Origin of the sequence: Paenibacillus sp. 32352 (assembly GCF_002042965.1) — a bacterium.
GTDB classification, from domain to species: domain Bacteria; phylum Bacillota; class Bacilli; order Paenibacillales; family NBRC-103111; genus Paenibacillus_S; species Paenibacillus_S vulneris.
In genome coordinates, this window is record NZ_MZNT01000003.1 from 1 (window position 1) to 57,671 (window position 57,671).

The following is a 57,671-nucleotide window of genomic DNA, read 5'->3' on the forward strand; positions in this document are numbered from 1 at the left end:
ACAGCGGCTGGAGGGGCATACCCCACCGTAGTATATTAGCAATAGTTCAAGCCTTATAGGTTTCTCGACAATCTGAGAGTGCTTGCTAAGCACTCTTTTTTTGCATAGGATTAACGTGGAGTTGGCGCGAACGGATACGTATATTGAAGCTCCTCGTCAAAGGTGACGTAGTCCAGATTGACCATCAGCAGCAAAAAGCGCATTCCTGTCTTCGGATCGCTGATAATAATATGGTCGCGTCCAGCCGCTTCAATGCGCCCCCTGAAAATCTTGGCATTCCACTCGGAATTATTCTCATACGTCATGTAAAAGGTTCCTGTCTTGCCCAAGTTGAGACGCAAAATGTTCTCGATATAGGACTGCTCAATCGGAAGTATTCCCTGCGGAGCGCCTGGTTGAGGAGCACCGCCTCCAGGGGGTTGGCCTATGTATGCGCCGCTTGGGCCTGGAGGGGGCATCGTCTGTGAGCCTTGTTGTCCCTGACCGTACCCCTGAAAGCCTTGCGGAAACCCTTGATATCCACCGTAGCTGCGGAAAGGCTGGGGTCCCCCATTGTTGAAAGGGTTGTTTATCATCTTCACAAATTCCTCCTTAGACAAGATTAATTTGCTCCTACATTAATACCTATTATGATGGCTTGGACAATTAGACTAGTTTTGATGAAAAAACAAAACAGCCGCCGTAGGAACATACGACAGCTGTTTCGTGCTTGAATATCCGTTTTAAAAGTTGATGTGATCCGGATGCGGACCGAAGCGGTGCTCTTTGTTTAATGCGTCAATACTTGCCATCTCGTCTTGAGTAAGCTGGAAATCGAACACATTTCCGTTTTCTTGAATGCGGTGAGCGCTGATCGATTTTGGAATCGTCACGACACCATGCTGCAAATCCCAGCGAAGCACAATTTGTGCGGGAGATTTGCCGTATTTGGCTCCAAGCTCAGCGAGTAAAGGAATATCGAGATTCCCTTGCATGAGCGGGCTCCAGGCTTCCAGCTGAATCTGATGCTGCGGGCAGAAGCTGCGCAGCTCCGGCTGGGTCAGCAGCGGATGGAACTCCACCTGGTCTACCATCGGTTTTATTTCGCAATCAGCCAACAGATCCTCCAGATGGTGAACGAGGAAGTTGCTTACGCCGATAGCTCGCACCGCGCCGTCCTTATACAGCTTCTCCAGGGCGCGCCAGGTATCTTTATATTTGCCTTTCACCGGCCAATGAATGAGATACAGGTCGATAACGTCCAGCCCGAGCTTACGGCGGCTTTCATCGAATGCTTTCAAAGTAGAGTCATAGCCTTGGTCGGCATTCCATACTTTGGTGGTGATAAACAGTTCATCGCGGGAGATACCGCAATCCTTGATGGCTGTGCCGACGCCTTCTTCATTACCATATACGGCGGCTGTATCAATGCTCCGGTAGCCTGCCTGAATCGCGGCCTTAACAGCTTGAATGACCTCTTCTCCATTTTGGGTTTTCCATACGCCTAGCCCAAGCCAAGGCATTTTGACGCCGTTGCTAAGAACGGTGCTGTCGGAAATATGCTGAGTCATGCAGGTGCCTCCTCATTATTATGTTTTTTCTATAACTGCGCAAAACCGGCCTCAATTTGTGAGGGAGTCGGCAGACATGTTTATTTTACCATACTTTGTTACCAGGTAAAAAATCACGGGGATGGCGGCACCGCATGAAAACACAATGACAGCCTTGTACCTCCGGCTGGGGGTCAAGGCTGTCATTAGCGTTGGCGAGTGATCTCCATCGAAATCCTGATAAAGCTGCAGCAGGGAAGTTGAGGGGGATGGAACCGGGGTACAGGGCCGCGTGCGGTTGATTTTATACGGCCAGATGCTTCTTCACCTGATCTTCGCTTAAATCCGCTGAACCGCCCTCGGCTACAATAGTGCCTTTATCCAGCACATAATAGTAATCCGCAATGCTCGTAGCAAAGGTCAAGCTTTGCTCAACCAGCAAAACCGACATTTCCCTGCGGGCTTTGATCGATTCGATAACCTGTTCAATCTCCATCACGATAGACGGCTGAATACCTTCCATCGGTTCATCAAGAAGCAGCAATTCGGGCTCTCCGACAAGGGCGCGGGCGATAGACAGCTGCTGCTGTTGACCGCCGCTTAAGTCTCCGCCTTTGCGTCGTCTCATTTCCCATAAGACAGGAAACATTTCATAGACCGATTCGGGGATGGTATGCTTTCGAGTCACGGCGGCCTCCAGGCCGAGCAGCAGGTTTTCCTCTACGGTCAGCTGAGGGAAAATGTCCCGTCCTTGGGGCACGTAGCCGATTCCTGCCTTGGCGCGGCGGTCCGGGGTATAATCGGTTATCGTTTTCCCGTTGTACGAGAGGCTGCCGCCTTTGGCCTTGATAAGCCCCATCACCGTCTTCATCAGCGTCGTCTTGCCTACGCCGTTACGTCCCATCAGACAGACCACCTGGCCTGGCTCAACCTTCATGCTGACGCCGCGTAAAATCATACTTTCGCCGTAGGCGGCTTCCACTGCATTAAGCATCAGCATTGCGTTCACCCCGTCTTCCCAAGTAGACCTCGGCTACCTTGGCGTCATTTTGAATTTCTTCCATTGTGCCTTCCCGGAGCACCGTGCCTTCATGCATAACGGTAACGGTTTTGGCGTAGTTCCGAACGAATTCCATATCATGCTCGACGACAATCACCGTTTGCCGGCTGCTGATTCTGTGGAGCAGCTCGCCGGTTTTCTCCGTTTCGCTGTCCGTCATTCCGGCGGCAGGCTCATCAAGCAGCAGCAGCTCCGGCTCCTGGATCAGGAGCATCCCGATTTCAAGCCATTGCTTTTCGCCATGGGAAAGGGAGCCGGCGACTTGCTTCGCTTTTTCGGCAAGGCCGATCATTTGCATGTAATATTTGATGCGGTCACGCTGCTCCGGAGTCGTTTTCGTAATCAGCGAGCTCAACAGACCGCGTTTTTGGCGCATGGAAAGCAGCAAATTTTCCAGAACCGTCAAGGTGACAAAGATGGATGGAGCCTGAAATTTTCTTCCGATCCCGAGCTGTGCTATCTGATGCTCCTGGTACTTGGCCAGATCCATATGCTTGAAGGCTACTTTTCCTCTGGAGGGCTTTACTTTGCCGCACAGCACATCCAGCAGGGTCGTTTTACCGGCACCGTTCGGACCGATGAGGAATCGCAGTTCTCCAGGCTGCAGGGAGAAATCAAGACCACGGATCGCCTTGAAGCCATCGAAGTCTACCTCTAGCTGTTCGACACGGACCAGATCGGCTGCCGTTTCTTTTCTTGCTGAAGATTGTATCATGGTTTTAAGACCTCCTTAGATTTTCCGAAGTCGAAGGCTTACGGCTATCGTTTTCCAAAAGAACACATGCCTCAGCGCACAACAAGTTCATAGTATGCGGTGCAGCGTACTGTGCAACCGGCTTGAGTCCCGCTGCAGGTTCGGTTTATTTTTGGAGCGGGTTCGCTTCGGGCTCCAAGCCTGAATATACCAGCGGCGTCGAAGCAGGGGAGGCGGAATCGGATTTCGCCTGAAACCATCCTCTCTTGGCAGCAAACTGTTTGCAGGTACCGACGATGCCTTGGGGGAGAAACAGCACGACGACAATAAACATGGCTCCCATAATAATGGGCCACCATTCGGGATAAGCTTCGCTGAAGGTGGTTTTGGCCGTGTTGGTAATGACAGCCCCAAGAATAGCCCCGAAGATGGAAGCCCGCCCGCCGATGGCGACCCACAGCACCATCTCGATGGAAGGAACGATGCCCATCTGCGCAGGAGAAATAATGCCCTCCTGAAGCACGAACAGCACGCCGGCCAAGCCCGCAAGCCCTGCAGAGAAGCAGTAAATGAACACCTTGTACGTAACCGGATTATATCCGATAAAACGAACACGGTTTTCCGCATCCCGAATGGCTACGAGAATTTTGCCGAGCCGGGTCCCTGCCAGCCAGAGGCATAAGAGAAGAGTGCCTATGACTACGGCGACGGTAACGTAATACAAAGCAAGCTTAGTGGAATGCTCTGCTACGGATAAACCGAGAAACGTATTGAAATTGGTCAATCCGTTAGTCCCGCCGGTATATCCTTGCTGGCCTACGAAAAGGGTAACGGTAATGATAACAAGGGCCTGCGACAAGATCGAGAAGAAGGTGCCCTTAATTCGGTTGCGAAAGGTCAAATAGCCCAGGATGAAAGCGACGGCCATCGGGACGAGCAAAGCGAGAAGAAAGGCGCCTGCCGCTGAATGAAACGGTGCCCAGAACCAGGGGAGCTTGTCGATACCGCTCCACGACATGAAGTCGGGAAGCCCTCCTTCTGAAGCGACGAGCTTCAGATGCATAGCCATGCAGTAGGCACCGAGCCCGAAGTACACACCGTGGCCCAGACTCAATATGCCGGTATAGCCCCAGATCAGGTCCAGCCCCATAGCCAGGATGGCGTAGGCTAGAAATTTGCCCAGCAGCGACAAGCGGAATTCGGATAAAAACATGGGCGCTGCCATCATCAGAATTAACAGGATGACAGTGATTCCGATTTTCATTTTTGTGTTGGTAATGGTCATGGTATCAACTCCTAAAAGTTTTGCGTAAGCAAAACTTACTTCGTAAGCACTCGCTGAGTTTCCGTAAGGAAACTTACTTCGTAAAGCTCCTCAATCCAAAGCGCGGGACTTGATGGTGACCAGCCCCGAAGGCTTCCACTGCAGGAAGGCGATGATGAGGGTGAAGACGATGACCTTCCCGATAGTTGCGCTTGTGGTGTACTCGAATGCGGTGTTTAGCACCCCGATCCCGAGCGCTCCGGCGACCGTACCGATGATTTTCCCGATTCCTCCGAGAACGACGACCATAAAAGCATCCACGATGTAGTAGGTGCCAATGGTAGGTCCTATCGGCCCCACGAGCGTTAACGCACACCCGGCGATCCCTGCCATCCCAGAGCCGAACGCGAAGGCTTGAGCATCGACGCGCCGGGTCGAGATGCCAAGGCATGAGGCCATGCTGCGGTTTTGCATGACGGCTTGCATATTGCGCCCGCCACGGGTGTGGTATTGGTAGAAATAGATAATGGCGATACATACAATAACAAGGCCGATAATAAAGAGCCTCTTGTAGGGGAGCATCAGATCCGGGGTGAGGGCCAAGCCTCCTTCCAGCCATTCCGGCGCTTTGACGGCCACATTGGGGGCTCCGAAAATTTGCCGGGCTATCTGCTGCAGAACCAGGCTGACACCCCAGGTCGCCAACAAACTATCAAGAGGTCTGCCGTACAGGTAACGGATCAAGACAGCCTCCAGCAGCCAGCCGATTCCGAATGCGACCGCGAACGCCACGCCGAGCGACAAGACAAAGTACCATCCGAACGCCGAAGCAGGCAAAAACTTTTGAAACAGCTGCTGTATTGTGTAAGCCATATAAGCGCCGATCATGATGAACTCTCCGTGTGCCATATTAATGACGTTCATTAATCCGAACGTAATTGCCAGACCGAGAGCGATCAGTAACAAAATGGAGCTTAACGAAACGCCGTTAAATAATTGCAATAGCAGTAAGCTCATTGGTCTCATCCTCCGTCATAAAACGGGGGACCGCCCGCTGGAAAGGGGGCAGCCCCGTTTTCAAATTCCAAGTTCGATTCATTCCCCGACAAAGTCTGCGACTATTTCTTGGTTACCTCTGCTCCCCAAGGGTAGGTTTTTAAGAATGGATCGGGCTTCACCGGCTGGCCGGAATTCCATACTTCCTTGATCATGCCGTCCGCCTGAATTTGGCCAATGCGCACAGTTTTGTACACGTGCTGGTTGTCTCCGTCAATTTTGACTTTGCCGCCCGGCGCGCTGAACTCAATGCCTTTGGCAGCTTCCTTGACTTTATCCACGTCTACGCTGCCGGCTTTCTTCACGGCTTCAGCCCACAGATAGACTCCGAAATAGCCTGCCTCGATCGGATCATCCGTCACACGGTCTTTGCCGTATTTCGCTTTATAGGCTTCGACGAATTTTTTGTTCTCCGGCGTGTCCGTCGTTTGGTAGTAGTTCCATGCCGTGTAGTGACCCTCCAGAACAGATGCGCCGATACCGCGAATTTCTTCCTCCGCAACACTCACGGACAAGGTAGTCAAATCCTTGGAAGAAATTCCCGCATCCTTCAGCTGTTTGAAGAAGGCTACGTTGCTGTCCCCGTTCAATGTATTAAATACGACATCCGGCTTCTCTTTCTTGATTTTACTGATGATCGTGTTGTAATCCGTATGTCCGAGCGGTGTATATTCTTCTGCGATCAGAGTGCCGCCTTCGGCCTTCAACTGTTCTTTGATGATTTTATTGGCTGTTCTCGGGAAGACGTAGTCGGAACCGAGCAGGAAGAACTTTTTGCCTTTATTTTGCAGCAGCCAGGTTACAGCAGGAACGATTTGCTGGTTCGTCGTTGCCCCGGTATAGAAGATATTGGGGGAGGCCTCCAGCCCTTCATATTGCACCGGATAGAAGAAGAGCCCTTTATTTTGCTCTACGACAGGAAGCACAGCCTTGCGGCTAGCCGAGGTCCAACCGCCGAAGATGACGGCCGCTTTGTCCTTCTGCAGCAATTTCTTCGTTTTCTCTGCAAAGGTAGGCCAATCCGACGCCCCGTCCTCGATAATCGGCTTGAGCTGCTTACCCAGGACGCCGCCTGCCTTATTAATTTCCTCGATGGCCATCAGCTCCGCGTCTTTTACGGAAACCTCACTGATGGACATGGTGCCGGTAAGGGAATGAAGAATACCGACCGGAATGGTATCATCCTTTCCTGCATCCGAGCTGGCGGTTGCTGGGGTTGAGGACGGGGAGGCGGCCGGCTTGGTTTCGGTAGCGCATCCGGCCAGCAATGCCGAAATTGACATACAGACTGCCATAAGTACGGGAATTCCTTTTCTCTTTAATTTCATGACGATCCACTCCTTTTCAATTTTCATACCTGGTCGAAAGCCTGCCTCTAATGATTCAGTATGGTTTTCTGGATTGGGCTGGCCCATCGGGTGATTCATGATTCCAATGGCTATGTTTTGTATGTGGAAACATTTCTCACATGACATATCATAGTTCGCATGTAACTTAAATGTCAATATACTTCACACAAAATATTTTATAATGCCTTATGTTCGTGTTTTAGTACTAAATAACAGTGAGAATATGTTGGTTATGAGTTAGTTATATGTGGATAATCGTAAAATGTGAACTGAGTTTTGTTATAAAAACTAACATTTTAGTTTACAGGATACGAAAATGCGAATATAATAAAGGCAAAGATTCCCGAATATTCGTGTTTTTATGTTATGTAATATGACACAAGATCTTGGGGAGGAGTACTACCTATGCATTTAACAGAAAGAGAAAAAGAAAAATTGCTTATTACCGTAGCGGCTGACTTGGCCCGGAGGAGATTGCAGCGGGGTGTGAAGCTGAATTATCCGGAAAGCATCGCATTGATCACTTCGGAGATTATGGAAGGGGCCCGTGATGGGATGACCGTGGCTCAATTGATGCAGTATGGTACGACCCTGCTGTCCGCTGAGCAAGTTATGGAAGGTGTGCCGGAAATGATTCACGAGGTACAGGTCGAAGCGACCTTTCCCGATGGTACGAAGCTGGTGACCGTACATCACCCAATAGGGTATAAGCGGAAGGAGGCGGGAGAATGATTCCTGGCGAGTATCGTGTCCGTTCAGGGGACATGGAGCTGAATAAAGGAAAGAAAGCCGTGCGGCTTATCGTCACCAATCTGGGTGACAGACCTATTCAGGTCGGCTCTCATTATCATTTCTTCGAAGTGAATCGGGGTCTTTCCTTTGATAGGGAGAAGGCGTTCGGCATGAGGCTTGATATTCCGGCCGGTACGGCTGTAAGGTTCGAGCCCGGGGAGGAGAAGCCGGTCCAGCTTGTGGAATTGGGGGGTGACAGGCTTTCATTCGGGCTGAACGGGTTATCTCAGGGCAAGGCTGTGAACGGTTTGATGCCTGAAGAGGTCGGTCGGAGGCTGGATGCATGGAAGGAGGGTACGCAACCGCATGGTGCTAATGAATCGTAGCGCTTACGCTCAAATGTTCGGTCCTACTGTCGGAGATTCCATAAGGTTGGCCGATACGGAGCTGTGGGCTCAAATCGAGAAGGATTATACCGTATATGGAGATGAATGCAAATTCGGCGGCGGTAAGGTGATTCGCGATGGTATGGGACAATCGAGCCGGCATACCCGGGACGAAGGCGTCCTCGATACGCTGATAACCAATGCCGTTATCATCGATCACTGGGGGATCGTAAAAGCCGATATCGGGATTAAAGACGGGATCATTACAGCTATCGGCAAGGCGGGAAATCCCGATGTCATGGACGGCGTTTATCCCGGCATGATCGTCGGAGCCGGGACGGAAGTGATAGCGGGGGAAGGGAAGATCGTAACGGCCGGCGGTATTGATACTCATATTCATTATATTTGTCCCCAGCAGATCGAAACGGCCCTGGCCTCCGGTGTGACCACCATGATAGGAGGGGGTACCGGACCTGCGGCGGGAACGAGCGCCACGACATGTACTCCGGGCAAGTGGCATATGTATCGGATGCTGGAGGCGGCTGAAGCGTTTCCGATGAACCTCGGCTTCACCGGTAAAGGAAATGCAGCCTTTACTGAACCGCTGGTTGAACAGGTAGAGGCGGGAGCCATCGGGTTAAAGCTGCACGAAGACTGGGGAACCACGCCGGCGGCTATCGACGCTTGCCTTCGGGTTGCGGACCGCTTTGACGTTCAGGTAGCCATTCATACCGATACCTTGAATGAATCCGGTTTTGTGGAAGATACGCTGGCAGCCATAGGCGGCCGTACCATTCATACGTACCACACGGAAGGTGCCGGCGGGGGCCATGCCCCGGATATCATCAAGGCAGCGGCGGAGTCCAATGTGCTGCCGTCCTCCACGAATCCGACCCGGCCGTATACGATTAATACGGTAGAGGAGCACCTGGATATGCTGATGGTGTGCCATCATCTGGACAGCCGAATTCCGGAGGATGTCGCCTTCGCAGACTCCAGGATCCGGCCGGAGACGATAGCCGCGGAAGACATTCTTCACGATATGGGCGTGTTCAGCATGCTGAGCTCGGACTCCCAGGCCATGGGCCGGGTAGGGGAGGTCATTCTCCGTACGTGGCAGACGGCGGATAAGATGAAGAAGCAGCGCGGGCATTTGCCGTCGCCGGATGAACTTCAGGCAGCGAATGCCGATGACGGCGAAGCGGGTGAGCAGGATAATTTCCGCATTAAACGCTATATTGCCAAATATACCATCAATCCGGCCATCACCCATGGGGTAGCGCATCTTGTAGGATCCGTCGAGCCTGGGAAGCTCGCCGATCTGGTCGTCTGGAGCCCCATGTTCTTCGGGGTTAAGCCCGAGCTGGTGCTCAAAGGGGGGATGATCGCTTATGCCCAAATGGGAGATCCCAATGCATCCATTCCGACTCCCCAGCCGGTATTCGGCAGGCCCATGTTCGGTTCCTACGGCAAAGCACTGAAGCATTGCATCACCTTCGTTTCCCAGGCTGCTTTTGATCAGGGAGTACACAACGAGCTAGGGCTGCAAAAGCGGGTCGAGCCGGTGAAAAACTGCCGTTCCGTTACCAAGAAGGATATGATTCATAACGGCGAAACCCCTGGAATAGAGGTGAATCCTGAAACCTATGAAGTCAAGGTGGACGGCAAGGTCATCACATGCGAGCCGGCGGATGTGCTTCCGATGGCCCAAAGGTACTTTTTATTTTAAATAATGAAGTAACTAGGATTCGGGAGGAGGAACCACGAATGGAGACGGACTCTTCTACGCCATCATGGCTCTCTTATGTGCAGCTTCTTGATTCTGCGCTCCCAATCGGCGGCTTCTCGCACTCGTTTGGATTAGAAACTTTGGTGCAGCTGGGTATGGTTCAACGGCCGGAGCAGCTTCGCGAATATATTGAAACGATGCTGAAGCATAGCTGGGCTCCTGTAGATGCTCTTGCGGTCAAAGCGGTTTATCAGTATGCGCCTGAGGAGGCTTGGCCGTCGCTTTGGAAGGTCGACCGAATGCAGCATGTTCAGCGTATCGCGATTGAAACGAGGGAAGGCGTGCTCAAAATGGGGCGCCGTTTGAGTCAGCTGGCTCAAGCCGTTCATCCTGAGCTGCCCTGGGAACCGCTGCAGGAAGCGATTCGAGCCAAGCATTGCTTTGGTACGCATCCGCTGATTCACGGATGGGTCACTTATCATTTGAAGGTACCGCTCGATATGGCGGCGGAAGGGTATTTGTATACATGTGCAATGACTTCTATTAACAGCGGGCTGAGATTGATGTCCATTGGCCAAACCGAGGGCCAGCGCCTGCTTGGGCAGCTGCTTCCTGTGATCTCGCGTTCTTGGCGGGAAGTCAGCCATTTGGATGTGCTCGATGACGGTTATTCCAATACCCCGTCAGCCGATATTGCCATGATGCGCCACGAATCTCTCTATTCACGATTGTTTATGTCATAGCCGTTAGCTCTCAATAAAACAGGTTCAACATTTAAAAGGAGGAATTGTCTATGTGTCAAGGAGGAACGCATCATCATCATCACCAATGGGAAACACCGCAACGTGACCGTCAGGAGCGCCCGATGCGAATCGGTATCGGAGGGCCTGTTGGTTCGGGCAAAACGGCTCTGGTAGAGCGATTGGCCCGCAAGCTGAACGACAGATACAGCATAGCCGTCATTACTAACGATATTTATACCAAGGAAGATGCCAATATCCTGATTCGGTCGGAGGCTTTGCCTGCGGAACGGATTATAGGGGTGGAAACCGGAGGATGCCCGCATACCGCGATACGCGAGGATGCATCGATGAATTTCGAAGCGATTGAGGAGCTGGAAGCCCGCTTCTCCCATCTGGACATCATTTTCATTGAAAGCGGCGGGGATAATCTGGCCGCAGCCTTCAGTCCGGAGCTGGTGGATCGCTTCATCTATATTATCGATGTGGCGCAGGGAGAGAAGATCCCCCGCAAAGGGGGGCCCGGCATCATCCGTTCCGACATGCTCGTCATTAACAAGATCGACTTGGCTCCTTATGTCGGAGCGAGCTTGGCTGTAATGGAAGAGGATACGCTTAGAATGCGCGGCGAACGGCCGTTTGTATTCTCCAATTTGTTCGGCGGGCAAGGTCTGGACGAGATCGTGCAATGGATTGAGAAGGAATATCGTCATGCCTAGAGTAACTGGCCGTGTGTCTGCATCCTTCACCGATGTGAATGGTGTCACGCGGCTCGGAGACCGGTATCATTCATATCCGCTGAAGATCGCAAAGGCCTTTCCGTTTGACGAAGGACAGCTCGGGGTTTACCTCATGGACGCGTCGCCGGGCATTATGTCCGGTGATGCTTACGAGCTGGATTGGCGCTTTGGCCAGAACACCAAAGTATATGTAACGAACCAATCCTATACCAAGGTACATCCCAGGTTTCGAGATGCGGAGGGTCAGGGTTTGCACGAGCCGAGCCGGCAAACCCAGAAGCTTCATCTGATGGAGGGCAGCTATGTCGAGTATATGCCGGAGCCGCTGATGCTGTATAAAGACGCTTGCTTTAACAGCTTGACCGAGGTTCGGATGGAAAAGTCCTCGACGCTGATTGCCTCCGAGATGGTTTGCCCCGGCCGGACACACCGGGGAGAGCTGTTCGAATATGAACAGTATAAGAACGAATTCCACGTATATTACGACGATGAATGGATTTTTTGCGGAAGGCAGAGAATACAACCGAGCGTACAGTCATTGAAGGGCATCGGCAGCTGGGGGAATTACACGCATTACGGAACCCTGTATGTGTTCAGCGAGGAGGCGGATGCCTCTTTCGCGGAGGCTCTGCTGGAATATTTGGACCAAATAACCGGATTAGCTGCGCCCGCGCCTCGTATGTCTTCTTTATTTTACGGGGTAAGCCGTTCCTGCCGGTTGGGCGTTCTGGTCTCCGTGCTGGGGTTTAAAGGATATGAGGTTCAGGAATTTCTGGAAAAGGCCTGGAGGTTTTCACGAAGTCGTATATTTTCAGCCGAGCCTTTAGTTATACGCAAATAATAGTAGGAAATACTAAGAACAATAGGTAGAAATATCGACAATCTGGAGTCACGAATGTGACTCTTTTTGACATTCAGGGCTTCCTGCTAAGCATCTGAATCCGCTTCGAAGCCTGGGAGAAGCTTTTTGGAGGCTTACATCGCCCGGATAAAGGCTGCTTTTTCAACGGCGGATGATTTCCTGCACAGGAATTAATAAGGAGCTTAAAGTTTATATATCGACAATATTTTGAACTCGGGGTCTGCTTTGTTGTCAAACCGGTCCCGTGTTGATATTATTAAATAGACAAATCGGAGGACATTGGGTTCCTCCTTCATCTTTGTTTGAACATATAAGTTTTCTTCCGGGAAAACTTTAAGGGGGTAATAAATGTGGAAGAGCAATTAAGGCTAGACCTTCCTGCGGAGGGTATAGCAGCTGCGTCGGAAACAAAACTGGAAACCACTCAACATGATCCCGTTACTTGGAGAGATTTCGTTCAGCTAGCCAAACCGGGAATTATTTTTTCTAATTCCATTACGGCATTCGGCGGGTTCTGGGTTGCATCCGGATGGAATGTCAATTGGCTGCAATTGTTGTATACCATGATCGGAACCGCTTTGGTTATGGCTTCCGGTTGTGTGCTTAATAACTACTTGGACCGTGACATGGATGTTAAAATGGCTCGTACGCAGAAGCGTGCCCTTGCAACCGGCAAGTTATCTCCTCAAGTGGTATTGGCTTACGGCATTATCTTGGGAGTTATCGGCCTGGCAGGATTATTCTTTCTCGTTAATCCAATGTCTGCACTGCTCGGCATGATCGGATTGTTCGTCTACGTATGGATTTACACCGCATGGTTCAAGCGCACCTCGGTCTGGAGCACCTTTGTCGGCAGCTTTTCCGGTGCAATGCCTCCGGTCATCGGCTACTGTGCCGTTCATCCGACCCTTGATGCCGGGGCGTTGATCTTGTTCGGTATTTTGTTCTTGTGGCAGCCGCCGCACTTCTGGGCACTCGGTATTCGTCGTATGGAGGAGTACCGTGCAGCGGGATTTCCGCTTCTGCCGGTTGTTAGAGGGACTTATGTGACCAAAATCAGTATGATGCGCTATATCGTGCTGCTGGTTCCGGTATCTCTGCTGCTTTACGTTTACGGCTACGTCAATGTGTTCTTTTTCATCGCAGCAGCGGTTATGGGCTTGTATTGGGCATTCCTCTCCATGAAGGGATTTAAAGCGGAGGATGAAGTGCTATGGGCGAAAAAAACGTTCATTTACTCCATCAATTATTTGACGCTGATGTTCATTATCATGGTCATTACAACAGTGAAGCAAGGATAATGTACCACCGGGAGTTTAGGTGATAGGCAAGTACTAATCCCATGGCAGCATGGGATATTTTTTTTGAGAAAAGAGGGAGTCCGAAGGTGAACGCCAAAGCCCAAAGCAATGCATTCAAAATTATCGTCATGGTTATACTTCTCGCCATGATCGGAACGTTCAGCTATATGCTGTTAAAAGGAAAGGAAGAAAAAATGGGCGTCATCAAAAAAGCGCCTGATTTCAAGCTCGAAAACATCGACGGCAAACAGGTCGGATTGACGGATCTGGAAGGCAAGTCGAAGCTTGTTTATTTCTTCTTCTCTACCTGCCCGGACGTGTGTCCTCCTACTACGTACTCGCTGTCCAAGGTACAAGATGAGCTCATCAAGAAAGGCGTCTTTGGGGATAAAACCGCCATCGTATCCATCTCATTCGATCCGACAAAGGACACGATCGCTCAGCTGAAGGAATTTTCGGGACGGTATCATGCCGATCCGAAGGGCTGGTATTTCCTGCGCGGAGATGAAGCGGCCACGATGGATCTGGCTAACAAGTTCGGCGTGATGGTTGTGAAGGATCAGCAGGGCAATTTTACTCATAATAATGTCATTCTTCTCGTAGACAAAAAAGGGGATCTGAGAACGTATTACAACGGCAACGACGCAGATCTTAATATCGACCGAATTGTTCAGGATATGATCACATTAAGCAAAGAGTAGAACGGCAGCAGGGAGTCAAGCATGACATACTTTACACATATCTTAATGAACAACGTAATCCCGCTATCGGTTATGATCGCATTGGGAGCTATTTTATACCGGGCGTTCAAGCTGGACATCAAGACATTATCCAAGCTTAATTTTTATTTATTTTCTCCAGCACTTGTCTTTAAAATGCTATACGAATCGACGCTGACGTTTGGGCTTCTGGTCCAAACGCTTGCTTTTTTCGCTTTGTTTTTCATTGCCATGTTCATTCTGGTTGAAATCGTTATCCGTATGAGGGGCTATCAGGGCGGGATGGTACCGGCAATGCGTAACAGCGTTATTTTTTATAACAGCGCCAATTATGCTATTCCGCTTAATCAGCTGGTCTTTGTCGGAGATGCGTTCACGCTCTCGATCCAAATCATCATTATGATGATGCAAAATTTGCTGCCGAATACCTATGGTATCTATAGCGTTAATGCTCATAAAAAGGATACGAGACAGACGCTGAAGACCATCTTTTCTCTGCCGGTCATTTATATGATACCGATCGCCTTCATCATGCGCTGGCTTCATATTCCTGTGCCGGAACCGGTTTATGCGCCGATCAATTATGTGTCCAACGCCTTCATAGCAACAGCACTGATAACTCTTGGCGTTCAATTGGGCAGCATGAAATGGAAGCTCAAGCTGTCCGATGTGATGCTGTCGAACGTGCTCCGGCTCTTGGTTGGGCCTGCGGTCGGCTTTGCCATCGTCCGCTTGATGGGCATCCATGGGATTATGGCACAGGCATTGGTTCTATCCTGCTCTGTACCGACTTCCTTAAGCAGCGTGCTGATTGCCGTAGAGTATGATAATGAACCGGAATTTTCCTCTCAAGTCGTATTTTCTTCTACTATCTTTAGTATCTTCACAGTGACTATGGTCATTTATCTAATGAAGTTCATTGCATAGGGATCTGGTTATATAATAAATGCGTTTTATAAAGATGTCGGGTAATTCAGAGCCGGGTCATGGGGCGGGTATATAATGTACTCCTCCAAACCGGCTTTTTCTAATTGCTGGATTAAATATTCATCCGGTGTGCCTTCCACTCCGGCATAGCCCCGTCTGGTATAAATTTGTTCCGCGTCGGGGAACGTATCTCTTAGAATCGCACGGATTTTTTTGCCTGAGGAATCATTGTCCGTGAACAGATAGACCTCGCTAGTACCGACCTTTTTCTTTAAATCCTCCAGACGATCGGTATTTAAGGAGCCGAAGGTGCACAGAATCGTCACTTCCTCCAATAAGAGCCGCCGCAGTCTGCTCTTGTCGTTTTTGCCTTCTACAATGATCGCTATACTCATCGCCATCCTCCTGCTCTCCGAAATCGGCTTCTTCTGTAGTATATCCAGTTTTGTCACTGGTTCCAAGCGGGGCTTCATATAATTTCCCAGGAAATGTCGAAATTTGCGTTTTCAGATCATGAAGGGTCGAGGCTTCGGCAAGGGCTTGTGCCGGAGAAGGATTGACGAGAGAAGAGTTAACACTTATAATGTAATTAGCAACTATAAAATAGTAAGTTTATTACTTGATATGTTGTGGTTAGTCTGAATAGGAGGGGTTATTAATGAAGCTGACGATTTATCCACCGGCTAAGCAGGCAAAGGGAGCGTTTGACGGAGGGAAGATTACGGAGCTGAAGCCTATCGGGTTTCCGGGGGAAGGCTCGGCTGTAAAGCGAATCGGTCCGTTATTTTACTGGGCATGGGCGCATGCGCCGGAAGAAGGGTATATCCCGATGCACCCCCATCAGGCTTTTGAAATCATTACGTACATGGTTCATGGCCATGCTGAACATTCCGATTCATTAGGTACACTGAGCCGAGTGGCTGCCGGAGGTGCGCAAGTCATGCAGACAGGGTCGGGGGTTTCCCATAGCGAACGGTTTATCGGTCCTGATTCGGAAGGGTTTCAGATCTGGTTCGAGCCATATATAAAGGAAGCTTTGCTGCGTACGCCGACTTATCATCAATATGATCACGAGCATTTCCCGGCTGCCGTATCGGATGGGGTAACCGTCAAAACGGTGATAGGTGAGGGGGCTCCTGTTCAGCTGGTTGCCGATGCGCGTATGTGGGACGTAGAGCTTGCCACGGGTAAAGCCTACTCTCATACTCTCTCTGCAGGACGCACGCTGGCAGCGCTGGCGGTTCGCGGCGATGGGGAGTGGACCGGGGCAGGGGAACCGGCGGCATTTCACCATAGAGACTTTTCGGTGCTGGAAGCCGATTCCGGACATGCGTCCGAGGTTACGGTGAAGACAGAAGCAGGATTGCGTCTGCTGTTGATTGAAGTACCCGGCAATGTGGATTACCCGTTGTACCAAAAGAGATGAGCAGATGTATCCGAATGTAAACATTCCTCAGCGGAAATAAAAGGACGGCCTGACATTGTGTCAGGCCGTCTTATTTCATAGAGAAGAAATGGAGAGTGGAGAAAACTGGTGCCTAGTTAATGAAATTCGCTTTCGTCAGCAAGCGTTTCAGCATTGCAGCAGATTGTGCGCGAGTAGCTTGTTTCGTAGGAGCAATAGTCGTATCGGTCATGCCGTCTACGATGCCCGCCTCGATAGCTTCGGCCATTTCCTGCTGAGCCCAAACGATTTGGTTCGAGTCGCTGAATTTAGCGAGCAGCTGTGCTTGACGATCCGAGGATACGTCCGGTTTAGCGCCTGCATAAGCTAGTGCGCGTACTACCATAGCAGCCAGCTCTTCGCGGTTGATAGGCTGGTTCGGTCTGAAGGTGTTGTCTTCGTAGCCATCAATGATTTTAGCATTAACAGCTGTTGCAACGACACTGGAGAACCAGTCTGTGGAAGCTACGTCCTTGAAGGAGCTTGCTCCTTTGTTTTGGTCAAGACCCAATGCGCGAACGACCAATGCTGCGAATTCTGCGCGGGTGATGCTGCGTTCAGGCTCGAAAGTCGTGTCAGTCACACCGTCAATGACGAGTTTGTTAGCAAGTAAATCGATGTAGGATTGTGCCCAATGGCCTTTACTGTCTGCAAAGCTTTTATTCATTTCAATAACGGTATAAATGCTGTTGCTGTTGCGTTTGATTGTAGCTACGTTGTTGTCTTCCGAAGAAGAGAACAAAGCAGGCACGAAGCTGAGCTTTTTGCTGGTTGGATCGAATACAACGGCAGTTGCTTTGGAAGAATCAACTGCTTTTGCAAGTGGAATCGTACGGCTGATGTAGTTGCTGCCCAGGTCGATAGCTTGGACTTTGTCATCTTGGCCGACGGCTTCCAGAGTAAAGTCGACGGAATCGCTTGCTACAGTAGCGCCTAATGCAGCTGCAGCCGCTTTAATGTCGCTTACGTTCGTGTCGCTTGCCGCTTTGATTCCCACTTTGATGAACATGTCGTCCGTCGTAATGGAAAGCTTGCTTGCAAGGTCACTCAAATTCAGTACATAAATAGGAAGCGTATAAGTTCCTTTGCTGCCGGTGATTTTCAGCGCTTTATTCTTGTCGCCTACAAAATCAACCAGAGCTTTGGCTGGAATGAGGGCAATGTCGCCGCTCAATACCAATTCAACAACGTCGTTGTTAGTCAGCGCGGTTTTCAACGTATTAGCGTCGATAGATCCATCGGAAGGAACGCTGATGCTCGGTCCGGATGGAATATATCCGCCGCCACCACCGCCGCCGTGGCTACCACTGCCGCTTCCGCTGCTGCCGGTCGTGTTATAAACCGTATGATAGACGGAATCCGTTACTTTTTCCAGCAGGTTCAAATATTGATAATAAGGAACATTGGACAAAGAGAAATTGTAAGTGTACACACCCTCATATACGCTATATGTAGCGGATTTGGCAGTACCTACATTGTTTCCGTTCGGGTCATACAGGTACACCTGCGCATTCACGCTGTATACATCGGAATAGACCGAACCGGAAACGGTGCCGTTGCGGTAAGTCACGTCTTTAAAACCGGTTGCCGCAAAAGCTAGAACGGGCAGTAATGCCGAGATGAGCATCATCAATACGGTTACTTGCGCCGTCTTTTTAAAGACAGCTGGCTTCATGAATGGTTCACTCCTATCTTTACCTGAAAAATGGTTTGAATGGCCGGTAGGCTCCTGCATCGAATACTTTCACCTCCTCCTTGCGAATTCTCAATTACAAACGTTCGAAAGCATTTCTTCTTTTGGGGTGGTCCCCATGTGGAAATTTAATCCATGTGGAATATTCCCTCCCCTTAAGCTGAAACACATGCTCGATCCTAACCTTGCTTTACCCCGCTTTAATGACAATGAAACAAAAAAGAAAAAACCGTCCTTATCGGACGGTTGGTATGCCATGTTACTTAAAATTAATAAAAGCAGCCTCTCAGAACGATGACCAAAAGAATGAAAAGGACCAGGATTACAGCTGTGGAAGTCCAGATGCCTCCTACTTCACCGACTCCTCCCATTGAATTCACCCCCTCAATCTGAAAAGTACTCTCCTGACATGATTTATAGTATGTAGGAGAGGGGGGAAGGTCTGTGCGTTGACCCATTTACGGCAAATTATGTGGGTGCGTATTAGGCGGTAAATGTAGTGGAGAGATGATTATCAGGCTTCGACAGGTTTGAACGTCTTGAGGGGGAGCAGACAGAGAGCGAGCATCAGGCAGAGGAACGCCATAAAGAACGGGGAAGTATGGCTTCTCCAATGTCCAGCAACAATGGGTCCTATAAAAGCTCCGATAGAATAGGAAATCGATAAAAATGAAAAAATGCGGCCGTACCGCTTGGCGCTTGAAAGAGCAGCCAGCAAGGAAGCGATGGATGGATATATGACTCCTTTGGCCATGCCGATCATGAATAAGGAGACATGAAGGGGAATCGGCCAATTCACGGACATGCCGAAAAAGATAAAGGCCAATGCAAGGCTCCCCATGCTGGTTCGCAGAAAAGGCGAGATCCGGTTAATAAACAGCATGCTGAGCGTTACCAGCGCTCCAAGGCTGACTAGAGAAAACAAAATTCCCGAAGTCAGAATCGATTGGCTCGCTTCCTTCATAAGCGGAAGCTCGAAAAATAAAATCCCCTGCGAACAGGAGAGTGCGAGAGGAATGCCAAAAAACAGCCAAGGGACCCCTTGCCTCCCGTTGTCCTGAATGGATGGGTCTGCGTTCTCCGTTGAGGCCGGCAGAGCTTCGTGTCCATGTATGGATGCGGCCAGGGAAGTTTCCCGATAGGCCGGTTCTTTAACGCCGAATATCGCCAATACCCCGGTAATAATAAGAAGCCACCCGAGAAGGTTGAACGATTGGACAAAGCCCAGCTTGGCTACCAGATAAGCGCCTGCAGCCGGACTCAGCACGGAGGCCATCGTATGAACGAAGCCGTTGCCTGCCATCAGCTTGCTCTGCTGCACCTTATCCTTGGCGATTTTGGCGAGCATAGATAGGCAAGCAGGCGACAGGAAGGCCAGTACGAAGCCGCTGACCGATCGGATGTAGAGCAGCTGCCACGGATCGGTAACACGGGATTGAACTAATAGCAGGATACCTGCTACAATCAGGCTAAACACAATAAACCGTTTGCTGCCATACTTATCGACACCGTAGCCTGCCAGCAGGTTTCCGGGAAGATGAGTAATGGAATACACACCTAATATAAGTCCAATGAAGGATGGGACGGCACCGAGAGAAATAGCGAACGGCGACAAGATGGGGTATTGTGCATGGAGATCGAAAAAGGCGACAAACATAAACAAATACAGCCATATTGCGGTTTTCAACATCTTCACCTCGTATCTCATGTTTGTGAATCGGTTCAACGGAATGCCTTATCATTACTTGTACGTGACGAGCCCTAGGGTTAGTACCATTATTTTGCAACCCTTTGCGCCGGCGTACGTACAATTCATCGATACGCGTGTTTCGTGATCAAGAAAGGCGGCTTACAGTGGATCCGGTTATTCTTATGTTGCTAGCACTTATCGTCCTCATCGCTTTATTGCGATTGCGATCCACCTACCGCAAGGCAAGACGGGCGGACAAGTCGGAGCATATCCAACAAAGGCTTGCGGAGCTAAGGCGCCGTAGAGAAGAAGACAATCAGTAAGGGCAATCAGGGGAACAAAAAAAGGTTACGCTTAGAGGAGAGATGGAAGTTGGATTTTTTAATGTCGTTTTTGCAGGATCGTTGGTTTATTATTGTCGGCGCGATCATCGTTTTGTTTTTGGTTATTAAAATTGTAAAAACCGTCGTGAAATGGATTATCGTACTGGCTGTACTTGCGGGGCTGTTCTACTACGGAGCAGATTATAAGGATCAATTGATGGAGATGGGAACCGCAGTGACGGCGGAGGCGAAGAATCAAGCCTTGAAGGCGATTTCCGGGGAAATGAAGGACGCACAGTACAAGCAGAACCCGGACGGTACCTTTACCGTAACGACAAAAAGCTTGAAGCTCGAAGGCAATCCGGAATCCAATGAGGTTAAGGTTACCTTCATGAATCAGACCTTCACCATGAAAATGGATGATGTCATTAACGCGCTTATCGAACAAGCCAAGAAAAATACGAAGATTTAACCCTGCAGCTTGCAGCGGAATACAAGTGAGGTGAGAATGTGACGGATTGGATCGGCGTTATCGGATCGACCAACTGGATAACCCTGCTATTAGCGGCCACGTTATTAGTTTCCGTTATCCAAGGGATGTTTCGCGGAGCCTCCTCCTCTGCACGCCATTTGATGCTGATGGTAGCTGAGGCCGTCGCCGTCGTTGTTAGTGTGCTTCTTGCCTGGCGGATAGCTTCCTGGCTGTCGCCGAAGGTGCAGGCATGGCTAATCTCGCTTCAGTTGGTCATTCCTGCAACGGATATAGGCTTCTTCCAGCAGCTGTATTATACATTTATGACAAGTGTGAGGGATTTTACGCTGCTGCGTTACGGCGTACTGTTCGTCCTTGGGTATATGCTGCTGAAGCAGCTGCTGTATCGGATCATCGATCCCGTCATGGACGGCTGGGTCGCCGAAACATTAAGACATGATGCGCGTCGCCGCGGCGGGGGGCCTACCTTGATCAGCAGCATTCTTGGCGGGGTTATCGGCTGTGTGACCGGGCTTGGCCGCTCGCTGCTCATTATAGCCGTGCTGTTCATCGCTGCCACATTATTTCCACAGACACCGGCGGCCAACTACATCCAGGCTTCGGACTTATATCAAAAAGGTGCCAACGAGATCATTCGTCCGGTAACCGGGGATTTTCTCGCAAGCCGGCTGCCTGTGTTTACCAGAGCGGTCGAACAGGAATTCGATAATATCCTGCAGCGCAAGTATGAGGTGCTGGATGCCAAAATTCCTAATAATATCGCTGAGGCTGCCAAAGAGATTACAGCCAAAGCCGGGACGGACGAGGAGAAGGCTCGTCTGCTGTACCGCTATGTAGGGACGCGGATTCAGTATGATTGGGATAAAGTCAACCTGTATGAGCAGCAGAGGATTTGGAAGGAGCAAACCCCGGAAGAAACCTTTGCGACGAAGAAAGGCGTATGTATCGATTTTTCCCGCTTGTATGCGGTAATGGCCCGTTCCGCCGGTCTTGATGTGAAGGTAGTGACGGGGCTTGGCTATGACGGGCGCGGCGGATATGGTCCTCATGCCTGGAATGAAGTCTATTTGTCGGAGAGCAACAAATGGGTGCCGCTGGACTCGACCTGGGTCGCCAGCGGAGGCAATTGGTTTAACCCGCCGAATTTTAATGAAACGCACATTCGTGAAGCTTAGCTTAAGAAGGCCGGACCTCTCCGATGCGTATGGGAGAGCGCCGGCTTTTTCTCTTTCGGGCAAAGTATGATAAACTAGAGAGGATTCGCATTTTTGGCGGAATATTGTCGAAAATAAGCGTTTTTATGGATGTTCTTGGGAGAAATACGGCAAAGGAGTACATTCGGATGTTACCAAAACCAATAGAAGCGTATAAAGCCGTCTTTTTTGACGTGGGGGATACGCTGATGACGATACCGGCTTCAAGAATAATTATGCAGCAATTTCTGGCAAGCCGTTCCCTTCATCGGGGGGAGGAGCAGGTGGGGGATCTGTTCACCGAAGCGTTCCGGCTGTTTTACTACGGGAAGCAGCTGGATCCTTTTGAAGCATGCACGCCGGAATCGGACCGGGCTTTCTGGATGAAGATCTATCACTACATATTGGAAAAGCTCGGCGTTCATGAGGAAGATTGGACTGAGGACCAGATTCACGAATGCTGCCACGGACTTTATGATTTATTCACAGGACCGGAGCCATACCAATTGTTCGAGGATGTTCAGGAAAGCATTGCTGCGCTGAAGAAGCGGGGATTTCAACTGGGCATTATTTCCAACTTCGCTGCAACGCTGCCCGGTATTCTAGAGCATAAAGGCATTTTGCATCATTTTGACCCTGTTATTGTGTCCACATTGGTCGGCTTGGAGAAGCCGGACCCGGCCATATTCCACCTGGCACTGGAGCGTTCCGGCTTATCGGCGGCCGATGTGCTCTATGTAGGGGATCATGATTTGAACGATATTTGGGCGCCGAATCAGGCGGGTATCGATGCTGTCAAAATCAAACGTTACGATTATCACTCGGGCATTGGCATTCATTCATTACGTGAGCTGCTCGGGTAATAGTAAAGGAGCTGTCACATCATGAGAAAGTCCATGTCGACGGATGATCCGCAAAAGCATGAAACGAACAAGCGGCGTCATTTTACCGTTCGGATTAATTTATTGTTCTTCTGTACGTTCTTTTTATTTTCCGTCCTTATTGTCAGACTCGCTATTCTTCAATTCGTAGAGGGCAAGCAGCTGAAGGCTGCAGAGGCCCAGACGACCAAGCGGGATACGCCGATCGCCCCGATACGCGGCAACATCTTCGATAGCAACGGGAATCCTCTGGCTTACACCAGCTCCACGCAGTCGCTCTATTTTCGGATGGAATCCGACCAGAAGAAGGATGAGGTTATTGCCTTGGCCAAAAGGCTGGAGGAATTGTTCAAGCAGTTCGGCGATCCTGCCAAGGCTCCTTTGACGGCGGCGGATATTATTAAAGCGATGGACGTCGGGTATGATCTGGACAAAAATTCCACCACAGCCCCAAGCTACTCCTTCGTTCCGCGGCGGATTAAATCGGGCTTGACGGACAAGGAGATCGCTTTTTTGCTGGAGCATCGGGACGAGCTGAAATGGCTCGAGGTTATGGAGGAAAGTGTCCGGAACTATGATCCTTCGCAAATCGCGGTTCAGCTTGTCGGGTACATGAGGCCGTTTTCTCAGGCAAGAGAGCCTAAGAACGGACTTGATTTCTATAAAAATAAAAACAATACCGAGGGATACCTGGATACAGAGGATGTCGGGTATGACGGTATCGAGCTGATGTATCAGGAGGAATTGCGCGGGAAGAACGGGATGAAAACCTATCCTGTCAACGCGTCCCAAAAAATCATCGGAAAGGTCTCTATTGAACCGCCTAAGAAAGGCAACAATCTGATCTTGACGATTAATAAAGATATTCAGCAGGTTGCCCAAAAGGCGATTATGGACCAATTGGCTTATGCGAAGTCCGCTACAGCCCGCGCCTCGCATTACGGCTATGCGCCTAATGCCAGGGCCGGCTATGCCGTCGCTATGGAAGTCGACACAGGGCGGGTCGTGACTATGGCCAGCATGCCGGATTATTATCCCGGCGTATGGAGCGGAGGGCTGTCCTCGGAGGAATACCGCCGCATCCAGCCTTTTATTAACAACGGCACCATAACGACCGCTTATCCGGATTATCCGGAAAACGAATTGAAAAATCACCCGACCTCCATCGTTTATGTCGGTTCCATCATTAAGCCGCTGTCCGTGCTGATAGGGTTAAACGAAGGATTGTTTGGAGTGAACACGACCTATAACGATACAGGGGAGTTCACCTACGGTAAAGATAACAACGCCAAGCTGACCAACTCGGACCGTGCGGCTTACGGACCGATTAATGCAGCGGACGCCATCTGGCATTCGTCGAATACGTTCATGTCGGCAATGATCGGTAATCCGCTGTACATGCGCAGCGGCCAAAAGGCCGTCGACATTTGGGAGTCCTACTTGAACAAGTTCGGACTCGGCGTCCTGACGGGCAGCGGATTGCCGCGAGAATCGGCGGGGATCAGCGAATTCAAGACGAATACGAAGGAGACGCTGCAATCCCGGATGGTCTACGCATCCTGGGGCCAGAACGAGAAATACACGACGCTCCAGATGGCGCAGTACGCAGCAACGCTCGCCAACCGCGGCAAAAAAATGAAGCCGCTCCTGGTCGACAAAATCGAAACCTACGACTTCCAGCCGGTTAAGGAAATGAAGCCGGAGGTGCTGGAGGAAACGACGTTCCCTAATGCATACTGGGATTCGATTACCAGGGGGATGCTTAAGGTTAATGTGCAGGGCTTCGAGGGTTTCCCTTATTCGGTAGCCCGCAAAACGGGTACGTCCACCCAATCGGTCGGCGGCAAAATGATCGATAATGCGGTCTTTATAGCCTACGCGCCTGCCGAAAAGCCGAAGCTTGCCGTAGCGGTCGTCGTACCGGAGGGCGGCTTCGGGGCGTGGAACGCGGCTCCGATTGCGCGCAAAATTTTCGATGCTTACGATCAAGCTTACGGTCTGGACGGTGTGCCTAAAGGCAAGCAATCGGAAACTCCCAAGCCGTAAGCTCTCATCTAAAAAAGTGTTAGAAGTCGCATACAACCAAGGGGTAGCGTAGTAATCTGTAAAGAACAGATCATTACTATCCTTGGAGGTGCGAAGAACCATGAACATGCACGACAAGCCGGAGGCTGCGTCGGTAACCGCTCATCCTAACGGGCTTTATGAGCTGGTGGACCGTTTGAAGCTGGAGCATGCCGAGTTAATGCAGGTGCTGCTGAAAATGAAAGAGCAGTCGATCCAAGCCGAGCAGGAAGCCGACAAGGGCAAGGCAAGGGGAACGCTGGTGCATTTGAGGCTGTGGGCGATGGCTTTTCAGGAGGAGCTGGACCGCCATTCCAAATGGGAGGAAGAGGTGCTCTACCCATTCTTGAATGTCTATTTCCATAAGCAGAACAAGCCGACGATCGTACCTTCCTTATGGATGTTGGAGAAAGACCATGAGCAGGCGATGGATCATTTGAGCTCGTTCTTCAGAGCCGTTCACGCGCTCAAGCCGGATTCGGACGCGATGCAGATCAAACGCGCCGGAGCTTATTTGACCCAGGCTTGTCGTATCCTTATCGATCATCTGGAGAAGGAAGAGGAGTTTGTTTTTCCTTTGACGGAGCGGGTACTCACCGATATCGATTATTTGTTTTCATAAGCCCCATAAAGTGGGGGCTTGGGAGCTGAATCAGACATTTTGCGGGTAAACCCAAAATGTATTCACTCTATATTATTAAAAAAAGGGGGGCGCTTTTTAGCGCCCCCGGGTTGTTTAGAAACCTGTTTTGCGAGAACTATGCTATATGGAGGTGGGGTATGCCTCGGAGGAGTTTACGTCCGCCTTTGAAACCCGTGAAAATACCGCTAAACATGATCACCTTTCACGGTTTCAACAGCGGCTGGAGGGGCATATCCCACTGGAGTAGATTGTCATAGTTTAATTTCTACGGGTTTCTAAACAGACAAGGGGGCGCTAGCAGCGCCCCCTTTTTCACTCGCTTCAAAATGCCCAATTCCCCTTACGGAACACAGGCTCCTCCTTGCCGTCTGCCGTGACACCGAAAATATCCATCTCACCGGAGCCGATCATGAAATCGACATGGGCCATGCTCGTGTTGAGTCCCCGTTCCTTCAACTGCTCTTGGGACAGGCCTTTGCCGCCTTCGAGACAAAACGCGTAGGCGCTGCCGATGGCCAGGTGATTCGAAGCATTTTCATCAAACAGCGTGTTGTAATACAAAATGTTCGATTGCGAGATCGGGGATTGATGAGGGACAAGCGCAACCTCGCCCAAATAATGCGAGCCCTCGTCCATCTCGATCAGCCCTTTCAGTGTGTCGAGGCCTTGCTCCGCCGTTGCGTCGACGATGCGGCCATTCTCGAAAGTAAGGGTGAAGCCGTCGATGATATTGCCTCCGTAGCTAAGCGGCTTGGTGCTGGACACCTTGCCGTTTACTCCCGTGGCAAGCGGGGCAGTAAATACTTCCTCGGTAGGCAGGTTGGCGACGAAGGCATTCCCTTGCTCGTTAATGCTGTCTGCCGCTACCCAGATGTGGCCTTCCGGCAGCTCGATCGTCAGGTCTGTGCCCGGCGCCACGTAGTGCAGCTTTTTATATTTTTTCGCATTCAGGTAGTCGGATTTTTCGTTCAAGGTACGAATGTGGGTTTCCCATGCGGCTACAGGATCAGCCTGATCGACGCGAACGGTTTTGAAAATAGCCTCCCACAGCTTGCCGAGCTGCTCGTCCTCCGGCACGTTCGGGAACACTTTGGCCGCCCAAGCCTTGGACGGAGCCGCAACGACGCACCAGCTGAATTTATCCGACTGCATGTATTGGCGGTATTTGGCCATGGCCTTACCGTACGTCTTCTGATGATTGACAATCCGTTCCTGAGGCACGCCCTTCAGCAGATCGGGATCGGATGAAACCACGCTGATGACCGCGAAGCCTTTCTCCGCAAGCTCCAGCATTTCCCCCGCATACCATTTGGGCTCCTCGAGGAAAGAAGCGTCCGGAGCCAAATCATACCGAAGACGGGCGACCGTATCGTCGGACCAGTTCACTTTGACCTGATAAGCGCCGGCTTCATAAGCCTTCTTGACAAGCAGGCGAACCAGCTCCGCCGCGTCGATAGCCGCGTTAATGGCCAAGATTTGCCCTTTTTGAATGTTGACGCCAATGTTTACAATGATGTCGGCATATTGATTCAACTGCTGTTCGAAATTTGCCATCAGAGGCCTCCTGTTAAAAAATGTTTTCTTTTATCTTATCAAAAATAATGCTAGAACTCCAAGCTCCATGATAAAGACAGGGTTAACAAAAAAGAAGGAAATTATTGCAAGAAAAATGTTGCACTGCGGAAACAATATTGTATATAATAAATTAAAGTTGCATTAAGGAAACAAAAATAACAAAAGGAAACATTTGAGGCTTGGGCAAAAAAAGTGGCTTTAAACAAACATGCAGGGGAGTTGGGAAATGTGAGAACCAGAAGCATCGTGTCGTCATGGAAAAGATTTATTATGACTATCATGTTTTTATCCTTAGCCGGCGTACTAGCGGCATGCGGCGCTCAGGGGAAAGGGCAGAGCAAGAATGAGACGGAAGGCAAGCTCCGAATTACGACAACGATTGGTATGATTTCCGATGTGGTGAGACAGGTCGGAGGAGAGCGTGTGGAAGTGACGGGCTTGATGAAATCCGGTGTGGATCCGCATCTTTACAAGGCGTCCCAAGGCGATGTGAAGAAGCTGGAGCAGGCGCAGATGATTTTCTATAACGGGCTGCATCTTGAAGGGAAAATGGTGGACATTTTCGAGAAAATGGCGAAGGATAAGCCGACAGTCGCCGTATCCAGGAATATTCCCGAAGCGCAGCTGAGAGGATGGGAAGGGGGCGAGGCCTCCCATGACCCGCATATATGGTTCAATGTCAGGCACTGGATCTCAGCTGCGGAAGTGATCCGGGATGAACTGAGCAAATTCGATTCCGCCCATGCGGAGGCCTACAAAAGCAATGCAGACGCATATATCAAGCAGCTGAAGGAGCTGGATGAGTACGCAATGACGCAGATCGGTTCCATTCCCGAGGACCAGAGAGTGCTCATTACGGCTCATGATGCTTTCGGTTATTTCGGGGATGCCTATCACATCAAGGTGATGGGACTGCAGGGGATCAGCACGGCGTCCGAATACGGCTCGAAGGATGTAAGCGATCTTCGTGAATTTCTGGTCAGCCGCAAGATTAAAGCGGTATTCGTGGAATCGAGCGTACCGAAGAAGTCGATCGAGGCCGTCATTGAAGGTGCCAAGAAGCAGGGACATGAGGTAACAATCGGGGGGGAATTGTTCTCCGATGCGATGGGAGAAGACGGGACGCCGGAAGGAACCTACATCGGGATGGTCCGCCACAATGTCGACACGATAGTGAAGGCGTTGAAATAACGAATGAGGACGGATAGGAGTGATGAGCAAATGAAGCATACCGAAACTCCATTGAACATTGAACAGTTGACCGTTGCCTACCAGAAAAAGCCGGTGCTCCGCGAGATTTCCTTCTCTATACCGGAAGGTAAATTGATCGGAATTGTAGGACCGAACGGAGCGGGCAAATCCACGCTCATTAAAGCGGCGCTAGGCTTAATTCCGAAGGTTACCGGAGAGGTGACCATCTACGGGAAACGATATACGGAGCAGCGCAAGCTGGTGGGCTATGTGCCGCAGCGGGAATCGGTTGATTGGGATTTTCCGACAAGCGCTTTGGACGTGGTGATGATGGGACGCTACGGGCATTTGGGATGGTTCCGGCGGCCGGGCGCCAAAGAACGGCAAATTGCGATGGAATGCCTGGAGAAGGTAGGCATGGCCGATTTTGCGGGCAGGCAGATCAGCCAGCTGTCCGGCGGCCAGCAGCAGCGCATATTCCTGGCCCGGGCGCTCGCGCAGGATGCACGGCTGTATTTCATGGATGAGCCGTTCGTCGGTGTCGACGCAGCTACGGAGAAGGCTATCATCACCCTGCTGAACGAGCTCAAAAAGCAAGGGAAAACCGTGCTGGTCGTGCACCATGACCTTGCAACCGTGAAGGAATATTTTGATTGGGTCATGCTGCTTAATGTAAAGCTGATGGGCATCGGGCCGACCAAGGATATTTTTACCAAAGGGAATTTGCAGGAAACCTACGGCGGCCGGTTGGCGCTGCTAGAACGGGACGACGAGTCGTTTATCGTCCGTGCGAGGTGAGAAGAAATGGGCAGAAACTGGCTGGAGCTTTTATCCGATCCGAATACGCAGTGGATTTTGCTCGGAAGCATCCTGCTCGGCTTGAGCAGCGGGGTATTGGGCAGCTTCGCTTACCTGCGGAAGCAGAGTCTGATGGGGGATGCGCTGGCCCATGCGGCGCTGCCGGGTGTGTGCATTGCCTTCATGCTGACCGGCTCCAAATCGATCGTATTTTTCCTCATTGGGGCTGCAGTTTCCGGCTTGATCGCCACCTTTGGCGTCGGCTTCGTCACAAGAAATTCCCGTATCAAGCAGGACTCGGCACTGGGGATCGTTTTGTCGGTGTTCTTCGGGCTCGGTATTGTCCTGTTAACGCAAATCCAGCACGGCGGCAGCGGCAATCAGAGCGGACTGGATAAGTTTTTGTTCGGTCAGGCGGCTTCCATGATACACAAGGATGTCGTTATTATGACGGCAGTTGCGGGAGTGCTGGTGGCGGTGTGCGCCTTGCTCTTCAAAGAGTTCAAGCTGCTCAGCTTCGATGCCGGGTTTGCCAAAGGGTTAGGCTATCCCGTCGCTTTTCTGGAGCAATTCATGATGTTTCTGATCGTTGTGGCGGTGGTTGTCGGCATCCAGTCCGTCGGTGTCGTGCTGATGTCGGCACTGCTGATCACGCCGGCGGTAACGGCACGGTATTGGACCGAGCGGCTTGGGGTGATGGTCGTGCTCTCCGGCTTCTTCGGGGCCGTCAGCGGGTTTGCCGGCACGCTCATCAGCTCGACGGCCAACAATATGCCGACAGGGCCTCTCAGCGTTCTGGCGGCCACTGCCCTTTTCGTTGTATCGGTATTAATAGCGCCGAAACGGGGGGTGCTTTCCAAGGTGCTCCAGCGGCTTTCAGTCCGAAGAGCGGTCTTGGAGGAGAAGGCCGTGGCTTCCGGAGGATTAGATAGGGCAGCGTTCGAGGCGGGAAAGGAGGGCAGAGGGGCATGAACGATTTTTGGATTATCGTTACAGCGGCTCTTGTGGCCTGCTCCTGCAGCTTATTGGGCTGCTTTCTGGTGCTAAGACGAATGGCGATGGTTGGCGATGCGATAAGTCATTCCGTACTGCCGGGTATCGTGATCGCATTTTTGATCAGCGGCTCACGCGATTCGTTATTCATGATGCTCGGCGCGTCCGTACTGGGGCTGATCACCGTGTTTCTCATTCAATTGTTTCAGCAGGGCGGGGTCCAGTCGGATGCGTCGATAGGCGTTGTATTCACAGCCCTGTTCTCGATTGGGGTTGTGCTGGTAAGCCTGTATACACGCCAGGTGGACCTGGATTTGGACTGCGTGCTGTACGGTGAAATCATTCGCGTTCCCTGGGATACGTTAACGGTTGCCGGTGTGGATATCGGACCGAAGGCCGTATGGGTGCTAAGTCTGGTGCTGCTGCTGAGCGGCGCTGTAATCGGGCTGTTGTATAAGCAATTTAAGCTATGCTCGTTCGATCCGGCGATGGCAGCGGCGGTAGGCATCCCGGTTGCGCTGTTCCATTATTTGCTAATGGGCCTTGTTTCGGTAACGACGGTCGCATCGTTTGAGAGTGTCGGAGCCATTCTGGTCGTCGGGATGCTCGTAGTTCCGGCGGCGACTGCTTACCTCCTGACCGAACGGCTCGGTGTCATGATCGTCTACAGCATGCTGGCAGGCATTATTAGCGCCGTTGCGGGCTATTATGTCTCCATGCTGCTGGATGCTTCCATCGCCGGCTGCATGATTACCGTAGCAGGAGCCATGTTCGTGCTGGCCCTGCTGTTCTCTCCGTCTCACGGAGTCGTATGGCGCAAGCTGAAGCAGCGGCGGAATAGGCTCGAGACCGCCGCGTGATCCCATAGTGCATTACCGGCAGCTTCATCCTGGTTTGCTTCCGATATACATTGCGCACAGCTTACGAACGTGTGCAAGGGTGCTAATGCGTCTTTTATTATCAGCAAATATTATCAGCAAATATTATCAGCAAATATTATCAGCAAAAAGCCTTCCGGTCGGAGGGCTTTTTATTTACTCCATTCGGCCGATTCTTTTGTCCAATATCAAAAAAAAGACGGATTTTTGGTTCCATTTCCTGAACTCGCTGCGAATATGGTATACTAGACTATCGAATTATTTCGAACCGTTACTGTACGGACGTTTGAGGAGGAAGCAATACGATGTGCGGGATTACCGGAGCTATGTATTTTGATGATAGAGAGCCGTCTCAGGCTATGCTGAAAGCGATGACCGACGTGATCATCCATCGCGGACCGAATGATGTCGGCTTCTGGAGCGAGAACCGGATTGGGTTAGGCTTTAGAAGGCTGTCCATCATAGACATCCGCGAAGGCCATCAACCGATGGCCAACGAAGACGACACGGTATGGATCGTGTTCAACGGAGAGATTTACAACTACAAATATTTACGGCACACCTTGCAGGAAAGAGGCCATCAGTTCAAGACCCATTCGGATACTGAGGTCATCGTACATATGTATGAAGAGTACGGAGAGGACTGCGTCAAGCAGCTGCGGGGGATGTTCGGCTTCGTAATCTGGGATCGCCGCAAAAAGCTGTTGTTCGGGGCGCGCGATCAATTCGGCATTAAGCCTTTTTATTATTACAAGGATCGCAAGCGGTTTTTGTTCGGATCGGAAATCAAGAGTCTGCTGGCGGCTGACGGGATGGATCGCACGATTCATACGGAGAGCCTGCTGAACTATTTGACATTCCAATACGTGCCTGAGCCGGATACGATGTTCAGAGGAATTCATAAGCTTCCTCCGGGTCATTCCGTCACCGTGAGCTACGATGGGGATATGAAAATCCAGCGTTACTGGGATCCGATGTTCGAGCCTGTGGAACGCCCGTTTGAGGAGTACGTGGAGCAGATCCGCGAAGGGCTGAAGGATTCGGTCATCCATCATATGCAGAGCGACGTGGAGCGCGGGTGCTTCTTGTCCAGCGGTATCGATTCCACGGCAATTGCTACCCATATGCGCAACATTGAACCGATCCGCACGTTCTCCGTAGGCTTTGAAGGGCCTAACAACGAGACCGAGATTGCCCGCCAAACGGCATCAGCGCTCGATACGGAGCATTATGCCAAAATCATTACGCAAAAAGATTTCTTCGATACGCTGCCCAAGGCCGTATGGCATCAGGACGAGCCGGTAGCCGACCCGTCGGCCATTGCGCTCTACCATGTGGCCCAGCTTGCCCGTGAGCACGTAACGGTCGTACTGTCGGGTGAAGGAGCCGACGAGCTGTTCGGCGGCTATCGCATTTACCGGGAGCCGCAGGCGCTGCAGCCTGTCGAACGCCTGCCGCATGCTTTGAAGCGGATGCTGCATGCTTTGGCACGGCTTCTGCCTAACGGAACGTACGGCAAAAACTATATTTTACGCGGAACGACACCTTTGGAGGAGCGGTTTATCGGTAACGCCAAAATTTTCACGGAAGAGATGAAGGCGGAAGTCGTCAGAATCGACCGTGAGATGCTGGGCAGCTATACGAACCCGCTGCAAATCGCGAAGAAATTTTATGATAAGACCCGCCATCTGGATCCGGTTACGCGGATGCAGTACATCGACATGAATCTGTGGCTGCCGGGAGATATTCTGATGAAGGCGGATAAAATGACGATGGCTTATTCCCTGGAGCTGCGCGTACCGTTTCTGGACGTTGAGCTGTACGAGGTGGCGCGCAAAATTCCGGCCCGTTACCGCATCGCTGAAGGAACAACGAAATATATATTCCGTAAGGCTATGGAAGGGATTATTCCAGACTTTATCCTGAACCGTCCGAAGCTCGGCTTCCCGGTTCCGCTCCGTGATTGGGTGAAGGGCAATCAGGGCAAAGTGATGATGGAACAGATCGCAGCGAGCGGCATCGAGGATTACATCAACATGGATACCGTTCGTCAGATGCTCGTCAAGCATCAGAACGGCCAGGGAGACTATGCCCGCCGTCTATGGACCATCTATATGTTTGCCTTGTGGCATGTCACTTACATGGAAGAACTGCCTAGACCAACGCTTGCGGAAGCACTATAGAGAGGAGCAGCTTCATGAGTAATTACAAGCTGATTGCTTTGGATATGGACGGAACGTTCCTGATGGAGGATAAGACGGTGTCCGCCGAGAACCGAAAGGCCGTCAAAGCTGCATCCGAAGCCGGGGTTACGGTCATGTTCGCTACTGGCCGCGGAATTCCTAACGTACTTCCATACGTGGAGGATTTGAAGCTGCAGTCCCCAATCGTTGCCGTCAACGGCAGCGAGGTATGGTCTGCCCCCGGCGAGCTGCACAGCCGTACCATGTTCAACCCCGAGCTTATCATCCAAATGCGCGATATTGCCCTGAAATACGATACGTGGTACTGGGCTTATTCCGTTAACGGCCTGTTTAACAAAGATCGCTGGACTGAGAAGGTGTGGGATGAGCAGTGGCTCAAATTCGGGTATTATTATGAGGATGAGCCTGTCTTGAACGCAATACGCGAGAAGATGATCGAGTGGGGAGAGATGGAGGTTACGAACTCCCACCCTTGCAACATCGAACTGAATCCTAAAGGAATCAGCAAGGCAAGCGGCCTGAGACAGGTATGCGGGATGCTCGGCATCGAAATGTCCCAGGTGATTGCGATGGGTGACAGCCTGAACGACATCTCCATGATTCGTGAAGCCGGTCTTGGAGTAGCCATGGGCAACGCCCAGGATGCAGTGAAGAGCGAAGCCGACGTCGTAACCGTATCGAATGAGGAGCACGGCGTAGCACGGATTATAGAACAATATATTTTATCCTGACCTTGAACTAAGGGGGATATCGAGAGGTGTCGGCCATGGTTATAGCAGCCTGGATTATCGTCATTGCGTTGTTTGCCGTCGGGATGGCCGGTGCCGTTTATCCGGTGCTCCCGGGGGCACTGGCGATTTATGCGGCATTTTTCATCTACGGATGGATGGTGGACTTCGGTCCGTTTGGTTTTTGGTTCTGGCTTATCCAGACTACGATTGTCATCGTGCTGATGGTGGCCGATTATTTGGTCAGCGCGCTGGGGGTCAAGAAGTTCGGCGGCACGAGAGCGTCTGTTATCGGCAGTACGGTCGGGCTGCTGCTCGGCCCTTTTGTCATTCCGGTAGCTGGCCTGATTATCGGTCCTTTCCTGGGTGCATTTATCGGGGAGATGATTGTAGGGACCGAATGGAAGCAAGCAATCAGGGCAAGTATCGGAGCTTTGGTCGGCTTCTTCTCCGGCCTGGTCGTCAAAGTAATCCTGCAGCTGATAATGATCATCGTGTTCATCATTTGGGTTTTGAATTATTAGCAATCAGTTTTTTTGGGAAGAGGGAAGGTTTTGGCAAAGGATTCGCTAGTTAAAGGTACGTTGATATTGACATTAGCGGCGCTGGTCGCCCGCGCCTTGGGCGTGGTGCAGAGGATTCCGCTGATTTTACTGCTGGGCGATATCGGGATGGCGGCTTACGGAATCGCTTTTAACCTGTACTCGATGCTTCTTGTAGTCGCGACGGCCGGGATTCCTAGCGCGCTTAGCAAAATGATCTCGGAGCGTACGGCGCTAGGACTGCATGCGGAAGCAAACCGTGTATACCGTGCCGCATTGTGGTTTGCAGCGGCTGCAGGCGTCATTATGACCTTATTCCTGTATATTATTGCGCCTTATTATGCTGAAAGCATTATTAACCCGCAGGCGCTGCTCCCTATTCAGGCCCTGGCTCCTGCACTGCTCTTGTTTCCGCTGATAGCGATTATGAGAGGTTATTTTCAAGGCCGCAGGATGATGATGCCTAACGGGCTCTCGCAAATTATCGAGCAGATATTCCGCGTCGTCACCTCGGTCGTGCTGGCTTATATTTTGCTTGGTCATAGCGTGGAGTGGGCTGTGGCCGGAGCTTCGTTCGGCGGAGTGATCGGCAGCGTCGCGGCAGCGGCTGTCATGGTCTACTACGCCCTGCGCCTCCGCCGAAGCGATGCCGCTGAGCGGGTGGCTGCGACGGCGGCTGCGGATCAAACCAAGGAAGGCGTTACGCGCAGCACGCTTTCCTTCAAGACGATTTACAGCCAAATGTTCAAGCTTTCGATTCCTATCGTTATCTTTTCGATGACGGTGACACTCATTTACACGATCGATTCCTCGATAGTGACTCTCCTGCTCAAAGACCAGGTGGGAGAGGAGAGCGCGCGGGAAGTTCTCGGGATTCTGGTCGGCAGGGCGCAGTCATTGGCCGGTATTCCGATCATCCTGGCCGTTGCCCTCAGTCAATCGGTCGTACCTATCATTTCGTCGGCTTATTCGCAAAAGGATATGAACCAGGTATCCGATCAGACAGGGAAAGTGCTGCAGCTGTCCATCTTGAGCGGTCTTCCTATGGTGCTTGTCATCTGCTTGGCGGCGGCACCGATTAATGCCTTTATTTTCGGCATTCCGAAGGACTCCGCAATCGTTGAAACCTATGCGGCTCCTATCATCATTGTGCTGACCGTCAGCGCCATTTTCCAGATCGTGATGCAAACCTCCGGTGCCGTGCTCATGGGCATGGGCAAGATGCGCGCGCTGATGCTGCACGTGGTTGCGGGCATCGCGGTGAAGCTGATTGCTAGCTTCGTTCTGGCGCCGTCCCTGGGCATCTACGGTATCATAGCCGCGACCTGTCTATGCTTTGTCATCATGACATGGCTCAACTTGCGTGTTCTTCGTAAGGAAGTGAACTTCCGGGTGCTGGGAGCCAAGCGCTGGGCCGGATTGAGCGTGACGACGGCTGTCATGGTCGTAGTCGGAATCGGTCTGGATTGGCTGACGCAGAGCTATGTAGTTCCATTCGGAAATCCGCGGTGGAACGCCTGTATTCAAACCATCATTATTTGCGCCATAGTAGGGGGAGCTTATCCTCTATTGCTATTTGCGACCCGAACCGTCGGCTTGTCGGATCTGCAGCATATGCCGCGGCCGCTTCAGAAGCTGGTCGGGCGTGTTGCTCCCGGACTTCTTCAAAAGGCCAAGCAGCATGGATAATTGAATCTTAGAGGATTGCACGCTAGCAGCGTGCCCGTCTTGAATTACATCATAAGAATAACCGCCGGGACAAGCTGAGAAGACTGGGTACCGGCGGTTTTTTTTGCCGTCTGGGGGCTCCCGGCAAGGTACCTGAATCAGCTTCAAAGCTTAAGCCCCGCTGTGCGGTGTTATGTTGGATGCAATGTCCTTGAAGGCTTATAATGCCTTTCCAGAGGTTCTCGGCTATGCTTTGAAATATGCTATACTGATTAGAATGGCAATCATTCGCATCTTTTTTAAGGGGTTAGTTGTATGCTGAAGAACAGAAAATGGAACATCAGTTCTAAAATCGCCTTAGGCTATGTTTTAATTTTTTTGTGTATGGCCGCTTCGATTTTTTTCCTCATAAACCGGATTGATGATTTGCAAAAAGAAATTCATTTTATAGCCGACCATGATATTGAAGTCCATAATCTGGCGAATCAAATCGAGAAAAATGTACTGGATATGGAAACCGGGCAAAGGGGATACGTCATTACGGGGGACAGCAGCTACCTGGAGCCATACAACGATGGCAAAAGGAATTGGCAGCAGGGCTACAGCCAGCTGTACGAACGGATCTCGGACAACCCGGCGCAGCAAAAAAATCTGGAAGCCATCAAGAGCAACATTGAAGCATGGATGGCAGCCTCCGGTGACAGGCTGATTCCGCTGCGCAAGGATAACAATATGGAGGAGATCCTCCGGTATTACAGGGACGATAAAGGCAAGAGATATATGGACCAGATGCGCTCTCAATGGGAGCATTTCCGCAGTGTGGAGAAGCAGCTGACGGATGAGCGTGTCGCCGACCTGGAGTCCAAAAACCGGGAGCTGCAATACGAATTGTATATTCTGATGGCGCTGGCACTCCTTCTCTCGATTATTGGAACGTGGATGATTTCCCGCTCTGTCGTCCGAACGATTCGGCAGGTGGTTACAGCCATCAGGCAAATTGCTTCCTCGGATAAAAATTTGGGCGATCGGATCGAAGTCCGGACAAGAGATGAAATCCGCGAGCTTGCGGAAGCGACCAACTTGCTGCTCGATAACGTTCAGAAGCAGGACTGGCTGAAATCAAGCATTGCCGAAATCGCGGAAATGAGCCAGGGCATTAATCACATCGAGGAGCTGGCACGATCGTTTATGACCAAGCTGGCAGTCGTTACGAACGCTTCGCACGGGTCATTTTATATTCGCAGAGGGCAGGACGGACAGCAGCAGTTCGTTCGGATGGCTTCCTACGCGGGGGGCGGCTCATCGGCAGGAAAGTCTGTCATCCCGATGGGTGAAGGACTTGTGGGACAGGCAGCGGTCGAGAACCGGATTTTGCTGCTGCAGGATATTCCGGAATCCTATATTCAGATTACGTCCGGACTTGGCGGTGCCGCTCCGAGAAGCTTGCTGGTTACGCCGGTAGCTTATGAAGGCCGGGTTGAGGCCGTATTTGAGCTGGCCTCCTTCGAGCCGTTCAGCGAGCTTCATCTGGAGCTGCTGGAGCAGGTGCGCGCCTCCTTCGGAACGGTGGTCAACAGCGTGCTGGGGCGGATGGAAATTGCCCGCTTATTACGTGAATCCCAGGCGTTTGCAGAGGAGCTGCAGACGCAGTCCGAGGAGCTGCAAGCTCAATCGGAGGAGCTGCTGAGTCAGCAGGAGGAGATGAAGGCTTCCAACGAATCATTGAAGCGATCCGAAGAACGTCTGCAGCGGCAGCAGGATGAGCTGGAGAAGGTCAATGCGGAATTGTCCAAACGCACCTCCCAGCTGGAGGCGCAGGTCCGTTTCTCTGAAGAGGTCAATATGGAGATCGAACGGCAGAAGGAAGCCTTGCAGAAGCGGACGGAGGAATTGACGACGATGTCCAAATACAAGTCCGAATTTTTGGCCAACATGTCGCACGAGCTGCGAACTCCGCTGAACAGCATGCTGATTCTGTCCCAGTTCCTTGCGGAAAACAAGGAAGGGAATTTAAGCGACAAGCAGGTGGAATTTGCGCATACGATTCATGCATCCGGAAGCGACCTGCTGCGCTTGATTGATGAAATTCTCGACTTGTCCAAGGTAGAAGCCGGGAAGCTCGAGCTGAATGTCGACCTGACGGTAGTCGAAGATATAGCGGGCATGCTTCACCGTAATTTTCAGCCTCTTGCCATGAAGAAGGGACTGCGATTCCGGGTCGAGACAGATCCGCAGGTTCCGCCTTACTTCTATACGGACAGTCACCGGCTCATGCAGATTTTGAAAAACTTCTTGTCGAACGCCTTCAAGTTTACACCGCAGGGCGAGGTTTCCCTTCGCATTTACCCGACGGAATTTGCCTTCACCGAGGCTCCGGGAATTGTCGGCCAGAAGGCCGTTGCATTCGCGGTTACCGACAGCGGGATAGGGATTCCTAAGGACAAGCAGGAGCTGATCTTCGAAGCGTTTCAACAGGTAGACGGGACGACAAGCCGTAAATTCGGCGGGACCGGACTCGGTCTTACCATCAGCCGTGAGCTCGCGCAGCTGCTCGGCGGAGATATCCGCGTCGAAAGCGAAAGCGGGCAGGGCAGCACGTTTACGCTCTACATTCCGGCGAAGATGGAGCTGGATGGCGCGCCATCCTTGAATGAATCGATGAGGGAAGCTGCAGCTGCGGTGGAAACAGCGGCTTCAGAGCCGGCTAGACCTGCGGTTCCCCATATTAGCGATATCGTCATCCCTCAAGTGGCATTGTCGGATCCGGGGCTTCTCCTGCCGGGTGAGGTAGAGGATGACAGGGAGGCCATCGAGACTGGCGATAAGGTCATGCTGATCATCGAGGATGATGTTCCGTTCGCCAAATGTATCCTGGATATGGCCCGATTCCGCGGCTTTAAGGGCTTGGTCGCAACACAGGGCGACAAAGGCTTGGCGCTGGCCAACAAATATAAGCCGTATATGATTATGCTCGATATTCATCTGCCGGTCATGGACGGCTGGACCGTTCTGGACCTCCTTAAGCAAAATCCGGAAACCCGCCATATTCCGGTTCATGTGCTGTCCGTAGTGGACGAGCCGCAGCAAAGCCTGGTATCCGGGGCGATGGCCTATATGAAAAAGCCGGTCAGCAAGGACATGCTGGAGCAGGCCTTCAACCATATGGAAGAGCAATTGAACCGGGTTCCGAAGCGCTTGCTTATCGTTGAGGACAACGTGCCGCTTCGCGACGGCCTGGTCGAGCTGATTGCCCATGACGATGTAGCCATTACGGCGGTAGGCTATGGGGAAGAGGCGCTGCGTGAGCTTCATGCCGGGCATTTTGACTGCATGGTGCTCGATCTGGAGCTGGCCGACATGTCCGGCTTCGAGCTGCTGGACCGGATTCGCCATATAGACCGGCTGCGCACGCTGCCGATTATTATTTTTACCGGCAAAGATTTGGACATGAAGCAGGAGAGGGAGCTGCGCAAATATGCGGAGAGCATTATTGTCAAAAATGTAAAGTCGCAGGAGCGGCTCTATGCGGAAACGGCGCTATACCTGCACAGGGTGGAATCCCAGCTTCCAGAGGAACGAAGAAAGCTTCTGCATAAGCTCAACAATGCGGAGGATGTGTTCGCCGGCAAGCATATTATGCTGGTGGAGGACGATATTCGCAACGTATTCGCGCTCAGCAATGTCTTGGAGGAGCACAAGCTTAAGATAACCTATGCCGAGAACGGGCGGGAAGCGCTGAATCTGCTGGAGCAAAACCCGGACATCGATCTGGTGCTGATGGACATCATGATGCCGGAGATGGACGGCTACGAAGCCATGAAGCGTATCCGCAGCAATCCGAGGCACGAGCAGCTGCCGGTCATCGCCCTCACGGCGAAGGCCATGAAGGAGGACAGGCAAAAATGCATAGAAGCCGGAGCTTCCGATTATATCAGCAAGCCTATTAATACAGACAAGCTGCTTTCGATGCTGAAGGTGTGGTTATATAAGTAAGGAGGGGTGAAGACGTTGTCGGATTACAAGGGCCATCTCCCGTCGTCGGAGGAGCCAGTGGATGATGAGAGGCAGAGGATCGAGATCGAGCTGCTGCTTGAGGGCATATACCGCCTGTACGGCAATGATTTTCGGGATTATGCCTATGATTCCATTTGCCGGCGCATTACTCATTTCGTGAAGCAGCAAGGGCTGCCTTCGATTACGGCCCTATTGGAGCGGGTGCTGCACGATCCGAATATGATCGAGCCTTTGCTGCGCAGCTTGACGATCAATGTGACCGAAATGTTTCGAACGCCCTCCTTGTTTCTTTATTTTCGCAATAAAGTCGTGCCTTTTCTCCATACGTATCCCTCTATTCGGATATGGCATGCCGGCTGCTCGACCGGAGAAGAAGTGCTGTCCATGGCCATCCTGCTGCGGGAGGAAGGACTGTACGAGAAGGCCCGCCTCTATGCGACCGATATCGATCAGGAAGCGCTGGAGCAGGCGCAGTCCGGCAAGGTGCTGCTCAGCAGCATGCAGCAGTACACGCACAATTATATCGCCTCTGGCGGCAAAGGCTCGTTCTCGGATTATTATACGGTCGATGCTCAAGATAAGGTGACGTTTAACAGCTCTCTCTTAAAGCACGTCCTGTTCGCCAAGCATAATCTCGTGACCGATCAATCCTTTAACGAGTTTCACGTGATTTTTTGCCGGAATGTGATGATCTATTTCAACCGGAACCTGCAGAAGCGGGTACACCGTCTATTCTACGAAAGTCTGTCCCGGTTCGGCATGCTAGTTCTTGGAGAACGCGAGACGATCAGGTTCAGCGGCTTTGAAGCCTGTTATGATACCGTAAGCTCCGAGGAAAAAGTTTATCAAAAGATCAAATAAAATTGCAGAAGCCTCCTTTTCTTCAAGCCTTCAAGCTGGGCGAAGCACGGGAGGTTTTTTGGTGCTTTCAGGAGCCTTTGTTTAGCCGGGTTTCCGGCGGGTTAATGAGTGATAGAACCCAGATAACGGATGGAGGCGATCCAGATGCTGTTAGAGTGCTTATACCATGCGGCCCAAAGCAACTGGGCTTATGCGTACGATAACGAAACGCTTCATCTTCGACTTAGAACGAAGCGGGATGATGTGGAAGAAGTGGTGGCGGAAACAGGAGATAAATATGATTGGGAACGTACCTATGCCGAGTATTCGCTCGTCAAAATGGCAGCGGACGGGATGTTCGATTATTGGGAGGTCTCCGTGGTGCCGCCCTACCGGCGGGTGAGCTACTGCTTTCGGCTGAGAGCGGGCTCCGAAACCGTATGGATGACGGAAAACGGCATTCAGCATGATAGGCCGGCGCCTACCGGCGATTATTATGACTTTCCATATATCCATCCGATTGATACGAATTCGGTCCCGGAATGGGCCAAATCGGCTGTGTTTTATCAAATCTTTCCCGACCGGTTTGCGAACGGGGATCCTTCCAATGATCCTGAGGGAGTCTCTCCATGGGGGGAGCAGCCGACCGGCGACAATCGGTTCGGTGGCGATCTGCAGGGGATTATGGACAAGCTGGATTACCTGACCGATCTCGGCATCAATGCGATCTATCTCACTCCAGTCTTTGAAGCGCCGTCGAACCATAAGTACGATACGACCAATTATAAAAAGGTCGACCCGTCGTTCGGCAGCAATGAGCTCCTCCGCAAGCTGGTGGACGCATGTCACGCCAGGGATATTCGAATCATTCTGGACGCCGTGTTCAATCATTGCGGCGAGCAATTCCCTCCATTTCAAGACGTATTGAAGCATGGAGAGCAGTCGGAGTATGCCGATTGGTTCCACGTCAACAGCTTTCCCATTGAATGTAAGGATGGTATACCGTCCTACGATACATTCGGATTTTTCGGCAGCATGCCCAAGCTGAATACAGCCAATCCGAAGGTGAAGCATTATTTGCTGGATGTTGTAGAATATTGGACGAAGGAAGTAGGCGTCGACGGCTGGCGGCTCGATGTGGCCAACGAGGTAGACCATCACTTCTGGAGAGATTTCCGCAAGGTGGTGAAAGCTGCCAATCCGGAAGCTTACATAGTCGGGGAAGTATGGAGTGATTCCTTGAAATGGCTGATGGGTGACCAATTCGACTCCGTGATGAATTATCCGTTCTCTAATAAGCTGCTGGAATTTTTCTCGGCATCGTCTATGGACGGCTTCACCTTCGCGAACCGTATGGGCGGATTGCTGATGCGGTACCCGCAGCAGACGAACGAGGTTGTCTTTAACATGCTGTGCAGCCATGATACGCCGAGGGCGCTGACCCGGGTTGGGGGCGATAAGCGGAGATTGAAGCTGTGCATTGTATTTTTGCTGACCTACATGGGGACGCCGTGTATCTTCTACGGAGACGAAATCGGTCTTACCGGCAAGGACGATCCGGACTGCCGCAAGTGTATGGAATGGGACCCGGACAAGCAGGACCGGGAGCTGTATGATTTCTACAAGCTTCTGATCGGCCTGCGCCGCAAGCGGGAGGCGCTTGTCAAAGGGAGCTTCCGGTTCCTGAAGGCGGATCGGGGTGACTCCAGGATTATTTATGAACGTCTGGGAGGAGGGGAGCATTTTACCGTCTGGATGAATAATACGGAGGAGACGACAGTGCTCTCGCATCCGATGGATACTGCGGACTGGTCCGATGCGCTGACGGGGGAAGAGGTGCGTCCCGAAGACGGGATGATGCATCTGGAATTGGAGCCGCTAGGCTACCGTATATTGCGCCGCAGGCTGGAGTAGCTGGTATGTTCAGCCCATCCTAATCATGATAAGATAAGGAAACAAACATGGGATGGCAGGGGAGACATGAATACGATGACCAACAGAACGATACGGCAGGCTGAACAGAGAGACGTGGATCAGCTGATGACTTTGATGAACCAGTACATCGATTTTTACGAAAGCCCTCGACCCGACGAGCAAGCGCTGCGCCAATTTATTAACCGCCTGCAGGAGAATCCTGCTTCGGGGGTCCAGTTCGTAGCCGAGCGGGAAGGAAGGCTGACCGGGTTTGCAACGCTGTATTTTACCTACAGCACGCTGCAGCTGAAGCCCGCGGCTATTATGAATGATCTGTTCGTTACAGCCGGCGAGCGGGGCTTAGGGACGGGCGAGGAGCTGTTCCAGACCTGTCTCCGGCACGTCCGATCAAACGGATTTGCCTGTATGACCTGGGAGACGGCTCAGGATAATCTGGCCGCGCAGTCCTTTTATAGCAAAATGGGCGGTCATCGTTCCAGCTGGCTTGTCTACGAAATAAGCTGATAATAAAGCGGCATAACCACGGCGTCGCCTGCTCTCTACACCAGGGAAGCTTGGATGCCGGGGCGGCTCTTTATGGATAGAATGGAAAGGAGAGCCCGGATGAGAACAAGGCTGCTGCAATATAGTTTTATCTGGATGATCGTGCTGCTCACGGCATGCAGTCAGACCTTTCCGGTGAAGACAGCCTCCGTTACAGCATTAAGCAAGGAGCTGCGGGAGCTGTCCCCGCAGGTATCATCAGTGCGCTGCTCGTTCACACGTCCTGAGCTTACTTGCAGAGTCAATGTGTCCACCGATCCGGATGAGCAGCTGCTGGACTCGATTCTCGAGAAGGTCAAGGCATTCTCCACGCTGGATCATATGGATGAGATTGCTCGCAAGGTTCACTGGAACGACCACATATGGGAAATCAGGCTGGTCATAGATCAAGACCGTCGTCCTGAACAATCGCAGCCATATGAATATTCCGCTTCCTACTACCGTTACAACATCAATCCTGCCGTGCAGGAGGTCGATGCCTACCAAACCTGGAGCCGCTCCAACTAATTAATGCAGCAAATCTCCCGCCAGCACGGCAAGCTCTATTTTGTTCAAGCTGAAGCAGTATTCGTGAGTCATTTCGAAGGCGAACGGAGGCTCTTCCGGGGTCAGATAGGCCAGAACGGCCTCCAATTCGGAAGGAGCGTACCAGTCCCCTTCCTCAGCCGGGGAGAAGGGACGGTCCCGCCAAGCATCGGTCAAACGCGGACTGTACAGGGGGGAAGCGCCGGGACGAAGGCGGCAGCCGTCCAGCCACTCCTTCAACTGACCTTTGGGCACAGGCGGCGATTGGCGAATCGGGGCGAACAAATGAGGCCAGTAATCGGCACGCGATCCGGTATGCTGAGTATCCAATGCAAAGGTTCGCGCACCTTTTTTTACGACCGGGATCCCGAACAGCACCGCATACAGCTTCTTTCCTACCTCGATCCTCTCCTTCAAGCTTCCGAAATTCTCCAGAATAAGGCCCGCCAAACGTACCTTGTCGGCTTCGTTATAAGGAATCACGACCTGATTCAGCTGAAGCAGCGACTGGGCCTGGAACCATATCGTATCCAGCACCGTTTTGCGGTATACAGGATGCTGTACGACACGCTGCTCAATATAGCTCTGCTCGTTGATGATAAGCCCCATCGTGAGAAGAGCGGAATTCCGCTCCTCCCAGAACTGCTCCCATACCGGCTGCATAAAGTCCGAGACATGAAGTAGGCGAAGATACTGAAACAGCGGCTTGCCTGCGTTGAGGCTGGCTTCGTAAAGCAGAAGCTGCGGATAAGCGTCATGAAAAATAAGCGCATTGGCACGCTCCAGGAACGCAAACAGGTGCTCCCGTTGGGATTCGTCCAGCAGGTGGGGGAGGAGCTCTCCCTTCAAATCGGTCATGCTCCAGCCTCCGTTGCGTGAGACCAGATGGGCCAGCAGGGCCCAGTGCAGCTCCGGATGCTTCCGGTACATATGCAGGTAGGCATGGGTGCGAGTTACATTATTGCGGTTATGCCAGGCGGTCGTTGAACGGATTCGGTCGATCAGCGCCGCATGGTGGTGCTGTTTAGGCGATGGAGTCAGAGGGGGTGCGGCGTTAAGCCGCGACCGAAGCCCATCCACCGCTTCCTTCGACAGGCTGATCCCGCCGATTTGATCGAGCTGGGCGGTTTCGTACAGGAAGGAGGAGGCCTTTCCTTTTGTCCACTGGACAATTTCCTGCGGCGCATCAGCCAGCTTGCTGAATAAATCCCAGCTGTTCCATCTGTATTTTCCACGCTTCATCATTGTTTCCGGCCTCCCTGCAAGCAGCCTTCTGCCTTTATTTCCAGCGTTAAAAAAGGAATTCGCTTCCTGCTGTCGAATTAGATATATGTGGGAAAACGAATCATTTTTCCACTTCGTGCGTATATACTTATGCTTAACTTAGCGCACTTATTTTTTATAAATGGAGGTACGGCATGAAAAACAAAAGATGGAACCGATGGCTGCCTATGCTGCTGGTCGTCATGCTGGTGGTTCTGGCAGGCTGTCAGTCCGTAAGCGGAGTCGATCTGAACAAGGTGATGCAAAATTCTGTAAGCGTCAAGTCTTCTCAAGGCACTCAGACGATGACCCTGGAGCTCATACCGAACGCATCAGCCAAATTGACGGATGAGCAGCAGCGGATGATGGATTTGTTCAGCAAGGTGAAGCTGAGCATTACCGATATGAAGCAGCAGGATACTACGCACGTATCGATTAAAGGGGCATTTGAATATAACAAAGGAAAAATTCCATTCCTGATGGTATTGTCAGATCAAGACTACTACCTGACGGTGGAAGGCGCGAACAAACCGATCGTTCTACATAACAGCGTAGCAGCCATGGAGCAAGCACAGGATGTGCTGTCCCAGGAAATGAAGGAGCAAATAAAGCAGCTGTACAAAAAATCGGCTGAATTGACTCCAGTCTTCGCGGGGTATATTAGCGGCAACCTGCCTAATCCGAAGAACATTACGATTATGGATGCCAAGGAATATGTCAATAATGAAGGCTTGAACCTCAAACGGATTCATGCTGAGATTAAAGGCGGCGAGCTCGTTGATCTGGTCAAAGGCTTCTTAACGAACCTGTTGAAGGACGAAAAGGGAATGAAGGACATTCTCGGTCAATTGTACGATCTGATGCTTCCGATTGCACAGCAGGCCATCAAAGAAAGCAAGGCTCAAGGCGGCAGCCCGATGGATGAGATGATCGCCCCTTACTTGAACAACAAAACCTTGGCGGTCGAATTTGCTTTCACCTTCCTGCAAACGAAGCTGAAAGAGGTTGTCGATAATTATGATCAATCCGTACAATCGGCGCTCAGCTCGGCAGGCGGAGAAGACCTGAAGGTACTATTGAGCGATAAGCAGTATGCCACTTACGATCTGTATGTAGACAGCGACCTTATGCCTCGCAAATCGGCGATGGAAATTCATATCACATTCCCTGAGAGCGCAGATCAACCGGTCAGCGGAATCAAAATTACATCGAGCACAGATGTCTGGAATATTAACAAGCCGGTTACGGCAGATACCATCAATACCAGCGGCGGTCTGCTGGAGATGAACTCGCTTAGCAAGCCGGGCAAGATCCTTGCGGCGCTGGATTCGAAATCTCAGCTGTACCAATTGCTTAAATACGATTTGCGCATTACCAAAAAAGAAATTAACCTGTTTATGGACGACAGCTATTATGATGAGTCCTCCAAGCCTTACATTAGCCATGATGTGACGATGGTGCCTGTACGTTTTGTTGTTGAACAGCTCGATTCGGATGTAGCATGGGATGCGGCTACGAAGCAGGTTACCATTACCGATCCGGTAAGCGGCGCCGTCATCAAGCTGAACGTCGGCAGCAAGCAGGCTTCCGTCAACGGAACGATCAAAGCGTTGGAGACAGAGGCTGAGCTTACTAACGGGACGACATTCGTACCGGTTCGCTTCATTGCAGAGAGCATGGGTGCCAAGGTGGAATGGAATCCTGACCTGAAAATGGTAACGATCACTCGCGATTAGTATTTCCCGTTCATAATGGAATCATCAATTCTTATTCTCGAAGAGAAGGCCGTTGAAAGACGACCTTCTCTTTTTTTCGTAACAAAATCTGTGCATTCCGGGGCTTCTCGCAAAGCACCTGCAGCAGTCTTCGAAGCCCATCCACTTTGTAAGGTTACTTCCTCGGGTAATTGATAGCTGACACTTCTACGTCAGCGGCAAGCACAAAAAAAGCCTGATTCCGCCGGATCAGGCTTTTTTATATTCATGCTGAATGCCCTTAGTTGTCTTCTTCCGAATCCGTTGATTCCAGAGGAATACCGGGAGGCCGCGGGCCGGGAAGGCGTCCCGCACGTGAGGCTGCTTCGCGGAGCAAAAATTCGATATGCCCGTTCACGCTGCGAAATTCATCCTCGGCCCATCGTTCAAGAATCTGATACAGCTTAGGGTCTAGTCTAAGGGCAAAGTTTTTCTTGGGTGCCATAGGGCTAAGGCTTAATAGAGACTTCCGGTGTTAATAACAGGATTAGCGGAACGATCGGATACGATGGCTACCAGCAAATTATTGATCATAGCGGCTTTCCGCTCCTCGTCGAGCTCAATGACGCCTTCCTTCTGCAGCTGGGCAATAGCTAGCTGTACCATGCCTACCGCGCCTTCCACGATCTTAGAGCGTGCAGAGATGATCGCGGTTGCCTGCTGGCGCTGCAGCATGGCGCTTGCAATTTCCGTAGAGTAGGCCAGGTGAGTCAGACGGGCTTCGAGCACCTCAACCCCTGCAACGGACAACCGCTCCTGGAGCTCTTTGCTGAGCTCTTCCGCAATTTCCTCCGAATTACCGCGAAGCGAATATCCGGTGCTTTCAAATACATCGTAAGGATATTTGTTAGCGACATGACGCAAGGCGGTTTCGCTCTGGATTTCAACAAATTGCTCATAACGATCCACATCGAACGTAGCTTTAGCCGAATCAACGACTCTGAATACGACAACCGCAGCGATCTCAATCGGATTTCCTTCAATATCATTCACTTTTAATTTCGCGCTGTTGAAGTTGCGAACGCGGAGCGATACTTTCTTGCGTAAGGACAAGGGTACGGTCAGCCAGATTCCGCTCTCGCGGATCGTTCCTACATAGCTGCCGAAAAAGGTAACGATATAGCCTTCATTCGGTTGAACGACCGTAAGTCCACTCGCAAGAAGAGCGCCAATAACGATAGCAACAACGCCGACAATTTCATTGACGTTAATCAGTAACAGCAAGCCTGCGGCGACAAAGATCAAGATCAATAGTACTCCGAGAAATCCGTTGAGAACCCACGCTTTTTTTTCTTTCATGGTCTGCACTCCTTCGTAAACAAGAATTTGTTATCAAATAAATATCTTTTTGATATTTTTATGATATCACTTTTTCTAATAATTGTAAAGTACCGCAAATTACCATAAGAGCCGAGTGCATTGACACAAGGGTTGAGGCATGCTATAACGTGTTGTAAGACAACTCGAAGGTGGTGTATATCTATGGAAAAAGTCCATTCCGAGCAAGTTTTTCAACAAAAAATAGAGGGTGCAAAGCCGACTATTGCTGTTTTTAAAGCAACCTGGTGCAAAGACTGCCACTTTATTGAACCGTTTATGCCAGAAGTGGTAGAAGCCTATAAAGACCGGTTAGATTTTATCGAGCTGGACCGGGATGAGGTGCCGGATCTTTGCGAGAAGCTGAACATTCTCGGCATTCCAAGCTTCATTGCATTCCGCGAAGGGCAGGAGCTGGTCCGTTTCGTCAGCAAATTGCGTAAAACTAGAGACGAGATCGAACAATTCCTGGATCGTGCAATAGAGGTTTCAGAGGCTTTGAAAAAATAATCAGGCATCATCATCAGCCGCCCGTTGCTCAGAGGAATCTGGCAATAGGGCGGCTGTTTGTTTTAAAAGGTAATGTACCGTTGCATTCGAGGAAGAATAAATGGGGCAAAAGCGGCCCTGTATTATAGGGAGAGCATCGTTATCCCATTGCCATCAAAATGTCACTATTGCCCATCGCGCGGCCCGTCTGGGTTTACCGGGAATGCTATGAAAACCGGCTGTCTTGTTTCAAGGGTTTGTAACAATTCCGCATGGATTTGCTTTAGTTTTATGGCTATAATGAAACATGAGCGATTGACTTGACTCATCATGTCGAGACTTAAAAAAGTAGGTGAGTTCATCACATGAATAGGCAGAAATGGTTAAAATGGTCATCCTTTGCCAGTATGTATGGAATGCTCTTGATTCTGATTATGGGCGCTCTGGTAACCAAAACGGAATCGGGCCGCGGCTGCGGAGATGATTGGCCGTTATGCAACGGCAAATTCATTCCTGCTTATACCATCGAATCCATCATTGAATACAGTCACCGTTTCGTGACAGGCATTGTGGGCATGATTTTACTTGTTACTTTAATCCTGGTCCTTCGGTATAGCACAAGGAAAGATGCGAAATGGTTCGTCAGCTTGGCGATGGTCTTTACCGTTCTTCAGGCGATTTTAGGCGCTATGGCTGTAATGTGGCCCCAATCATCAGCAACTCTTGCACTGCACTTCGGTATCTCGCTGGTCGCCTTCGCATTAACTCTTTTGCTTGCTCTGGTCTACACCCGATTCGGGTCGATGCTGTCGGAAACCAAGCAATCTCTAAGTCCGGGAATCAAATGGGCCATATGGATTATCACGATTTATTGTTATGGGGTTGTTTATCTGGGAGCTTTCGTCAGACATACGAACTCTGCAGGCGGCTGCATAGGCTGGCCGTTATGCAACGGACAAGTTATCCCTGAGCTGTCCGGAGCTACGCTAATCGTGTTTATTCACCGTTTGGGCGCGGTTTTGCTACTGCTCCTTCTGCTTTGGTTCTACTTCACCGTGAAGAAACAAATGGGGGACAAGGGCAATGTGGTTCAAGCGGGGAAATGGGCTTTGATCTTCGTTTTGCTGCAAATATTGAGCGGAGGCTATGTAACTTTGTCTATGGGGTATGACTGGTATTTGCTTGCCAGCATGCTGCATACGATTCTTATTTCTTGTTTGTTCGGAATCTTATGTTATTTATGTGTTCTAACCCTGCAGGGCAGGAAAGGAATCCGCTAATGACGGGCTTACGGAGCTTTCTTATGAGCTGCGTAAGCCTTTATTATTGCATAGGAAATCAGGCGAGACAGGCACCTTGCGGTGGCCGCGAAAACATAGTGGAACTGGACTCGCTATACATACGTTAGGATAAAAGGAGAAGGTGACGAATGGTTTACACGAACTTACGTGCATTTGTGGAAGCGCTGCGCCAGGACAAGCAGCTGGTCGAGATCAGCGCGCCGGTCGATCCGAATCTGGAGCTGGCCGAAATTCATCGGAGAGTTATTGATGAGGAGGGTCCTGCCCTATTGTTTACGAATGTTAAGGGGAGCTCCTTTCCCGTCGTAACGAATCTGTTCGGGACGAGCCGAAGAGTGGATATGGCGTTCGGTCCGAAGCCGGAGCAGTTTATGAAGCAAATCATTAACGCGACTGACACGTTGATGCCTCCGACGCCCAAAGCGTTATGGAATGAGCGCGGCCTGATCATGGATTTGATGAAGGTAGGGACTAAAACCGTCCCTTCTTCGGCCGCGCCGGTAATGCAGCAGCTTCGCAAGGATGCGCCGCTTGCCGGTCTGCCCGTTCTGACCTGCTGGCAGGAGGATGGCGGCCCGTTCTTCACGCTGCCGCTGGTTTATACCGAGCATCCCGCTAACGGACATCATAACCTCGGCATGTACCGCATGCAGGTTTATGATGACCGGACGACAGGGATGCACTGGCAAATTCATAAAGGCGGGGGCTTCCATCACTACGAGGCTGAGCAGCGCGGAGTCGCGCTGCCCGTCACCGTGTTCCTGGGCGGCCCGCCTGCGCTTATTGCCTCTGCGATTGCGCCTGTGCCTGAGCATTTGCCCGAGCTGATGCTGACTTCGCTCATCATCGGACAAAAGCTCCCCATGGCGGAAAACCCGCATGGGGGCCACAGGCTCGTAGCCGAGGCCGAGTTCGCCTTCTGCGGCTCCGTACCGCCGCATGTCCGCAGGCCAGAAGGGCCGTTCGGCGACCACTTCGGCTATTACTCGTTAACACATGACTTCCCTGTGTTCAATATTGACCATGTATGGCACCGTAAGGATGCCATTTATCCGGCAACCATTGTCGGCAAGCCTAGACAAGAGGACTACTATCTGGGCGAGTTTCTCCAGCGTCTATTATCGCCGGCATTCCCGATGGTCATGCCTGGGGTCAAGGAGCTGTGGACCTACGCCGAGAGCGGCTTCCATTCTCTTGCTGCCGCGGTCGTGCGGGAAAGCTACAGCCGCGAGGCTTTGACCACCGGCTTTGCCATTCTGGGGCAGGGGCAGCTGACATTGACCAAGTTCCTCATGCTGACGGACCAGCCGATCTCGCTGGAGCATTTTACGCCGTTATTGGAAGCGGTGCTTGAACGGTTCGATCCTTACCGCGACTTATTCATCTTTAACAACACCTCTCATGATACGCTTGATTATACCGGCGGACGTCTGAACCACGGAAGCAAAGCGATCATGTTGGGCGTCGGAGAGCCGATCCGCAGCCTTCCGGCAGTCTATGACGGTGGGGAGATTCCGGAGATCGACAAGCTGTCCGTATACTGCCGGGGCTGCCTCGTCGTGTCAGGAGCGGAGTATTCCCGTGAACCGGAGCTGGCGAAAAGGCTGGTAGAGAGATCCGGCGATCGGCTGAAGGAATGGCCTATGGTTATTCTCGTGGATGATGCCGATCAAGCGACGGCTAATCAAACAGCCTTCCTGTGGACGGTATTTACACGTTTTAATCCGGCCAGCGATATTTATGCACGAACCCATGTCAAAGGTCATCATCTGGCTTACGAGCTGCCTCTCGTTATCGATGCCCGGATGAAGCCGGGCTATCCTGATGAGCTGATTCCGCGTGAAGATATCGTGAAACTTGTGGACAGCCGCTGGAAAGAGTACTTTAATAAGGTTTAAAGCAAGGAAGCTTAGGTATGCTGCGCTGAAGCCGCGGCATACCTTTTATGCGCTGGAACATTTGCGGGAGCCTCCCGCTAAGCAGGGCCTCGCTTAGTGGGGGGATTTACCGGCAGCATTAGTAACCATCCGCTGGTTTGGGCATACTTACAATTATTTGCTTTCATGGCGGGCCAGGAATACGTCTCAGGCTGAAAGTATCGATGTCCTGCCAGCACAGCAAGGAGGCTATCCGCAATGCTAAGAATGCTGTTCAATGAACCCCGCCGCAAGGACGAGGGCGAGCTGCTTAAGGCTAATCAAGCGATTCACGGCTACATAGAGCTGATTCGCGATATTCCGTTACAGGAACGCAACCCGCAGGAGCGGCGGTATTATGTATGGTGCGGCAGCTTTGTCCGATCGCTCGATGAGCTGGAGCAGAGCCAATACGCTGCCGCCAGGTACGGCGAGAGGGTGCGTTCGGCTTATCTTGATGAAATGGACGACAATGAGCTTGACGACTACCATCGGCATCTTTATTTTTATAAAAATGCGATCATTCGTCTTTTTGCCATCCTGGACAAATTAGGTCAATTCATGAATGAACGGTTCCGGCTCAGAACCGAGGAGATCAAGGCTCGCTTCTCTTATTTCACCGTGCTTCGCAATATGCATACGAACGGTCTGTATACGGAGCTGGAGGAACAGCTATTCCGGCTGAAGGAACAGTACGAAGAGCCCGTTGAACGGCTTCGAATCGAGCGGAATCTGGAGATCCATACGATCAATGCGGATTTGCTGGACGATCTGTTGAGAGTGTCCGAGACTAACGATGGCAGCGAGCAGAGGATCCGAACGGAGAATATCCGGGAGCATATGCAGGATCTTGCTTCCGGCTGCGAGATGACGTATCACGCCGTCCGTTTAATTTTTGCCTATATTACCAAGCTGACAGAGTCTTCCGGCCGATATCCTCATGACCGGTCTAAGGCTTGAAAGCCAGGCATGGTTCCTCTATACTTTGAATAGAATGTACAAAAGGGTCCGTCCAAACCTTTGAATATGAGCATTTTTGAGAAGCCAAGAAACATATGAGGAGGACGTTCATGGACGAACAGCGAAAAGTTGCATTCATAACCGGGAGCGCCAAAGGCCTGGGTAAGATGGCAGCCTTGCTGCTGGCAGAGTCGGGCTGCGATATGGTTATTAATTACGTTCAAAGCGATAAAGAAGCTGTAGAGCTGAGAGAACGCATACAGAGCATGGGGGTCCGGTGTCTTGCGCTTCAGGGCGATATCACACGCCAGGACCAAATGAAGAAGCTTGTTCATCACACAGTCGATGAGCTAGGCGGTATCGATATCTTGATCAATAATGCGGGCCCGTTTGTCCGGGAACGCCGTCTGTTCGCCGATTATGAGCCCGAGGAAATCGAATATTTGATGCAGGGCAATCTGCTAGGCGTCATGCAATTGGATCATCTGGTGCTTCCATATATGAGGCGAAGGCGTTGGGGGAGAATCATTCATTTCGGCTTTGGACATGCCGCTGAAGCCAGAGGCTGGCCTCATCGGGCAGTGTACGCCGCTGCCAAGGTCGGGCTCGTCTCCTTTACCAAAACCTTGGCCGTAGAAGAGGCTCCGCATGGAATCACGGTGAATATGATTTGTCCGGGCGATATTCGCGGTGCGAATAAAGAGAAGAGGATTCAGGAAGTAGAGCACGAGCAGGATGAGGAATCTCCGCGGGGGCGTCCTGGAGCAGGCGAGGATGTGGCGAGAGTTATCGGCTTTTTATGCGAGGAGCGCTCTGATTTTATTACAGGGAATATCATGGATGTGTCAGGCGGATTGGATCCTATTCGGGCGATGATCGGCTCTCAGAGAATGTCATAGACAGGAATCTTGCGAACCGGGAGAAAAAAGGGAAAGACCCTACGCGTCGAACGATCCTGATACAGGATGGTCGCATAGGGTCTTTTGCTGTTACAGCAAGAAGATGGAATTAGAACACTTGAACGACTTCTTGGACGCCTTCCACTTCTTCAAGAAGGGCGCGTTCAATACCGGCTTTCAGTGTAATGGTCGAGCTTGGGCAGCTGCCGCAAGCACCCATCAACTTCAATTTCACGATGCCGTCCTCGACATCAACAAGCTCAACGTCACCGCCGTCGCGCTGCAGGAACGGACGAAGCTTATCTAAAACCTCCAGTACTTCATCGTACATGGTGCTTTGTGCATTTTCACTCATTTGATTCACTCCTTTCTAAACATATTATATTACAATAGTATCAAAAATAAAATGGTTAACAAGGTGGCTGACACAGGAATGAGACCTATCATAGAATTTTGTACCAATAATATGCACCACGGTACCGAAGAGCTTATGAAAAAGCTTGAAGCGAATCCCGAATACGATGTCATTGAATATGGCTGCCTCGGCAATTGCGGAGAATGCTATTTGTTTCCCTATGCGCTCGTCAACGGGGAGATTGTAGCGGCGCCGGATGTGGACGAGCTCGAAGCGCTGATCATGAATAAAATAAAAGAGATCGAAGCCATGCTCGATCTCTTTGGTGATGAAGCTTAACCGAAATGCCGTTTGGACATCCAGAGCACACCGCTCTTGATAGCCCGCGGCACCATGCCCGTTACAGGGCGTTTGCCCAATAACGCAAAGCCGGATTTTTTGCCGAGCGATCCCAAAACCCCTTTGAGCTTGATTTTACCAAGCCGAGGGGTTTCGTTTTTCCATACGGCGCGCATCACTTCCGCAACTTGACGGCCTTGTCCTTGAGCGGCTTGCGCGCTAGGACTAAACGGCAGGGACGCACAGTCGCCGATCACGTACACTTCAGGATAATCCGGGAGCTGATGGTATTGGTTAATAACCAGTCTGCCCTGGCTGTCCTTAGGAAGCTGAAGCTGGCGAACGATTGGGCTCGGCTGAATGCCTGCTGTCCAGATCGTTGCATCGGTATAGATGAGCTCCTGCTGGTTATGCAGAATGCCGCCCTCCAGACGGGTAAGGCAGATGTGGGACCTCATCTCGATATCATGCTCAAGCATCCATTCGCGGACGAAGGTTTGAAGCTTGCCCGGGAAGGCGGACAATACGCTAGCGCCTCTATCCAATACGCGGATATTCAGATCCGCCCGGCTCTCGCGAAGCTCGGCTGCGATCTCTACGCCGCTGAGTCCTCCGCCGACGATAGTCACCTGACCATAAGGTGCGATATCATTGACGGTTTGGAACGTTTTGCGGGTGGAGGATAACGTTTGAATGCTGTGTGAATACTGCTCTGCGCCTTCAAGGTTATGGTACTTGTCAACACAGCCTAGTCCGATGACAAGCCAGTCGTACGAAAGCGGTTCGTCATTTTCGAACAGAATCAGCTTTCTTTCCAGATCCACGCCGGTCACTTCACCGAACTTCAGTATAAGACGCGGATCTACAGGGAATTGAACACGAATATCGACGTCGGACACCGTTCCGGCTGCAAGAGCGTAATATTCGGTTTTCAGGCCTTGGTAAGGCATGCGGTCAACCATTACCAACACCGTATCCGTAGGCAAATCTTTTTCCAGCAGCTCGTTAGCTACGGTCATTCCGCCGTATCCGCCGCCTAATATAACCATTTTCTTCATTGAGTTAACCCTTTCTATGAGGAACATCCTTGCTGCTATTTCACCACATGAGGCGAAATCCAATTTTTACAATATAGACACATCATTACATGAACTTGATGAACAGCTGATTATTCGTATACTTTGATTTCGTTATAAAAGGTATCGCGTTCGACCGGAATACGTCCGGCCCCTTTAACAAGCCAAACCAGCTCGTCGCGTGTCAAACCTTCCGGAGACAATGCGCCTGCAGCATGGCTGATTCTTTCCTTTACAATCGTGCCGTGAACATCGGAAGCCCCGAATGAAAGTGCGATTTGCGCCAGCTGGGTGCCCAAATTGATAAAGTAAGCTTTAATATGAGGAATATTATCAACCATCAGCCGGCTGATGGCGATCGTCTTCAAATCGTCAAAAGCGGCTACGCGGCGCTTGATCCCTGCGTTGACATTGGCGGGCTGAACGGAATTCGGAATGAAGACCATAAATCCGTTCGTATCGTCCTGCAATTCACGCAGTAATATCATATGCTGAATCCGCTCTTCCAACGTTTCGATCGAGCCGTACAGCATCGTTGCATGGGTTTTCAGGCCGAGGGAATGAGCGTCCCGCTGTACCTGCAGCCATTGATCGGTAGTTGCTTTTCCTACGCCCATTTTTTTACGGTAACGTTCGGACAAGATTTCTGCGCCGCCGCCGGTAAGAGTCGCGAGACCAGCATCCATCAGCGTTTGAAGAACCTCTTTATAGGTTAACCCACTGATGCGGGAAAAAAACTCAATTTCCGCTGCCGTATGAGCCTTGATAGTAACGTCCGGATAACGTTCCTTCAACGCGCGGATACAATTGACGTAATACTCAAAAGGAAGATGAGGGTTATGTCCTTGCGCAATATGGAATTCGCGCATTCCCGGATGAATGTGCTGGTCGATGTATTCGAACATTTCCTCAGGGGTCAGCGTGTAGGCTCCTTCTTCACCCTCATCGCGGCGGAAATGACAGAACGCACAGTGCGCCTCACAGACATTGGTGAAGTACAGGCTCATATTGTCTATGAAATAGACTTTTTTGCCGTTTTTTCTCAAGTTCACTTCGTTGGCTAATTGGCCAATCGTCAGCAAATCGTCGGATTGGTACAGAAACACGCCGTCCTCCAGGGAAAGGCGCTCCCCATGCTTTACCTTCTCGGCGATTTCCGCCATCCTTTGATCGGGATTGCTAATTATAATGCTCATAAAGCCACCTCCGTAATAATAGGGTATAAAATATAAAAGAATACGTGTCCAGCACGCATAGAACCGGTAATGCAGCTTAGCATGCCAGAAAACCGCTCGACCCTCGGATCAACATCTAGCGGCTACAATTAGGACTGCGTCTGAAGCTGTGAAACCTTGCACAAACTTTTCCATAATAAAGAATGCTGAGTCCAAAACCAGTAAACAATACTCCCTATTATAAACCTCAGATTGTGGACGAGCAATACATAGTTCGACAAAAGGCCTTCCAAGCGTCCGGATGAATTTATAAAGGGCGAAGGGACGGAAGTCCTTGAGGAGAATCCTTATAAGGAGTATACTGTAATAGAAGAAGCTTTATGAAAGAAATAAAGCCAAGGAAGCTGAGCTTTGCTTGGGTTAACCTAAATCAGCAAGGAGGAAATCATCATGATTAAAATTAGCGATACAGCATGCGATAAAATTAAAGAGCTATTGGAGAACGAGGGAACGCCGGATTTGTTTTTGCGTCTGGGTGTAAAAGCGGGCGGCTGCAGCGGTTTTTCTTACGGCATGGGATTTGACGATAAGGAGCAGGAAGGCGACAAGAGCTTTGAAATCAACGGACTGAAAGTCGTAGTAGACGCCGACAGCTCCAAGTATTTGTACGGTATTGAGATCGACTTTAAGGATTCCGGCATGGGCGGCGGCTTCACCATCGACAATCCTAATGCTGTTGCAAGCTGCGGCTGCGGCTCTTCCTTCAAAGTGAAGGACGAAGAGGGCGCTCCGGAGAAATGCGACGATAAGGTCGAGGCTTAATAATAAACACGTCAATCCACAATCATTAAATTGAATGTACACAACCCTAGATATGACTT

The 57,671-nt window shown here is 51.1% G+C and carries 54 protein-coding genes; 36 read left to right on the plus strand and 18 right to left on the minus strand.

All coding sequences use genetic code 11. From position 1 onward, the window contains the following. Positions 1 to 110 precede the first annotated feature (110 nt). The 7 genes from gerQ to urtA all read right to left on the minus strand — a co-directional run bounded on the left by gerQ (position 111) and on the right by urtA (position 6,931). Positions 111 to 575 (minus strand): spore coat protein GerQ, encoded by a 465-nt coding sequence (gene gerQ / locus B1728_RS07725; protein WP_079909636.1) that lies wholly within the window; start codon positions 573 to 575, stop codon positions 111 to 113. Between the two features lie 147 nt (positions 576 to 722). Further along, positions 723 to 1,550, minus strand: coding sequence for an aldo/keto reductase (locus tag B1728_RS07730; protein ID WP_079909637.1), 828 nt, complete (start codon positions 1,548 to 1,550; stop codon positions 723 to 725). A gap of 283 nt (positions 1,551 to 1,833) precedes the next feature. Next, the gene (gene urtE / locus B1728_RS07735) at positions 1,834 to 2,529 is read right to left on the minus strand and encodes an urea ABC transporter ATP-binding subunit UrtE (RefSeq protein ID WP_079909638.1); all 696 of its coding nucleotides are present in this window, start codon (positions 2,527 to 2,529) and stop codon (positions 1,834 to 1,836) included. After that, on the minus strand, positions 2,516 to 3,304 hold the full coding sequence (gene urtD / locus B1728_RS07740; protein WP_079909639.1) for an urea ABC transporter ATP-binding protein UrtD: 789 nt from the start codon (positions 3,302 to 3,304) through the stop codon (positions 2,516 to 2,518). The genes urtE and urtD overlap by 14 nt, the downstream gene beginning before the upstream one ends. Positions 3,305 to 3,449: 145 nt before the next feature. Further along, complete coding sequence (gene urtC / locus B1728_RS07745; RefSeq protein ID WP_079909640.1) at positions 3,450 to 4,568, minus strand: urea ABC transporter permease subunit UrtC; 1,119 nt, start codon at positions 4,566 to 4,568, stop codon at positions 3,450 to 3,452. Positions 4,569 to 4,658: 90 nt separating this feature from the next. Next, complete coding sequence (urtB, locus tag B1728_RS07750) at positions 4,659 to 5,564, minus strand: urea ABC transporter permease subunit UrtB (RefSeq protein WP_079909641.1); 906 nt, start codon at positions 5,562 to 5,564, stop codon at positions 4,659 to 4,661. A 101-nt stretch (positions 5,565 to 5,665) separates the two neighbouring features. Then, positions 5,666 to 6,931: an urea ABC transporter substrate-binding protein gene (urtA, locus tag B1728_RS07755; RefSeq protein WP_079909642.1), complete on the minus strand. Its 1,266-nt coding sequence runs from the start codon at positions 6,929 to 6,931 to the stop codon at positions 5,666 to 5,668. A 426-nt stretch (positions 6,932 to 7,357) separates the two neighbouring features. On the opposite strand from urtA, the gene B1728_RS07760 reads away from it, so the two are divergent. From B1728_RS07760 to B1728_RS07805, 9 genes are all read left to right on the plus strand, one after another. Further along, positions 7,358 to 7,684, plus strand: a complete 327-nt coding sequence (locus B1728_RS07760) for an urease subunit gamma (protein ID WP_079909643.1) — start codon at positions 7,358 to 7,360, stop codon at positions 7,682 to 7,684. Next, positions 7,681 to 8,070 carry an urease subunit beta gene (ureB, locus tag B1728_RS07765; protein WP_079909644.1) on the plus strand — a complete coding sequence of 130 codons (390 nt, stop codon included), beginning with the start codon at positions 7,681 to 7,683 and terminating at the stop codon, positions 8,068 to 8,070. The genes B1728_RS07760 and ureB overlap by 4 nt, the downstream gene beginning before the upstream one ends. Continuing rightward, positions 8,051 to 9,799 carry an urease subunit alpha gene (gene ureC / locus B1728_RS07770; RefSeq protein WP_079909645.1) on the plus strand — a complete coding sequence of 583 codons (1,749 nt, stop codon included), beginning with the start codon at positions 8,051 to 8,053 and terminating at the stop codon, positions 9,797 to 9,799. The genes ureB and ureC overlap by 20 nt, the downstream gene beginning before the upstream one ends. A 38-nt stretch (positions 9,800 to 9,837) precedes the next feature. Further along, entirely contained in the window at positions 9,838 to 10,542 is a 705-nt protein-coding gene (locus B1728_RS07775; protein WP_079909646.1) for an urease accessory protein UreF, read from the plus strand. A 50-nt stretch (positions 10,543 to 10,592) separates the two neighbouring features. Further along, a complete protein-coding gene (gene ureG / locus B1728_RS07780; RefSeq protein ID WP_079909647.1) occupies positions 10,593 to 11,258 on the plus strand; it encodes an urease accessory protein UreG in 666 nt (221 codons plus the stop codon). Continuing rightward, positions 11,251 to 12,120: an urease accessory protein UreD gene (locus tag B1728_RS07785; RefSeq protein ID WP_079909648.1), complete on the plus strand. Its 870-nt coding sequence runs from the start codon at positions 11,251 to 11,253 to the stop codon at positions 12,118 to 12,120. The genes ureG and B1728_RS07785 overlap by 8 nt, the downstream gene beginning before the upstream one ends. A gap of 371 nt (positions 12,121 to 12,491) precedes the next feature. Then, positions 12,492 to 13,442, plus strand: coding sequence for a heme o synthase (cyoE, locus tag B1728_RS07795; RefSeq protein ID WP_079909650.1), 951 nt, complete (start codon positions 12,492 to 12,494; stop codon positions 13,440 to 13,442). An 86-nt stretch (positions 13,443 to 13,528) separates the two neighbouring features. Then, positions 13,529 to 14,143 (plus strand): SCO family protein, encoded by a 615-nt coding sequence (locus tag B1728_RS07800; protein ID WP_256865279.1) that lies wholly within the window; start codon positions 13,529 to 13,531, stop codon positions 14,141 to 14,143. 21 nt (positions 14,144 to 14,164) lie between these two features. Then, complete coding sequence (locus tag B1728_RS07805; RefSeq protein WP_079909652.1) at positions 14,165 to 15,088, plus strand: AEC family transporter; 924 nt, start codon at positions 14,165 to 14,167, stop codon at positions 15,086 to 15,088. Positions 15,089 to 15,114: 26 nt separating this feature from the next. Here B1728_RS07805 and B1728_RS07810 read toward each other — a convergent pair whose 3' ends face one another. Beyond that, a complete protein-coding gene (locus B1728_RS07810) occupies positions 15,115 to 15,483 on the minus strand; it encodes a toprim domain-containing protein (RefSeq protein ID WP_079909653.1) in 369 nt (122 codons plus the stop codon). Between the two features lie 263 nt (positions 15,484 to 15,746). Between B1728_RS07810 and B1728_RS07815 the strand changes: the two genes are divergently transcribed. Then, a complete protein-coding gene (locus B1728_RS07815; protein ID WP_079909654.1) occupies positions 15,747 to 16,514 on the plus strand; it encodes a pirin family protein in 768 nt (255 codons plus the stop codon). A gap of 112 nt (positions 16,515 to 16,626) precedes the next feature. On the opposite strand, the gene B1728_RS07820 is transcribed toward B1728_RS07815, so the two are convergent. The 3 genes from B1728_RS07820 to B1728_RS07825 form a co-directional block, all read right to left on the minus strand. Continuing rightward, positions 16,627 to 18,207, minus strand: a complete 1,581-nt coding sequence (locus B1728_RS07820; protein ID WP_079909655.1) for an S-layer homology domain-containing protein — start codon at positions 18,205 to 18,207, stop codon at positions 16,627 to 16,629. 287 nt (positions 18,208 to 18,494) lie between these two features. Further along, the gene (locus tag B1728_RS36735) at positions 18,495 to 18,596 is read right to left on the minus strand and encodes a sporulation protein YjcZ (RefSeq protein ID WP_225948327.1); all 102 of its coding nucleotides are present in this window, start codon (positions 18,594 to 18,596) and stop codon (positions 18,495 to 18,497) included. Positions 18,597 to 18,739: 143 nt separating this feature from the next. Further along, positions 18,740 to 19,912 (minus strand): MFS transporter, encoded by a 1,173-nt coding sequence (locus B1728_RS07825; protein WP_079910137.1) that lies wholly within the window; start codon positions 19,910 to 19,912, stop codon positions 18,740 to 18,742. A gap of 375 nt (positions 19,913 to 20,287) precedes the next feature. Here B1728_RS07825 and B1728_RS07830 point away from each other — a divergent pair, with 375 nt between their 5' ends. From B1728_RS07830 to B1728_RS07850, 5 genes are all read left to right on the plus strand, one after another. Further along, positions 20,288 to 20,710, plus strand: coding sequence for a hypothetical protein (locus B1728_RS07830; RefSeq protein ID WP_079909656.1), 423 nt, complete (start codon positions 20,288 to 20,290; stop codon positions 20,708 to 20,710). 38 nt (positions 20,711 to 20,748) lie between these two features. Then, entirely contained in the window at positions 20,749 to 21,906 is a 1,158-nt protein-coding gene (locus B1728_RS07835) for a transglutaminase family protein (RefSeq protein ID WP_256865280.1), read from the plus strand. Between the two features lie 167 nt (positions 21,907 to 22,073). Next, on the plus strand, positions 22,074 to 22,787 hold the full coding sequence (locus B1728_RS07840) for an HAD-IA family hydrolase (RefSeq protein ID WP_079909657.1): 714 nt from the start codon (positions 22,074 to 22,076) through the stop codon (positions 22,785 to 22,787). A gap of 21 nt (positions 22,788 to 22,808) precedes the next feature. Beyond that, the gene (locus tag B1728_RS07845; protein WP_079909658.1) at positions 22,809 to 24,851 is read left to right on the plus strand and encodes a peptidoglycan D,D-transpeptidase FtsI family protein; all 2,043 of its coding nucleotides are present in this window, start codon (positions 22,809 to 22,811) and stop codon (positions 24,849 to 24,851) included. Positions 24,852 to 24,951: 100 nt separating this feature from the next. Then, complete coding sequence (locus tag B1728_RS07850; protein ID WP_079909659.1) at positions 24,952 to 25,491, plus strand: hemerythrin domain-containing protein; 540 nt, start codon at positions 24,952 to 24,954, stop codon at positions 25,489 to 25,491. Positions 25,492 to 25,833: 342 nt separating this feature from the next. On the opposite strand, the gene B1728_RS07855 is transcribed toward B1728_RS07850, so the two are convergent. Then, a complete protein-coding gene (locus tag B1728_RS07855) occupies positions 25,834 to 27,066 on the minus strand; it encodes an aminopeptidase (protein WP_079909660.1) in 1,233 nt (410 codons plus the stop codon). Between the two features lie 291 nt (positions 27,067 to 27,357). Here B1728_RS07855 and B1728_RS07860 point away from each other — a divergent pair, with 291 nt between their 5' ends. The 13 genes from B1728_RS07860 to B1728_RS07925 all read left to right on the plus strand — a co-directional run bounded on the left by B1728_RS07860 (position 27,358) and on the right by B1728_RS07925 (position 43,928). Continuing rightward, positions 27,358 to 28,278, plus strand: coding sequence for a metal ABC transporter solute-binding protein, Zn/Mn family (locus B1728_RS07860; RefSeq protein ID WP_079910139.1), 921 nt, complete (start codon positions 27,358 to 27,360; stop codon positions 28,276 to 28,278). 30 nt (positions 28,279 to 28,308) lie between these two features. After that, positions 28,309 to 29,076: a metal ABC transporter ATP-binding protein gene (locus B1728_RS07865; protein ID WP_079909661.1), complete on the plus strand. Its 768-nt coding sequence runs from the start codon at positions 28,309 to 28,311 to the stop codon at positions 29,074 to 29,076. A 6-nt stretch (positions 29,077 to 29,082) separates the two neighbouring features. Beyond that, positions 29,083 to 30,048 carry a metal ABC transporter permease gene (locus B1728_RS07870; RefSeq protein WP_079909662.1) on the plus strand — a complete coding sequence of 322 codons (966 nt, stop codon included), beginning with the start codon at positions 29,083 to 29,085 and terminating at the stop codon, positions 30,046 to 30,048. Then, positions 30,045 to 30,929 carry a metal ABC transporter permease gene (locus tag B1728_RS07875; RefSeq protein ID WP_079909663.1) on the plus strand — a complete coding sequence of 295 codons (885 nt, stop codon included), beginning with the start codon at positions 30,045 to 30,047 and terminating at the stop codon, positions 30,927 to 30,929. The genes B1728_RS07870 and B1728_RS07875 overlap by 4 nt, the downstream gene beginning before the upstream one ends. Before the next feature lie 323 nt (positions 30,930 to 31,252). Continuing rightward, a complete protein-coding gene (asnB, locus tag B1728_RS07885; protein WP_079909665.1) occupies positions 31,253 to 33,130 on the plus strand; it encodes an asparagine synthase (glutamine-hydrolyzing) in 1,878 nt (625 codons plus the stop codon). A 14-nt stretch (positions 33,131 to 33,144) separates the two neighbouring features. Then, a complete protein-coding gene (locus B1728_RS07890) occupies positions 33,145 to 33,882 on the plus strand; it encodes a Cof-type HAD-IIB family hydrolase (RefSeq protein WP_079909666.1) in 738 nt (245 codons plus the stop codon). 35 nt (positions 33,883 to 33,917) lie between these two features. After that, positions 33,918 to 34,403, plus strand: coding sequence for a DUF456 domain-containing protein (locus B1728_RS07895; protein ID WP_079910140.1), 486 nt, complete (start codon positions 33,918 to 33,920; stop codon positions 34,401 to 34,403). Positions 34,404 to 34,433: 30 nt separating this feature from the next. Further along, the gene (locus tag B1728_RS07900) at positions 34,434 to 36,110 is read left to right on the plus strand and encodes a putative polysaccharide biosynthesis protein (RefSeq protein WP_079909667.1); all 1,677 of its coding nucleotides are present in this window, start codon (positions 34,434 to 34,436) and stop codon (positions 36,108 to 36,110) included. A 294-nt stretch (positions 36,111 to 36,404) separates the two neighbouring features. Continuing rightward, positions 36,405 to 40,082: a response regulator gene (locus B1728_RS07905; protein ID WP_079909668.1), complete on the plus strand. Its 3,678-nt coding sequence runs from the start codon at positions 36,405 to 36,407 to the stop codon at positions 40,080 to 40,082. A gap of 6 nt (positions 40,083 to 40,088) precedes the next feature. After that, complete coding sequence (locus B1728_RS07910) at positions 40,089 to 40,964, plus strand: CheR family methyltransferase (RefSeq protein WP_079909669.1); 876 nt, start codon at positions 40,089 to 40,091, stop codon at positions 40,962 to 40,964. 144 nt (positions 40,965 to 41,108) lie between these two features. Next, on the plus strand, positions 41,109 to 42,857 hold the full coding sequence (locus B1728_RS07915) for an alpha-glycosidase (protein WP_079909670.1): 1,749 nt from the start codon (positions 41,109 to 41,111) through the stop codon (positions 42,855 to 42,857). A 75-nt stretch (positions 42,858 to 42,932) separates the two neighbouring features. Beyond that, a complete protein-coding gene (locus B1728_RS07920) occupies positions 42,933 to 43,382 on the plus strand; it encodes a GNAT family N-acetyltransferase (protein WP_079909671.1) in 450 nt (149 codons plus the stop codon). Positions 43,383 to 43,481: 99 nt separating this feature from the next. Continuing rightward, positions 43,482 to 43,928, plus strand: coding sequence for a hypothetical protein (locus B1728_RS07925; protein ID WP_079909672.1), 447 nt, complete (start codon positions 43,482 to 43,484; stop codon positions 43,926 to 43,928). Here B1728_RS07925 and B1728_RS07930 read toward each other — a convergent pair whose 3' ends face one another. Continuing rightward, complete coding sequence (locus tag B1728_RS07930; protein ID WP_256865282.1) at positions 43,929 to 45,191, minus strand: DUF2515 domain-containing protein; 1,263 nt, start codon at positions 45,189 to 45,191, stop codon at positions 43,929 to 43,931. A 173-nt stretch (positions 45,192 to 45,364) separates the two neighbouring features. Between B1728_RS07930 and B1728_RS07935 the strand changes: the two genes are divergently transcribed. After that, positions 45,365 to 46,945: a copper amine oxidase N-terminal domain-containing protein gene (locus B1728_RS07935; RefSeq protein ID WP_256865283.1), complete on the plus strand. Its 1,581-nt coding sequence runs from the start codon at positions 45,365 to 45,367 to the stop codon at positions 46,943 to 46,945. Positions 46,946 to 47,204: 259 nt separating this feature from the next. On the opposite strand, the gene B1728_RS07940 is transcribed toward B1728_RS07935, so the two are convergent. After that, the gene (locus tag B1728_RS07940) at positions 47,205 to 47,408 is read right to left on the minus strand and encodes a type II toxin-antitoxin system antitoxin (protein ID WP_079909673.1); all 204 of its coding nucleotides are present in this window, start codon (positions 47,406 to 47,408) and stop codon (positions 47,205 to 47,207) included. Positions 47,409 to 47,419: 11 nt separating this feature from the next. Then, positions 47,420 to 48,262 (minus strand): SPFH domain-containing protein, encoded by an 843-nt coding sequence (locus tag B1728_RS07945; RefSeq protein ID WP_079909674.1) that lies wholly within the window; start codon positions 48,260 to 48,262, stop codon positions 47,420 to 47,422. Between the two features lie 183 nt (positions 48,263 to 48,445). Here B1728_RS07945 and B1728_RS07950 point away from each other — a divergent pair, with 183 nt between their 5' ends. The 5 genes from B1728_RS07950 to B1728_RS07970 all read left to right on the plus strand — a co-directional run bounded on the left by B1728_RS07950 (position 48,446) and on the right by B1728_RS07970 (position 53,845). Beyond that, entirely contained in the window at positions 48,446 to 48,790 is a 345-nt protein-coding gene (locus B1728_RS07950; protein WP_079909675.1) for a thioredoxin family protein, read from the plus strand. 344 nt (positions 48,791 to 49,134) lie between these two features. Next, positions 49,135 to 50,049: a COX15/CtaA family protein gene (locus B1728_RS07955; protein ID WP_079909676.1), complete on the plus strand. Its 915-nt coding sequence runs from the start codon at positions 49,135 to 49,137 to the stop codon at positions 50,047 to 50,049. Positions 50,050 to 50,198: 149 nt separating this feature from the next. After that, positions 50,199 to 51,968: a UbiD family decarboxylase gene (locus B1728_RS07960; RefSeq protein ID WP_079909677.1), complete on the plus strand. Its 1,770-nt coding sequence runs from the start codon at positions 50,199 to 50,201 to the stop codon at positions 51,966 to 51,968. Positions 51,969 to 52,205: 237 nt separating this feature from the next. Then, a complete protein-coding gene (locus B1728_RS07965; protein ID WP_079909678.1) occupies positions 52,206 to 52,946 on the plus strand; it encodes a Cthe_2314 family HEPN domain-containing protein in 741 nt (246 codons plus the stop codon). Positions 52,947 to 53,056: 110 nt separating this feature from the next. After that, positions 53,057 to 53,845: an SDR family oxidoreductase gene (locus B1728_RS07970; RefSeq protein WP_079909679.1), complete on the plus strand. Its 789-nt coding sequence runs from the start codon at positions 53,057 to 53,059 to the stop codon at positions 53,843 to 53,845. A gap of 109 nt (positions 53,846 to 53,954) precedes the next feature. Here the strand turns inward: B1728_RS07970 and B1728_RS07975 are convergent, their stop codons facing one another. Then, entirely contained in the window at positions 53,955 to 54,200 is a 246-nt protein-coding gene (locus B1728_RS07975; protein ID WP_028547362.1) for a NifU family protein, read from the minus strand. A gap of 78 nt (positions 54,201 to 54,278) precedes the next feature. Here B1728_RS07975 and B1728_RS07980 point away from each other — a divergent pair, with 78 nt between their 5' ends. Further along, positions 54,279 to 54,539 carry a YuzB family protein gene (locus B1728_RS07980; RefSeq protein ID WP_079909680.1) on the plus strand — a complete coding sequence of 87 codons (261 nt, stop codon included), beginning with the start codon at positions 54,279 to 54,281 and terminating at the stop codon, positions 54,537 to 54,539. Here B1728_RS07980 and B1728_RS07985 read toward each other — a convergent pair. Together B1728_RS07985 and mqnE are read right to left on the minus strand one after the other, a co-directional pair. After that, a complete protein-coding gene (locus B1728_RS07985; RefSeq protein WP_079909681.1) occupies positions 54,536 to 55,597 on the minus strand; it encodes an NAD(P)/FAD-dependent oxidoreductase in 1,062 nt (353 codons plus the stop codon). The two genes, B1728_RS07980 and B1728_RS07985, sit on opposite strands and share 4 nt — an antisense overlap. 110 nt (positions 55,598 to 55,707) lie before the next feature. Then, complete coding sequence (gene mqnE / locus B1728_RS07990) at positions 55,708 to 56,811, minus strand: aminofutalosine synthase MqnE (RefSeq protein ID WP_079909682.1); 1,104 nt, start codon at positions 56,809 to 56,811, stop codon at positions 55,708 to 55,710. Positions 56,812 to 57,240: 429 nt separating this feature from the next. Here mqnE and B1728_RS07995 point away from each other — a divergent pair, with 429 nt between their 5' ends. Continuing rightward, entirely contained in the window at positions 57,241 to 57,612 is a 372-nt protein-coding gene (locus B1728_RS07995) for a HesB/IscA family protein (protein WP_079909683.1), read from the plus strand. Positions 57,613 to 57,671: the final 59 nt, after the last annotated feature.

Coding starts and splice junctions, on each gene's coding strand:
- gerQ (WP_079909636.1), bottom strand. CDS start 575: ATGATAAACAACCCTTTCAACAATGGGGGACCCCAGCCTTTCCGCAGC.
- B1728_RS07730 (WP_079909637.1), bottom strand. CDS start 1,550: ATGACTCAGCATATTTCCGACAGCACCGTTCTTAGCAACGGCGTCAAA.
- urtE (WP_079909638.1), bottom strand. CDS start 2,529: ATGCTGATGCTTAATGCAGTGGAAGCCGCCTACGGCGAAAGTATGATT.
- urtD (WP_079909639.1), bottom strand. CDS start 3,304: ATGATACAATCTTCAGCAAGAAAAGAAACGGCAGCCGATCTGGTCCGT.
- urtC (WP_079909640.1), bottom strand. CDS start 4,568: ATGACCATTACCAACACAAAAATGAAAATCGGAATCACTGTCATCCTG.
- urtB (WP_079909641.1), bottom strand. CDS start 5,564: ATGAGCTTACTGCTATTGCAATTATTTAACGGCGTTTCGTTAAGCTCC.
- urtA (WP_079909642.1), bottom strand. CDS start 6,931: ATGAAATTAAAGAGAAAAGGAATTCCCGTACTTATGGCAGTCTGTATG.
- B1728_RS07760 (WP_079909643.1), top strand. CDS start 7,358: ATGCATTTAACAGAAAGAGAAAAAGAAAAATTGCTTATTACCGTAGCG.
- ureB (WP_079909644.1), top strand. CDS start 7,681: ATGATTCCTGGCGAGTATCGTGTCCGTTCAGGGGACATGGAGCTGAAT.
- ureC (WP_079909645.1), top strand. CDS start 8,051: ATGGTGCTAATGAATCGTAGCGCTTACGCTCAAATGTTCGGTCCTACT.
- B1728_RS07775 (WP_079909646.1), top strand. CDS start 9,838: ATGGAGACGGACTCTTCTACGCCATCATGGCTCTCTTATGTGCAGCTT.
- ureG (WP_079909647.1), top strand. CDS start 10,593: ATGTGTCAAGGAGGAACGCATCATCATCATCACCAATGGGAAACACCG.
- B1728_RS07785 (WP_079909648.1), top strand. CDS start 11,251: ATGCCTAGAGTAACTGGCCGTGTGTCTGCATCCTTCACCGATGTGAAT.
- B1728_RS07805 (WP_079909652.1), top strand. CDS start 14,165: ATGACATACTTTACACATATCTTAATGAACAACGTAATCCCGCTATCG.
- B1728_RS07810 (WP_079909653.1), bottom strand. CDS start 15,483: ATGAGTATAGCGATCATTGTAGAAGGCAAAAACGACAAGAGCAGACTG.
- B1728_RS07815 (WP_079909654.1), top strand. CDS start 15,747: ATGAAGCTGACGATTTATCCACCGGCTAAGCAGGCAAAGGGAGCGTTT.
- B1728_RS07820 (WP_079909655.1), bottom strand. CDS start 18,207: ATGAAGCCAGCTGTCTTTAAAAAGACGGCGCAAGTAACCGTATTGATG.
- B1728_RS36735 (WP_225948327.1), bottom strand. CDS start 18,596: ATGGGAGGAGTCGGTGAAGTAGGAGGCATCTGGACTTCCACAGCTGTA.
- B1728_RS07840 (WP_079909657.1), top strand. CDS start 22,074: ATGTTACCAAAACCAATAGAAGCGTATAAAGCCGTCTTTTTTGACGTG.
- B1728_RS07845 (WP_079909658.1), top strand. CDS start 22,809: ATGAGAAAGTCCATGTCGACGGATGATCCGCAAAAGCATGAAACGAAC.
- B1728_RS07850 (WP_079909659.1), top strand. CDS start 24,952: ATGAACATGCACGACAAGCCGGAGGCTGCGTCGGTAACCGCTCATCCT.
- B1728_RS07855 (WP_079909660.1), bottom strand. CDS start 27,066: ATGGCAAATTTCGAACAGCAGTTGAATCAATATGCCGACATCATTGTA.
- B1728_RS07860 (WP_079910139.1), top strand. CDS start 27,358: ATGACTATCATGTTTTTATCCTTAGCCGGCGTACTAGCGGCATGCGGC.
- B1728_RS07865 (WP_079909661.1), top strand. CDS start 28,309: ATGAAGCATACCGAAACTCCATTGAACATTGAACAGTTGACCGTTGCC.
- B1728_RS07870 (WP_079909662.1), top strand. CDS start 29,083: ATGGGCAGAAACTGGCTGGAGCTTTTATCCGATCCGAATACGCAGTGG.
- B1728_RS07875 (WP_079909663.1), top strand. CDS start 30,045: ATGAACGATTTTTGGATTATCGTTACAGCGGCTCTTGTGGCCTGCTCC.
- asnB (WP_079909665.1), top strand. CDS start 31,253: ATGTGCGGGATTACCGGAGCTATGTATTTTGATGATAGAGAGCCGTCT.
- B1728_RS07890 (WP_079909666.1), top strand. CDS start 33,145: ATGAGTAATTACAAGCTGATTGCTTTGGATATGGACGGAACGTTCCTG.
- B1728_RS07895 (WP_079910140.1), top strand. CDS start 33,918: ATGGTTATAGCAGCCTGGATTATCGTCATTGCGTTGTTTGCCGTCGGG.
- B1728_RS07905 (WP_079909668.1), top strand. CDS start 36,405: ATGCTGAAGAACAGAAAATGGAACATCAGTTCTAAAATCGCCTTAGGC.
- B1728_RS07915 (WP_079909670.1), top strand. CDS start 41,109: ATGCTGTTAGAGTGCTTATACCATGCGGCCCAAAGCAACTGGGCTTAT.
- B1728_RS07920 (WP_079909671.1), top strand. CDS start 42,933: ATGACCAACAGAACGATACGGCAGGCTGAACAGAGAGACGTGGATCAG.
- B1728_RS07925 (WP_079909672.1), top strand. CDS start 43,482: ATGAGAACAAGGCTGCTGCAATATAGTTTTATCTGGATGATCGTGCTG.
- B1728_RS07930 (WP_256865282.1), bottom strand. CDS start 45,191: ATGATGAAGCGTGGAAAATACAGATGGAACAGCTGGGATTTATTCAGC.
- B1728_RS07935 (WP_256865283.1), top strand. CDS start 45,365: ATGAAAAACAAAAGATGGAACCGATGGCTGCCTATGCTGCTGGTCGTC.
- B1728_RS07940 (WP_079909673.1), bottom strand. CDS start 47,408: ATGGCACCCAAGAAAAACTTTGCCCTTAGACTAGACCCTAAGCTGTAT.
- B1728_RS07945 (WP_079909674.1), bottom strand. CDS start 48,262: ATGAAAGAAAAAAAAGCGTGGGTTCTCAACGGATTTCTCGGAGTACTA.
- B1728_RS07950 (WP_079909675.1), top strand. CDS start 48,446: ATGGAAAAAGTCCATTCCGAGCAAGTTTTTCAACAAAAAATAGAGGGT.
- B1728_RS07955 (WP_079909676.1), top strand. CDS start 49,135: ATGAATAGGCAGAAATGGTTAAAATGGTCATCCTTTGCCAGTATGTAT.
- B1728_RS07960 (WP_079909677.1), top strand. CDS start 50,199: ATGGTTTACACGAACTTACGTGCATTTGTGGAAGCGCTGCGCCAGGAC.
- B1728_RS07965 (WP_079909678.1), top strand. CDS start 52,206: ATGCTAAGAATGCTGTTCAATGAACCCCGCCGCAAGGACGAGGGCGAG.
- B1728_RS07970 (WP_079909679.1), top strand. CDS start 53,057: ATGGACGAACAGCGAAAAGTTGCATTCATAACCGGGAGCGCCAAAGGC.
- B1728_RS07975 (WP_028547362.1), bottom strand. CDS start 54,200: ATGAGTGAAAATGCACAAAGCACCATGTACGATGAAGTACTGGAGGTT.
- B1728_RS07980 (WP_079909680.1), top strand. CDS start 54,279: ATGAGACCTATCATAGAATTTTGTACCAATAATATGCACCACGGTACC.
- B1728_RS07985 (WP_079909681.1), bottom strand. CDS start 55,597: ATGAAGAAAATGGTTATATTAGGCGGCGGATACGGCGGAATGACCGTA.
- mqnE (WP_079909682.1), bottom strand. CDS start 56,811: ATGAGCATTATAATTAGCAATCCCGATCAAAGGATGGCGGAAATCGCC.
- B1728_RS07995 (WP_079909683.1), top strand. CDS start 57,241: ATGATTAAAATTAGCGATACAGCATGCGATAAAATTAAAGAGCTATTG.